The 56,443-nt window shown below is 67.3% G+C and carries 49 protein-coding genes, 1 tRNA gene and 2 riboswitches (2 of these 52 cut by a window edge); of the genes, 19 read left to right on the forward strand and 31 right to left on the reverse strand.

All coding sequences use genetic code 11. The features are described from left to right. The 3 genes from sucC to AC1DDO_RS16145 all read right to left on the reverse strand — a co-directional run. Positions 1–1,144, reverse strand: the 5' portion of a protein-coding gene (sucC, locus tag AC1DDO_RS16135; RefSeq protein WP_441409939.1) for an ADP-forming succinate--CoA ligase subunit beta. Its footprint begins 26 nt before the window's first position; 1,144 of the gene's 1,170 nt are visible here — the first part of the coding sequence; it begins with the start codon at positions 1,142–1,144; the stop codon falls past the left edge of the window. A gap of 399 nt (positions 1,145–1,543) precedes the next feature. Beyond that, a complete protein-coding gene (gene pcrA / locus AC1DDO_RS16140) occupies positions 1,544–4,069 on the reverse strand; it encodes a DNA helicase PcrA (protein WP_476867302.1) in 2,526 nt (841 codons plus the stop codon). Positions 4,070–4,334: 265 nt separating this feature from the next. Beyond that, positions 4,335–5,189 (reverse strand): inositol monophosphatase family protein, encoded by an 855-nt coding sequence (locus AC1DDO_RS16145; RefSeq protein ID WP_441409938.1) that lies wholly within the window; start codon positions 5,187–5,189, stop codon positions 4,335–4,337. 102 nt (positions 5,190–5,291) lie between these two features. Here AC1DDO_RS16145 and AC1DDO_RS16150 point away from each other — a divergent pair, with 102 nt between their 5' ends. Continuing rightward, positions 5,292–5,942, forward strand: a complete 651-nt coding sequence (locus AC1DDO_RS16150) for a hypothetical protein (RefSeq protein WP_476867258.1) — start codon at positions 5,292–5,294, stop codon at positions 5,940–5,942. A 181-nt stretch (positions 5,943–6,123) separates the two neighbouring features. Here the strand turns inward: AC1DDO_RS16150 and AC1DDO_RS16155 are convergent, their stop codons facing one another. Further along, positions 6,124–7,149: a hypothetical protein gene (locus AC1DDO_RS16155; protein WP_476867259.1), complete on the reverse strand. Its 1,026-nt coding sequence runs from the start codon at positions 7,147–7,149 to the stop codon at positions 6,124–6,126. Positions 7,150–7,358: 209 nt separating this feature from the next. On the opposite strand from AC1DDO_RS16155, the gene AC1DDO_RS16160 reads away from it, so the two are divergent. After that, positions 7,359–7,508, forward strand: a complete 150-nt coding sequence (locus AC1DDO_RS16160; RefSeq protein WP_164468567.1) for a hypothetical protein — start codon at positions 7,359–7,361, stop codon at positions 7,506–7,508. 163 nt (positions 7,509–7,671) lie between these two features. Here AC1DDO_RS16160 and AC1DDO_RS16165 read toward each other — a convergent pair whose 3' ends face one another. Genes AC1DDO_RS16165 through AC1DDO_RS16175 form a run of 3 tightly spaced genes read right to left on the reverse strand, consistent with a single transcriptional unit; the run spans position 7,672 to position 11,748 of the window. Then, on the reverse strand, positions 7,672–9,201 hold the full coding sequence (locus AC1DDO_RS16165) for a putative bifunctional diguanylate cyclase/phosphodiesterase (RefSeq protein WP_476972239.1): 1,530 nt from the start codon (positions 9,199–9,201) through the stop codon (positions 7,672–7,674). Further along, complete coding sequence (locus tag AC1DDO_RS16170) at positions 9,191–9,718, reverse strand: DUF7793 family protein (protein WP_476867261.1); 528 nt, start codon at positions 9,716–9,718, stop codon at positions 9,191–9,193. Before AC1DDO_RS16170 ends, AC1DDO_RS16165 begins: the two co-directional genes overlap by 11 nt. Then, a complete protein-coding gene (locus AC1DDO_RS16175) occupies positions 9,715–11,748 on the reverse strand; it encodes a glycosyltransferase family 2 protein (RefSeq protein ID WP_476867262.1) in 2,034 nt (677 codons plus the stop codon). The genes AC1DDO_RS16170 and AC1DDO_RS16175 overlap by 4 nt, the downstream gene beginning before the upstream one ends. 519 nt (positions 11,749–12,267) lie before the next feature. Between AC1DDO_RS16175 and AC1DDO_RS16180 the strand changes: the two genes are divergently transcribed. Then, complete coding sequence (locus AC1DDO_RS16180; RefSeq protein ID WP_476867263.1) at positions 12,268–13,863, forward strand: chitinase; 1,596 nt, start codon at positions 12,268–12,270, stop codon at positions 13,861–13,863. 95 nt (positions 13,864–13,958) lie between these two features. Here the strand turns inward: AC1DDO_RS16180 and AC1DDO_RS16185 are convergent, their stop codons facing one another. After that, entirely contained in the window at positions 13,959–14,780 is an 822-nt protein-coding gene (locus tag AC1DDO_RS16185) for a DUF998 domain-containing protein (RefSeq protein WP_476867264.1), read from the reverse strand. Between the two features lie 84 nt (positions 14,781–14,864). Here AC1DDO_RS16185 and AC1DDO_RS16190 point away from each other — a divergent pair. The 3 genes from AC1DDO_RS16190 to AC1DDO_RS16200 all read left to right on the forward strand — a co-directional run bounded on the left by AC1DDO_RS16190 (position 14,865) and on the right by AC1DDO_RS16200 (position 15,876). Further along, positions 14,865–14,937: transfer RNA gene (locus tag AC1DDO_RS16190), tRNA-Arg, on the forward strand. Position 14,938: 1 nt separating this feature from the next. Beyond that, a complete protein-coding gene (locus AC1DDO_RS16195) occupies positions 14,939–15,460 on the forward strand; it encodes a DUF6314 family protein (protein WP_476867265.1) in 522 nt (173 codons plus the stop codon). Continuing rightward, complete coding sequence (locus AC1DDO_RS16200; RefSeq protein ID WP_476867266.1) at positions 15,457–15,876, forward strand: NUDIX hydrolase; 420 nt, start codon at positions 15,457–15,459, stop codon at positions 15,874–15,876. The genes AC1DDO_RS16195 and AC1DDO_RS16200 overlap by 4 nt, the downstream gene beginning before the upstream one ends. Before the next feature lie 72 nt (positions 15,877–15,948). Here the strand turns inward: AC1DDO_RS16200 and AC1DDO_RS16205 are convergent, their stop codons facing one another. Together AC1DDO_RS16205 and AC1DDO_RS16210 are read right to left on the reverse strand one after the other, a co-directional pair. Then, positions 15,949–17,862: an ABC transporter ATP-binding protein gene (locus AC1DDO_RS16205; RefSeq protein WP_441409930.1), complete on the reverse strand. Its 1,914-nt coding sequence runs from the start codon at positions 17,860–17,862 to the stop codon at positions 15,949–15,951. Next, positions 17,859–19,526 carry an ABC-F family ATP-binding cassette domain-containing protein gene (locus AC1DDO_RS16210; protein WP_476867267.1) on the reverse strand — a complete coding sequence of 556 codons (1,668 nt, stop codon included), beginning with the start codon at positions 19,524–19,526 and terminating at the stop codon, positions 17,859–17,861. The genes AC1DDO_RS16205 and AC1DDO_RS16210 overlap by 4 nt, the downstream gene beginning before the upstream one ends. A gap of 277 nt (positions 19,527–19,803) precedes the next feature. On the opposite strand from AC1DDO_RS16210, the gene AC1DDO_RS16215 reads away from it, so the two are divergent. Genes AC1DDO_RS16215 through AC1DDO_RS16225 form a run of 3 tightly spaced genes read left to right on the forward strand, consistent with a single transcriptional unit; the run spans position 19,804 to position 22,065 of the window. Beyond that, positions 19,804–20,550 (forward strand): hypothetical protein, encoded by a 747-nt coding sequence (locus AC1DDO_RS16215; RefSeq protein ID WP_476867268.1) that lies wholly within the window; start codon positions 19,804–19,806, stop codon positions 20,548–20,550. Further along, positions 20,547–21,278 carry a hypothetical protein gene (locus tag AC1DDO_RS16220; RefSeq protein ID WP_476867269.1) on the forward strand — a complete coding sequence of 244 codons (732 nt, stop codon included), beginning with the start codon at positions 20,547–20,549 and terminating at the stop codon, positions 21,276–21,278. Before AC1DDO_RS16215 ends, AC1DDO_RS16220 begins: the two co-directional genes overlap by 4 nt. A gap of 43 nt (positions 21,279–21,321) precedes the next feature. Further along, positions 21,322–22,065, forward strand: coding sequence for a hypothetical protein (locus tag AC1DDO_RS16225; protein ID WP_476867270.1), 744 nt, complete (start codon positions 21,322–21,324; stop codon positions 22,063–22,065). Between the two features lie 183 nt (positions 22,066–22,248). Here AC1DDO_RS16225 and AC1DDO_RS16230 read toward each other — a convergent pair whose 3' ends face one another. From AC1DDO_RS16230 to AC1DDO_RS16270, 9 genes are all read right to left on the reverse strand, one after another. Continuing rightward, a complete protein-coding gene (locus tag AC1DDO_RS16230; RefSeq protein ID WP_476972240.1) occupies positions 22,249–25,284 on the reverse strand; it encodes an alpha-mannosidase in 3,036 nt (1,011 codons plus the stop codon). A gap of 91 nt (positions 25,285–25,375) precedes the next feature. Beyond that, on the reverse strand, positions 25,376–26,248 hold the full coding sequence (gene fdhD / locus AC1DDO_RS16235) for a formate dehydrogenase accessory sulfurtransferase FdhD (RefSeq protein ID WP_476867272.1): 873 nt from the start codon (positions 26,246–26,248) through the stop codon (positions 25,376–25,378). Positions 26,249–26,358: 110 nt separating this feature from the next. Continuing rightward, the gene (locus tag AC1DDO_RS16240; RefSeq protein ID WP_476867273.1) at positions 26,359–27,903 is read right to left on the reverse strand and encodes a molybdopterin molybdotransferase MoeA; all 1,545 of its coding nucleotides are present in this window, start codon (positions 27,901–27,903) and stop codon (positions 26,359–26,361) included. Continuing rightward, on the reverse strand, positions 27,900–28,196 hold the full coding sequence (locus AC1DDO_RS16245) for a DUF6457 domain-containing protein (RefSeq protein WP_476867274.1): 297 nt from the start codon (positions 28,194–28,196) through the stop codon (positions 27,900–27,902). Before AC1DDO_RS16245 ends, AC1DDO_RS16240 begins: the two co-directional genes overlap by 4 nt. Positions 28,197–28,217: 21 nt before the next feature. Next, positions 28,218–28,895 carry a molybdenum cofactor guanylyltransferase gene (gene mobA / locus AC1DDO_RS16250; protein ID WP_476867275.1) on the reverse strand — a complete coding sequence of 226 codons (678 nt, stop codon included), beginning with the start codon at positions 28,893–28,895 and terminating at the stop codon, positions 28,218–28,220. A gap of 62 nt (positions 28,896–28,957) precedes the next feature. Continuing rightward, a complete protein-coding gene (locus AC1DDO_RS16255) occupies positions 28,958–29,458 on the reverse strand; it encodes an HNH endonuclease (protein WP_229993807.1) in 501 nt (166 codons plus the stop codon). Positions 29,459–29,679: 221 nt separating this feature from the next. Beyond that, on the reverse strand, positions 29,680–30,438 hold the full coding sequence (locus AC1DDO_RS16260; protein WP_476867276.1) for an NlpC/P60 family protein: 759 nt from the start codon (positions 30,436–30,438) through the stop codon (positions 29,680–29,682). 296 nt (positions 30,439–30,734) lie between these two features. Further along, positions 30,735–30,904, reverse strand: a riboswitch (cyclic di-AMP (ydaO/yuaA leader). Positions 30,905–31,040: 136 nt separating this feature from the next. Further along, on the reverse strand, positions 31,041–31,862 hold the full coding sequence (locus AC1DDO_RS16265; protein WP_476972241.1) for a M23 family metallopeptidase: 822 nt from the start codon (positions 31,860–31,862) through the stop codon (positions 31,041–31,043). A gap of 4 nt (positions 31,863–31,866) precedes the next feature. After that, positions 31,867–32,080: riboswitch (cyclic di-AMP (ydaO/yuaA leader) on the reverse strand. A gap of 150 nt (positions 32,081–32,230) precedes the next feature. Next, entirely contained in the window at positions 32,231–32,926 is a 696-nt protein-coding gene (locus AC1DDO_RS16270; RefSeq protein ID WP_476867278.1) for an iron-dependent transcriptional repressor DtxR, read from the reverse strand. A gap of 343 nt (positions 32,927–33,269) precedes the next feature. On the opposite strand from AC1DDO_RS16270, the gene serC reads away from it, so the two are divergent. Next, a complete protein-coding gene (serC, locus tag AC1DDO_RS16275) occupies positions 33,270–34,397 on the forward strand; it encodes a phosphoserine transaminase (RefSeq protein ID WP_476867279.1) in 1,128 nt (375 codons plus the stop codon). Here the strand turns inward: serC and AC1DDO_RS16280 are convergent. Genes AC1DDO_RS16280 through AC1DDO_RS16290 form a run of 3 tightly spaced genes read right to left on the reverse strand, consistent with a single transcriptional unit; the run spans position 34,387 to position 36,796 of the window. Further along, complete coding sequence (locus AC1DDO_RS16280) at positions 34,387–35,712, reverse strand: MFS transporter (protein WP_476867280.1); 1,326 nt, start codon at positions 35,710–35,712, stop codon at positions 34,387–34,389. The genes serC and AC1DDO_RS16280 overlap by 11 nt on opposite strands. A gap of 44 nt (positions 35,713–35,756) precedes the next feature. Next, on the reverse strand, positions 35,757–36,404 hold the full coding sequence (locus tag AC1DDO_RS16285) for a DUF3027 domain-containing protein (protein ID WP_476867281.1): 648 nt from the start codon (positions 36,402–36,404) through the stop codon (positions 35,757–35,759). Between the two features lie 8 nt (positions 36,405–36,412). After that, positions 36,413–36,796 (reverse strand): cold-shock protein, encoded by a 384-nt coding sequence (locus AC1DDO_RS16290; RefSeq protein WP_390205746.1) that lies wholly within the window; start codon positions 36,794–36,796, stop codon positions 36,413–36,415. Between the two features lie 177 nt (positions 36,797–36,973). Between AC1DDO_RS16290 and AC1DDO_RS16295 the strand changes: the two genes are divergently transcribed. From AC1DDO_RS16295 to AC1DDO_RS16320, 6 genes are all read left to right on the forward strand, one after another. Continuing rightward, positions 36,974–37,207: a hypothetical protein gene (locus tag AC1DDO_RS16295; RefSeq protein WP_476867282.1), complete on the forward strand. Its 234-nt coding sequence runs from the start codon at positions 36,974–36,976 to the stop codon at positions 37,205–37,207. A gap of 10 nt (positions 37,208–37,217) precedes the next feature. Further along, complete coding sequence (locus tag AC1DDO_RS16300) at positions 37,218–39,713, forward strand: helicase-associated domain-containing protein (protein WP_476867283.1); 2,496 nt, start codon at positions 37,218–37,220, stop codon at positions 39,711–39,713. Next, positions 39,710–41,356, forward strand: coding sequence for a DNA repair helicase XPB (locus AC1DDO_RS16305; protein WP_476867284.1), 1,647 nt, complete (start codon positions 39,710–39,712; stop codon positions 41,354–41,356). Before AC1DDO_RS16300 ends, AC1DDO_RS16305 begins: the two co-directional genes overlap by 4 nt. 81 nt (positions 41,357–41,437) lie before the next feature. Beyond that, positions 41,438–42,148: a response regulator transcription factor gene (locus AC1DDO_RS16310; RefSeq protein ID WP_476972242.1), complete on the forward strand. Its 711-nt coding sequence runs from the start codon at positions 41,438–41,440 to the stop codon at positions 42,146–42,148. A gap of 2 nt (positions 42,149–42,150) precedes the next feature. Beyond that, a complete protein-coding gene (locus AC1DDO_RS16315; protein WP_476867285.1) occupies positions 42,151–43,617 on the forward strand; it encodes a sensor histidine kinase in 1,467 nt (488 codons plus the stop codon). A gap of 172 nt (positions 43,618–43,789) precedes the next feature. Continuing rightward, positions 43,790–44,077 carry a WXG100 family type VII secretion target gene (locus tag AC1DDO_RS16320; protein WP_476867286.1) on the forward strand — a complete coding sequence of 96 codons (288 nt, stop codon included), beginning with the start codon at positions 43,790–43,792 and terminating at the stop codon, positions 44,075–44,077. Positions 44,078–44,161: 84 nt separating this feature from the next. On the opposite strand, the gene AC1DDO_RS16325 is transcribed toward AC1DDO_RS16320, so the two are convergent. The 6 genes from AC1DDO_RS16325 to AC1DDO_RS16350 all read right to left on the reverse strand — a co-directional run bounded on the left by AC1DDO_RS16325 (position 44,162) and on the right by AC1DDO_RS16350 (position 50,003). After that, complete coding sequence (locus AC1DDO_RS16325) at positions 44,162–45,181, reverse strand: RNase H family protein (RefSeq protein ID WP_476867287.1); 1,020 nt, start codon at positions 45,179–45,181, stop codon at positions 44,162–44,164. A 134-nt stretch (positions 45,182–45,315) separates the two neighbouring features. Further along, complete coding sequence (gene groL / locus AC1DDO_RS16330) at positions 45,316–46,953, reverse strand: chaperonin GroEL (RefSeq protein WP_476867288.1); 1,638 nt, start codon at positions 46,951–46,953, stop codon at positions 45,316–45,318. A 295-nt stretch (positions 46,954–47,248) separates the two neighbouring features. Beyond that, entirely contained in the window at positions 47,249–48,472 is a 1,224-nt protein-coding gene (locus tag AC1DDO_RS16335) for an ABC transporter substrate-binding protein (protein ID WP_476972243.1), read from the reverse strand. A gap of 110 nt (positions 48,473–48,582) precedes the next feature. Next, entirely contained in the window at positions 48,583–48,786 is a 204-nt protein-coding gene (locus AC1DDO_RS16340) for a cold-shock protein (RefSeq protein ID WP_026266832.1), read from the reverse strand. Between the two features lie 158 nt (positions 48,787–48,944). Further along, complete coding sequence (locus AC1DDO_RS16345; protein WP_476867290.1) at positions 48,945–49,568, reverse strand: LytR C-terminal domain-containing protein; 624 nt, start codon at positions 49,566–49,568, stop codon at positions 48,945–48,947. A 93-nt stretch (positions 49,569–49,661) separates the two neighbouring features. Then, on the reverse strand, positions 49,662–50,003 hold the full coding sequence (locus AC1DDO_RS16350) for a DUF3263 domain-containing protein (RefSeq protein ID WP_476867291.1): 342 nt from the start codon (positions 50,001–50,003) through the stop codon (positions 49,662–49,664). A gap of 150 nt (positions 50,004–50,153) precedes the next feature. Here AC1DDO_RS16350 and AC1DDO_RS16355 point away from each other — a divergent pair, with 150 nt between their 5' ends. Further along, complete coding sequence (locus AC1DDO_RS16355; RefSeq protein ID WP_476867292.1) at positions 50,154–50,975, forward strand: uracil-DNA glycosylase; 822 nt, start codon at positions 50,154–50,156, stop codon at positions 50,973–50,975. Positions 50,976–51,025: 50 nt separating this feature from the next. Further along, the gene (locus AC1DDO_RS16360; protein ID WP_476867293.1) at positions 51,026–51,865 is read left to right on the forward strand and encodes a siderophore-interacting protein; all 840 of its coding nucleotides are present in this window, start codon (positions 51,026–51,028) and stop codon (positions 51,863–51,865) included. Positions 51,866–52,078: 213 nt separating this feature from the next. Here AC1DDO_RS16360 and AC1DDO_RS16365 read toward each other — a convergent pair whose 3' ends face one another. Then, positions 52,079–53,575 carry a threonine/serine exporter family protein gene (locus AC1DDO_RS16365; RefSeq protein ID WP_476867294.1) on the reverse strand — a complete coding sequence of 499 codons (1,497 nt, stop codon included), beginning with the start codon at positions 53,573–53,575 and terminating at the stop codon, positions 52,079–52,081. 31 nt (positions 53,576–53,606) lie between these two features. Next, complete coding sequence (locus tag AC1DDO_RS16370; RefSeq protein ID WP_476867295.1) at positions 53,607–54,680, reverse strand: lipid II:glycine glycyltransferase FemX; 1,074 nt, start codon at positions 54,678–54,680, stop codon at positions 53,607–53,609. A 114-nt stretch (positions 54,681–54,794) separates the two neighbouring features. On the opposite strand from AC1DDO_RS16370, the gene AC1DDO_RS16375 reads away from it, so the two are divergent. Next, positions 54,795–55,397: a TspO/MBR family protein gene (locus tag AC1DDO_RS16375; RefSeq protein WP_476867296.1), complete on the forward strand. Its 603-nt coding sequence runs from the start codon at positions 54,795–54,797 to the stop codon at positions 55,395–55,397. A 37-nt stretch (positions 55,398–55,434) separates the two neighbouring features. Here the strand turns inward: AC1DDO_RS16375 and AC1DDO_RS16380 are convergent, their stop codons facing one another. Further along, positions 55,435–56,443, reverse strand: partial view of an L-serine ammonia-lyase gene (locus tag AC1DDO_RS16380; RefSeq protein ID WP_476972244.1) — the 3' portion only. It continues 404 nt past the right edge of the window; 1,009 of the gene's 1,413 nt are visible here — the last part of the coding sequence; its start codon lies beyond the right edge, outside the window; it ends in the stop codon at positions 55,435–55,437.

The following is a 56,443-nucleotide window of genomic DNA, read 5'->3' on the forward strand; positions in this document are numbered from 1 at the left end:
CAGCCTTGTCGGCGCCCTCGTCCATGGTGGCGGCCAGGGTAACCAGCGGGTGGTTGGCCTCGGCCAGGATGCGGCGGCCTTCCTCGACGTTGTTGCCGTCGAGGCGGACTACCAGCGGCTTGTTCGCTGAGTGGCCCAGCTCGGCCAGTGCACCGACGATGCCCTTGGCGACGGCGTCACAGGCGGTGATGCCGCCGAAGACGTTGACGAACACGGACTTGACCTGCGGGTCGCCCAGGATGACGTCGAGGCCAGCTGCCATGACCTCGGCGGAAGCTCCACCGCCGATGTCCAGGAAGTTGGCGGGCTTGACGTTGCCGTGGTTCTCGCCGGCGTAAGCAACGACGTCGAGGGTGGACATGACCAGCCCGGCACCGTTACCGATGATGCCGACTTCGCCGTCCAGCTTGACGTAGTTGAGGTCCTGCGCCTTGGCCTTGGCCTCGAGCGGGTCAGCAGCGTCCTTGTCTTCAAGGTGGGCGTGCTTGGGGTGGCGGAAGTCGGCGTTCTCGTCGAGGGAGACCTTGCCGTCGAGGGCAACGATGTCACCGGCGCCGGTCAGGACCAGCGGGTTGACCTCCACGAGCGTGGCGTCTTCCTTCTTGAAAACGTCCCAGAGCTTCAGGATTACGCTGGCGACCTTGCCGCGCAGTTCTTCAGCGAAGCCGGCAGCGGCGACGATTTCGTCGGCCTTGGCCTGGTCGATGCCCACGGCCGGGTCGATCGAGATCTTGGCCAGGGCTTCGGGACGCTCAACGGCGAGCTGCTCGATTTCCATGCCGCCTTCAACCGAGCACATGGCCAGGTAGTTGCGGTTGGCCCGATCCAGAAGGACGGAGAAGTAGTATTCCTCGGCGATGTCCGCACCCTGGGCGATCATGACCCGGTGGACGGTGTGGCCCTTGATGTCCATACCGAGGATGTTGGTGGAGTGTTCAAGCGCCTCATCGGCGCTCTTGGCGACCTTGACGCCGCCGGCCTTGCCGCGGCCTCCGGCCTTGACCTGCGCCTTTACGACAGTAACGCCGCCGATCTTCTCGGCAGCTGCCTTTGCTTCTTCAGGGGTGTGCGCCACGATGCCAGCAAGCACGGGTACACCGTGCGCCTCGAACATATCGCGCGCCTGATATTCAAACAGGTCCACGGTTTAGTGTCCTTCTACGTCGAAGTAGTTTCTGTACAGCCGGACCCCACGTACTCGCGGTTACCGGGCTGCGGAATAAACGCACCCTGCGACAAGCTTGGAAACGAGCCACACGGCGCAATGCTCCTCTGGGAACTCTAGTCCTTTGATCGGACCAGCCCGTCCCAGAGTACCTGTTATGTGAGTAAGGACACTATTCTATGGAGCGTAGAAAAACCCCTAGATTCCGCGGTTTTTGGGGCGTCCGACGGCGTGCCTGAGGCCTGCGCGGCCCTCACGGATGAGCGTTCGTAACCTACGGGAAAGGGCGGCGCCGGCGGATGTTGTGCCACCAGCAACTGGTCTAACTGCAGGTGGATCCGCTGCAGCTCGCAGCGCGCCGGCCAGTACCGGCTCCCCTTAGGCGTCCAGCTTCGTAAGGGGGGCGTAGCGCAGCAGCAGCCGTTTCTCGCCGACGTCGAACTTCACCTTGGCGACCGTCTTGTCCCCGGCGCCCTCCACCGCCAGGACGGTGCCGTTGCCGAAGCTGGTGTGGTTCACCTTGTCGCCCACGCTGACGGCGACGATTTCCTTCTGCGGCTGGACCCTGTTCTTGGCCACTGCCGCGGGGACGTCGGCGTTGAAGCCTGCGGACGGGCTGGCGCCGGCGCCGCGGGCTGTCCCGGCGCCCCAGAATGATCCGCTGTACCGGCTGGAACCGATCGCGGTGCCGCTCCCCCAGCCGCCGCCCTGGCGGCTGGCGCCTTCCCGCTTCCACTCGACGAGCTCGGCCGGGATCTCCTCGATGAACTGGCTTGCCGGGTTGTACTGGCTCTGGCCCCACATGCTGCGCACCTCGGAGCGGGTCAGGTACAGCCGTTTCCGGGCCCGGGTCAGGCCCACGTAGGCCAGCCGGCGTTCCTCGGCCAGTTCCTTGGGATCCGTGGCGGAGCGCTGGTGCGGGAACAGCCCGTGCTCCATGCCGGTGAGGAACACCACCGGGAATTCCAGGCCCTTGGCGGTGTGCAGGGTCATCAGCGTGACGACGCCGAGCCGCTTGGCTTCGGCGACGGCGGCCGCCAGGTCATCGGCGGTCCCCGCCGGGGCGTCCGGGATCTGGTCGGCATCGGCCACGAGGGAGACCTGCTCCAGGAAGGCTCCGAGCGAGCCTTCGGGGTTGTCGCGTTCGTATTCCCGGACGACGGCGACCAGTTCGGCGAGGTTCTCCACCCGGGATTCGTCCTGGGGGTCGGTGCTGGAGCGCAGGGCCGCAAGGTAGCCGGTCTGTTCGAGCACGGCTTCCAGGGCGGCGGCAGCACCGGAGCCGGAGGCCACCTCGGCGAGGTCGTCGAGGAGTTTCACGAAGCCCAGCACCGCGTTGACGGAGCGGGTCGCCATGCCCGGGGCTTCGTCGGCGCGCCTGGCGGCGGCCATGAAGGAGGTCCGGTCACGCTCGGCAAGGGAGGCGACGGCGCCCTCGGCACGGTCGCCGATCCCGCGCTTGGGTTCGTTGAGGATGCGGCGGAGGTTGACGTCGTCGTCGGGGTTGACCAGAACCCGCAGGTAGGCGAGGGCGTCCTTGATTTCCTTGCGCTCGTAGAAGCGGGTGCCGCCGACCACCTTGTAGGGCAGGCCCACGCGCACCAGGACGTCTTCGATCGAGCGGGACTGGGCGTTGGTGCGGTAGAAAATGGCGACGTCGCCGGGGCGCAGATTGCCCTCGTCCTGCAGCCGGTCGATTTCCTTCGCGATGAACTGGGCTTCGTCGTGCTCGTTCTCGCCGACGTAGCCGACGATCTTTTCGCCGTCGCCCTCGGCCGTCCAGAGCCGTTTCTCCGGCCGGTTGGGGTTGCGGGAGATTACCGAGTTGGCGGCGCTGAGGATGGTCTGGGTGGAGCGGTAGTTCTGCTCGAGCTTGATGGTGCGGGCGTCCGGGTAGTCCTTTTCGAACTCCACGATGTTGCGGATGTCCGCGCCGCGGAAGGCGTAGATGGACTGGTCTGAGTCGCCGACGACGGTCAGTTCGGCGGCGTCGGGGCCCTCGCCGACGATCTCGCGCACCAGGGCGTACTGGGCGTGGTTGGTGTCCTGGTATTCATCGACCAGTACGTGCCGGAAGCGGCGCCGGTACGAGTCGGCGAGCGCCGGGAACGCCCGGAACATGTAGACGGTCTCGGCGATCAGGTCATCGAAGTCCATCGCGTTGGCCTGCCGCAGCCGCTGGGTGTAGCCCTTGAAGACCTCGGCGACAGCCTGCTCGAAGGGGTCGTTGTGATTGGCGCTCGAGGAGTAGCTGTCCGCGTCGATCAGCTCGTTCTTGAGCGCGGAAATCTTGTGCTGGATGGCTTTGGGTGCGAAGCGCTTCGGATCGAGGTCCAGGTTCTTGGCGACCAGGGTGATCAGGCGCAGCGAGTCCGCGGAGTCGTAGATCGAGAAGTTGGAGTTGAGCCCGACATTCTTGGCCTCACGGCGCAGGATCCGGACGCAGGAGGAGTGGAAGGTGGAGATCCACATGGTCTTGGCCCGGCCGCCGACCAGTGCCTCGATCCGTTCCCGCATTTCGGCCGCGGCCTTGTTGGTGAAGGTGATGGCCAGGATCTCGCCGTGATGCGCCCGCCTTGTGGCGATCAGGTGGGCGATCCGGTTACTGAGCACACGGGTCTTGCCCGATCCCGCACCGGCAACAATCAGCAGGGCGCTGCCGGCGTGTTTAACCGCTTCTTCCTGCTCGGGGTTCAGCCCCTCGAGCAGTTCGCTGGCGTTCGGGTGCCGCGGGCCATGCCGGTCCCCCTCATGGCCGCCTTCGTGGCCGCCCTCGTGGCTGTTCGGGTCCCAGCCGGGGGTGGATCCCACCGCTGCCGGGCCTGTTCCGAGAGACGATTTTGTGGCTGTCGCCGTCCTGGGGGCAGCTTGGAAGGGTCCGTCGGCGTAAGGGTCAAACAACATATCCATGGTGTTAACAAGTCTAGGCGGTGCCACTGACAGCGGAGTCCGCGCCCCCGGACATGCCCTCCCTTGCCCGCGCCCAGTGGACATAATCCCCTTATGCCCAGCCCTGAACGCGAAGAATGAGCATGTCCCCCGGACACATCACGGGCTCGGAATGCACATGTCCCCCGCCACCCCAGCTGAGTGGACACAATGCCCTTAAGCCCAGTCATGGCCGCGAAGAATGGGCATGTCCCCCGGCCGGGTCCTGCAGCCAGGGAGCCTAGCCGACCTGGCCGGAGGTGAGAGCTGCGCGCAACTGGCGCACCGCCGTCGTGCCTCCCGCTATGAACCAGTCGAGGCCGTTGACCCGCACGACGTCGGTTGCGCCGCCGGCCGCCTCGACGATGGCCTTGCCGGGCAGCCAGTCCCACTCGGGGCAGCTGTGCTGGAACCAGCAGTCGAGCTGCCCGTCTGCCACACGGCCGAGGTCGCAGGAGCCGGACCCGAACATGCGCAGCGAGGCCGCCGACGTCGCTGCCGCGTGCCACGGCATGGCGCACATGGGATCGGCAAGCCACGTCGGGTGGATGTACGTTGCCGCGCCGAGTTCAGAAACGGGGGCGTCAGACCGCCCCTTGCCGGATGCGTCGGGGAGGAACGAGACCAGTTTTTCGCCGTTGAGCGTCGCCGCCCGGGAGGTGCCGCCGAGCCAGAGTTTGTCCTCCTCGGGCTGGAAGATGGCTCCGAGGCCTGCGCCGGATGAATCCTTCAGGGCAATGGCCGAGCACCAGTAGGTGGATCCGTGCAGGAAGTTGTAGGTCCCGTCCACGGGGTCGATGACCCAGGTCCGTCCGCTGCTGCCCGCCACGGAGGCGCCTTCTTCGCCCAGGACGGCGTCGTCGGGCCGGCAGCGCCGAAGCTGTTCCAGCACGTAGGACTCGGCGGCGTGGTCGGCGGCCGTGACCACATCCGAGACCGACGTTTTCTGCTTGCCCTCAAGGCCGGCCTGCCGCATCAGCAGCGCCAGGGTTCCGGCCTCGCGGACCAGGGCCTCGGCGAGTTGATAGTCATCCAGCGACGGGTCGAGATCTGCGGTGCTGTGCCGGCCAAGCCGGTGTTTTCCTAGTTCGGTCACGCGTCCCAGACTATCGGCGCCCGTTGGCAGTGAACAGCCGGCGCGGGCAGCCGGCGCGGGAGGCGGCGCGGGCAGCTGCTTGGGACGGGCGATAATGGAGCCATGGCCAAGACACCCGCGCAGCGGATCAAGAAGCACGGCGCTAACGCGGCGGTCCCCCAGCACCATCTCCCCCCGGTGATCAATCCGACCACCGCGCGGACCCCGCAGAAGGCGCAGGGCAACAGCAATCTGATTGTGATCGCCGGCGTTGTGGCCAGCCTGTTCCTGTTCTGGTACCTGCACCTCCTCACCCTCGACCAGCTCACCCAATTGTCGGGCGGCCAGGCCATGCCCGATTCGTTGGTCGGCGGCTTCGACCAAGGATTCGTGGAGCGCTTGCGCGCGGCCATGGACTCCGACGCCCGGGGCCAGCTGAGCTACGTCCACAAGACGGCCGGCATGCTCTTCCCGCTGATTTTTGGCTTCACATGGCTGCTGCTGATCGGCACCAACGTGGCCCGTAAATCACTGCGCTGGGCACTATGGGCCCTTCCGCTGCTCTTTGCTGTCGTCCGGCTGTGGGGCAACACGGTAATCGATGGAATGATGTCCGCGAACACCCTCGACGGCGGGCAGGTCGCCCTGGCGTCCACGCTCACCGTGGCTGGCTGGGTGCTCCTGGCGCTGAGCCTGGTCGCTGGCGCCGCGGCCGTCTTCCTCGGCCGCAAGGGCGCTGATGGTTCCTCCGCCGCGGGACATGTCCAGTCCTAGTCCCGAGCACTGGGCATTTCCCCTGCACCACGCCTCGAGCGCGGGACATGTCCAGTCTTAGCGGCGAACGCTGGGCACAGGGGCACTATGTCCACTCCTCATCACAGCCGAAGGGCATGTCCCCCGGGGAGCTACAGCAGCCAGAGGGCATGTCCAAGCGCGGCTCCGGCTCAGTGCAAGGTCAGTGCGCGTCTGTCAGGAACTCCAGGGCCTGCTCCGCACGCTGCGGGGCCCCCGCCTTCTCAAAGTGGTCCGCGGCTTCCAGCAGGTGCCTCCGGGCTTCGGCCCCATTTCCCAAAGCGGCATGAGACCGGCCCAGCAACAGATATGCCTCGCCCAGAATCTGCGGCGACGTTTTCTCGGGGACCGGGAAGATGCTCCCAAGAGTGTCGACAGCCGCTTTTTGGTCCCCAGCCAGAAAATTCCAGTGGCCACGGTTTAGTTTGAGCAGTATGTGATCTTCTTCGGTGCCGCCGATGACGTCGGTGGCCAACTCAGCGCGTTCGATGCAGCGCAGCGTGTCCGCGTCCGCAACATCGGCGGCAAGCCGCATGGCGGCCGACGCCTTGTTGAATTTGGCCCAAATATCAAGATTTCGCGCCGGAGAGAACGTTTCCGCCGCGAGTTCGTGATACTCAAGCCCCTCCTTCACTTTGTTGCAGAGGAACGCAACATTGCCGATAACCCAGTAGGCCTTTCCGACCAACTGGTCATCGACCTCGTTGGATATATCGTCAGCCAGCAGGAGGCTCTCGTTCCAGGCCTCCTCCAAGCTGCCGCTTTCGGCGAGCGCCGCGATGAGCGCCTGCCGGGCTTTGACGTTATTCTCCACGTCACCCGCACCCCAGGACAGACTCGCTGCCGTTCGCGCTGCGTCGGCCGCCTGCCCCAGCATGCCTGCGCCTTGCCTGGCTTTTGCGAGCAGAATATTTGCTTTGCCGCGGGCATCTTCCGCCGGGGCGCCGGGGGCGCTGACCACCAACTCGGCGGCAAGTACCGCACAGGCCTCAAAGTCGCCGGCGTCGAGCAGATTCTCCGCCTGAAAGAGCCTCATTCCCCAGGCAGCCGTCAGATCGCCGTCGTTCCTCGCGATTTCCGAGGCCATCTGCGCACTGCTGGCCGCACGACCGAAGTCGTGGCTGGTTCGATATTCCCGGGCCTGCAGCTCTGCGGCGGCGTAGGAAGGCGAAACTGAGTTTCGTTGCATGCCTCAATTATCCGTTGCCGCGGGAGCGGAAACGAACCAGCCACGCAAGAAGGACCTCCGCAGGGTTCACGCAAGATTCACCCCATAAGTGCAGATATCACACTTGATCACAATTCATCATGAATTGTTACCTTGTGGCGTGTCCTTTTCCCCTATACTAGGCCTGTATCACATGAGTCACATCAGCCTCTTACGTATCAGGAGTTCAAATGAAGAAAATCCTTGCAACGCTCCTCGTCGCCGGTGCACTCGCCGGCGCCGGCCTGTCCGCCTCGGCAGCTGTCTCTGCCTCCAGCGGTTCGAGCCAGGGCTCTGTTGTAGCAGTTGGCTGGTGGCCGAACTCCACTCCGAAGAACTAACGGATACGGAACGGCTGCGGCGGGCACCGGGCATTATGTCCGGAGCCCGCCGCATTTCTATTTGGGTAGACGGTTTAGCCCGCATCACAGCCAACCTAATGCGACGCCCAGGACAAAAGAGCCCAGGACAAAGAGCCAACCGCAGCCGTCCCTGCCAGCGCGTTTATTCGGACTTATTGCGGTTTATCAATTGCACAATGTCGGCCGCCGGGGCCGGCCGGCCGAAGTAGTAGCCCTGGCCGCTGCCGCACCCCATCTCACGGAGCACCTGGGCCTGCTCCGGTGTCTCGATCCCCTCGGCCAGCGCTTTGAGCCCGCAGGCGTGGATGAGGTGCAGCACGGCGGCCACGAAGTCCCGCTGCTGCTCGTCGTCGCCCAGGCCGCTGATGAGGCTCCGGTCGATCTTGACCACGTTCACGGGCAGCTTGCGCAGGTAGCTGATGGACGAATAGCCGGTTCCGAAGTCGTCGATCTCCAGCTGCACGCCGAGACGCCGCAGGCCGTTGAGCGAATACTGGTCGACGTCCCCTCCATTGACTGCCATGGACTCCGTCAGCTCCACGATCAGGTTTGAGGCATCCACGCCGGTTTCCCTGAGGATGTCGCGCACATGTTCGATCAGTTCGAGATTTTGCAGCTCGGTGGTGGAAATGTTGACGCGGACGTTGAACGTGCTGTCCACCTGCAGTTCCTGCTGCCACGCCCGCAACTGACGCACGGAATTGCGCAGCACCCAGTGTCCCAGGTCCACAATCATGCCGGTTTCCTCGGCGAGGGGGATGAACTGGTCCGGCATGAGGAGGCCGCGCTCGGGGTGGTTCCACCGGACCAGCGCCTCGACGCCTTCGATTCGGCCCGAGACGAGGTCCACCACCGGCTGGTAATGCAAGGTCAGCTGGTCCTGCCGGATGGCTTCGCGCATTTCGGTAATCATGACGCTCTGCAGCCGGCGCGCGTACAACAGAGCCGGCTCGAAGACTTTGATGCTGCTGTGCGGCTGCGCCTTGGCGGCGTACATGGCGGTGTCGGCCTCCATGACCAGGTCATCGACGCTCTGACCGGGTTCTGCAATCCGGAGGCCGATGCTCGTCCCGCACGTGATTTTCAGGTCCCCGACGTCGAGGCTCTCGTTGAGCGCGGCGAGGATCCTGTTCGCCACCCTGCGCGCCCGGACCAGGTTGGACTTCGGCAGCATGATGGCGAATTCGTCGCCGCCGAGGCGGGCCACCGTGTCAGTCTCGCGGACCGCGTCCTGGAGCCGGCGCGCGATGACCCGCAGGACGTCGTCGCCGGCGCTGTGCCCCAGGGTGTCGTTGATGCCCTTGAAGGAATCGAGGTCGAGAATCAGGAGCGCCGGCGGCATCTCGCCGCGGGAGGACTCCGCCAGGGCATGGCTCAGGACCGAATTCAGGGCCGTGCGGTTGGCGAGCTGGGTCAGGGGGTCGGTCAAGGCCATGCGTTCGAGTTCCACCTGCGCCTCGCGCAGCATGGCAGTGCGGCTTTCGACCCGTTCCTCCAGCTCCTGGTAGATGGTCTGCAGGTCATCGGCCATCAGGTTGATGCCCGCGATGACGGCGGCAACGTCGTCGCGGGCCCCGGAATGGGGAATCCTGGTGCTCAGATCGCCGCCGGCGATCCGCACAATGCCCTCCACGAGGGCGTGCAGCCTGGGGTCCGGCGCGTCATTCTTCACGGGCATACTGCCTTAGCCATTCGACGGCGGCGGGTTCAGAGGTGAAGAACTGCGCCGGGATCGTCTCGCTTTTGGAGCGCAGGAGGTAGTGGGCAATGACCCGGTCCACGGGGCTCTCGCCCACCAGGGCGAAGGCCGTCGCCGCGATGGAACCGCTGTAGACCTGCCGCGCCTCAATGCTGACACCGACGACGCCGGTAATCACCAGGAGCACCGGCACCCGCCGGCCCGCGGCGAGTGCACGGACGGCCTCGCCGGCGACGCGGGCCTCCGGCCCTTCGATTTCTTCGTTTGGAGGCAGCAGGACCTCGATGATTCCGCCGTCGATCATCCGCACGCCGATGGCGCGGGCGGCAATGCCGTTCGTGAAGGCCCCATCGACCGCCGGGACCGCGGCTTCAGCCGCCGCCTCCAGGATTGCGCCGGCCGCCATCGCTGGCAACCGGTCCGCAGCCATCGCCTGCAACCGGTCCGCGGGCGGCCGCTCGTCCGGCCCGGCCAGGGCCTCCAGCGTCATCGGACCGCAATTCGACGGCGGCGGTCCGTGGAACCCCGGAGGTCACGGTTCAGCCGGCGGTCACCGTGATAGAGAATCGTTTCCCAGTCGATTTCCTCGGCTGTCTTGGCTATCACAGGGCTCTCCTTCACTGTCTTGGGCCGGGGGCTGACATACAGCCAGTTAACCACCCCGAGGAATACATCCACCGCGGAGTTGAAGACACCGATGTAGGCGTGGATCGCGAAGGCGGCAAGCACGGCATTGAGGGAGGCGAAAGCGACGTTGCCCCAGTTGCCCATTTGGGCGTCCCGCCACACGGTCAGCAGCGAGAACACGACTATCGCGTACGGCGTGAGGACGTAGATGGCCGGGGCGGCGGTGCGGTCCTTGACCTTGGGAGTGCGGGCGAAGGGAATCTTGTCGCCCGTGACGGCCTGCTGCAGCGATTTCAGCACGCCGGCAAGGTTAACCGGCAGCAGCACGAGGTTGAAGCCGTAGATCCGGAAGATGTCGGTGAAACGGTGCCCGCAGTCACGCAGGTCGCTGCCCATGGCGAGGAAGTACGGCAGGGCCGCGAGGAACACGATGGGGCTCAGCAGCCGGCTGTCGTAGGGGTACGCCAGGAGGAAGACGAGGCCAAAGCTGGCCCAGGCGATCGACGCCATGTAGTTCACCCGCAGCAGCACTTCCCTGAACAGGATCGCCCGGCGCTCGGAGCGGTGCTGGCGGAGCTGGACCCACAGCTTGGGCAGGATCAGCAGGCCACCGTTCGCCCAGCGCCGGCGCTGGACCACGAGGGAGCCGAAGTCCGGGGGCGTGGCGCTGTAGCTGAGCCGCTCCGGATAGTTCACCAGTGTCCAGCCGTGCTGGCCGAGGTCGATGCTCGATTCCGTGTCTTCGATGACCGTCCGGTCCTGGATGTAAGTCCGGATCTCGAAGCCACCGGTGCTCTCGACCTCGACGATGTCCTCCAGGGCGTTCTTGCGGATGACGGCGTTGGCGCCCACCCAGAAGGTTGCACCGTAGTAGGTCATGCCCTGGTGCAGGATGTGCTGGAGGTCGGTGGTGGCCCCGGCGACCCGCTCGATGCGGGTGGGGGCTCCGCGGAAGGAAGAATACGGCGTCTGGGTGACCGCCACGCGCTCGTTGCCGGCCGATTCCAGGAAGTAGACCAGCCGGAGGCAGTAATCGCGCAGAAGCAGCGAGTCGGCGTCGAGCGTCAACAGGTAGGTCGTGTCACGGACCGCCATGAAGTCGCTGTCCAGGTCAGGGCCGACGCCGGCCGGCGCCTTGCGCAGGACCACGCCGTCGGCGGTGGTCTCCTTGTGCCAGGTGTGCCCCATCAGCGAAATGTAGGCGTTGAGGTTCATGGCCTTGTTCGCCTCATGGGAAAGGCTGGAGTACTTCTTGCGTTCAAACGTCTCCGTGGCGACGTTGAAGATCCAGGTCAGCCGGAGGTACAGCTCTTCGATCCGCGACCGCGGCGGTGAGGTCTGCTGCACGAAGGCAGCGTTCAGGCCCACGAGCACGAGCCGCAACTCACGGGCCAGGCCCATGAGGACGAGGTCGACGAAGAACTCGTCGACGTGGTCCTCCACTGTTTCGGCGGCGGCCATCGATTCAAGCCATTGGGCGGCGGCCTCATATTCGGAGATCAGCAGGGCCAGCTCAGCCGCCGGGCCGTTCCCGCCGGCCTTTTCCCGGAGCCGGTAGGCGGCGAGCGCGGCGTTGAACCGCGCGGCCGGGACGCTGAGCTCGGCGGCAATCTCGGCGGTCAGCGCCCTGGTCTTTTCCAGCCGGGCAAGATCGCCCGGGTCCGAGGGGTGCGGTGGGTCATCGAGCAGCAGCACCACCTTGAGATCAGGAAATTCCTGCAGTGCGGCGGACCACAGAGTGGCGCGAACCACCTGGGGTTCTTCGGCGTAGGAGGGGACCAGGACCGTGATGCCCTCGGAGTAGTCGGCGAAGTGGCGGTCCAGCTCGCCGCGCGGAACCCGTGAATGGTCGCGGAAGCGATAAAGGGCCCCTTGCCTGGCCAAAAGATACATAAGTGCAGAAAACGTCAGGAATGTTACGACGACCAGATAGGAAACCGTCTCAAACTGAAACCTAAAACCCGCGTTCGGGTTGTCAGCAAGCTCTTTCAGAATGGTGGAAATGACGTAGGAAACCCACGCCGCCAGCGTCGTGAGAATTCCCAGGCGGCCAAGGATTATTTTGCGCCTGGACGGTCGCGGGTGAACTATTGACAGTGGCTCCGAACGACGCTCGGACCCCCATTGACGGCGCCGGACCGCGCCCTTTTGTTCGGTGGTCACACTTTCGGCATCCACGCGCGGCAAGTCAAGCTGATCTGGCATTAGTCCCCATAAGACTGCAAAGTCGGCATATTGGCGCGCGCCTACGGCAAAACCCGCACGCCGCACCGGAATGTTCCGGTGAGTGCCCTTATGATAATGCAAGGTCAGACGCTTGCCGGACATCAGACACCCCGGAAATTACACGAGCTGATACCGGCTGCCGGCGCGTGCCCGGCCGCTCACCAAAAAACGCACAAGGGGGGCCCTGTGTCCGAACGATTCCCAGGCCGCAAACTATCGGTTGTCCGGCTGGGCGTGCTGATCACTGCCGTGGCGGCTGCCGCAGCCAGCGGCGTGGTCGCATGGGGCAACTTCCAGGACGTCCGGGCGGCCGAGGCCATTCCGTCCGTCTTCTCGGGCTACGTCGACGTCACGGCGACGCCCCGGTACGCCTTCGAGGCCCCGGCCTCCAAGGAAGCCGAAAAGGTGGTGCTGTCCTTCGTCGTCGCTGATCCCAAGGATGCGTGCACGCCGTCCTGGGGCGCCGCCTACTCCCTCGCCGACGCCGCATCCTCGCTGGATCTGGACCGGCGAGTGGCTCGCCTTCAGCAACTTGGCGGCACCGTGGCGGTGTCCTTCGGCGGTCTGGCCAACCAGGAACTCGCCGTCACGTGCACCGATCCGGCCAAGCTGAAGGCGGCCTACCGGACCGTCGTCGACCGCTATGACGTCGGCAGCATCGATCTGGACGTCGAAGGCGAGGCCCTCGCGGACCCGGCAGCCCTTGAACGGCGTTCCGTGGCGGTCGCCGCGCTCCAGCAGGACCGCCAGCGCGACGGGAAGTCCCTGAGCGTCTGGCTGACGCTGCCGGCGGATCCGAACGGCCTCACGACGGCGGGCAGCGACGCCGTGACAAGGATGATCACCGCCGGGGTGGACCTCGCCGGGGTGAACGCGATGACCATGGACTATGGCGGGAGCAGGCTGGCCGGCCGGTCGATGTACGAGAACGCGGTGTCCGCCGCGGAAGCAACCCACCGGCAGCTGACCGGGCTGTACCGGGCCGCCGGCACCGAGCTGGGCAGCGAGACCGTCTGGCGGAAAGTCGGACTGACACCGATGATCGGCCAGAACGACGTCGCCGGGGAAATTTTCACCCTCCAGGACGCGAAGGAACTCAGCGCCTTCGCCAGTTCCCGCGGCATCGGCCGTCTCTCCATGTGGTCCCTGAACCGTGACCGCACCTGCAGCCAGAACTTCCCGGACGTCACGAAGGTCTCCGATGGCTGCAGCGGCGTGGACCAGGGCAGCTCATCCTTCGCCACGATCCTGGGAGCGGGCGTCCTGGCCACCTCCTCGGCCTCACCCGCCGCCGCGGCTGCATCGACGCCGGCGCCGGCCGTCAGTGACAACCCCTCCACCAGCCCGTACCCGGTGTGGTCCGAGACCACCGCCTATGCCGCGGGTGAGCGGGTCGTGTGGCACTCCAACGTGTACGAGGCCAAATGGTGGACCCGCGCCGACACCCCGGATGACCCCGTCCTGCAGGGCACCGCGACCCCGTGGCGCATCATCGGCCCGGTGCTGGCCGCAGACCGTCCGACGCCGCAGCTGACGGCACCGGCCGGCACGGCCCCGGCGTGGCAGCCGGCCACGGTCTACCGCAAGGGCGACCGCGTGCTCTTCGAGGGCCGGGTCTTCGAGGCCAAATGGTGGACCCAGACCGACAGCCCCGAGGCTGCGCTGCAGGGATCGCCGGAGTCGCCGTGGTCAAAGCTGCGGGACGAGGAACTGCTGAAGATCATGGGCAAGGCGACGGCGGTGCCCAGCGCGAGCGCGACCCCTACGGCGACCGCACCCTAGCGCCGGCGCCAATAGTCCGGCGCCAATAGACCGGCGCCAATAGACCGACGCCACTAAACCGGCGCCCTAAGGGCGTCGATCTCAGCGGGTCCGCCTCAGCCCGTCTGGGCGCGGGCCCGCTTGCGAAGCGTGCGTTCGTGCTGGACCCGCTGGGCGAGGACCAGGCCTGCCGCGGCGACGCCAAGCGTAATGGGGTAGCCCATGAGCCGCTCCAGGGTGCCTGGTTCCGGCACGTGCATGCCTGTCAGGCCGCCTGCGATGAGTGCCGCCGAGGACACGATGCCGCAGGCCACGATGAACCACCCGAGCGGCGTCTGCCTGAGCCACAGCCAGCCGAGGACCAGCAGCGCCAGGGCCCCGGCTGCGAAGTACATCAGGGCGCCGGCGACATGCCAGCCCGATCCCGTGTCTTCGGGCACCAGGCCCACGATGATCGTTCCCGCCCCGGCGGTGCCGGTCAGGAGGCGGGCGGCGCCCGCGGCGACCACCCCCGCTCCCCAGCGCCCCCGGCCCGGCATCCGGCCGTGCATCCGGCCGTGCACGCCGCCCTGCACGCCGCCGTGCCTGACGGGCACGCCGGCCCGCGCGGCACAGCACATGAGCGCCGAGCCAAGCAGGAGCGCACCGACGATCATGCCCAGGCCCTGGATCACAAACGATGCGTTCATCAGCAGATGCGCCGGCGAGCAGACGTCCCGGCCAGAGAAGTCCCCGCAGGACACGGCGCCGAGGTCGCTGATGTACCCCGTGCGGCGGCTGTAGGGTTCTGCGCCCGCCCAGGCGCCGATCACCGCCGATTCAGCCACGAAATACTGCAGCACGCTCAGCTTCGCCAGGGCCCCGACGTAAAACCGGGTCGCGGCCACATCGGGGTAGTAGAGGGCGCCGGCGGAAAGCTCGGTGGTTCCTGCGGTCATGCCAAGAGCGTAGTACGCGCGCTCACCTTGTATGCTTATATCCGTGTCCGACCGGACCGGCCCTGGGCCGGGCTGCGGACGCCCGCCCTCGTAGCTCAGTGGATAGAGCACGGCTCTCCTAAAGCCGGTGTCGTTGGTTCGATTCCAATCGAGGGCACTTGAACATTCCTGCCCCGGACGAAACCCCGGACACGGGTCCGGACTTTGACCTCCGCGCCTACCTGCGTGGCTCCTGGTCCGTCGACCGCACCCTGCTGGACCGCAGCACCGGGATCAGCGGAACCTTCATCGGCGTCGTGCGCTTCACGGACCTCGACGACGGCGGCCTGGTGTGGCGTGAAGAGGGCACCGTGCACTGGACCTCTTTCAGCGGCGCGCCTTTCACCGGGCCGGCCAGCCGGGAATACCTGTTGCGGTCCGCGGACACGCCGGAGGTCCTGGACGTGTACTTCCCCGACGGCCGCCCCTTCCACCGCATGGGCTTCTCCGGGCAGGCCAACCGCGACGTGCACTGGTGTGACCCCGACACGTACCGCGTGAGCTACCAGGTCCTCGGACCGGACGACTGCGGCTACCGCTGGGACGTCACCGGGCCCGCCAAGGACCAGCTGCTGGAGTCCGTCCTGCATCGGCTGAAAGCAGGCCCAGACGCAGGACCAAACCTCAGGGGTGTCGAATGAACCCCCGCATTGTCGTCTCCGCCGTCTGCGTTTTCGACCGCTCCGGACGCCTCCTGACCGTCCGCAAACGGGGCACGGACAAGTTCATGCATCCCGGCGGCAAACCGGAGGCCGGCGAAACCGCTGCCCAGGCGGCGGCGCGTGAGCTCCGGGAGGAAGTGGGGATTGTGCTGGCCCCGGACCGGCTGGACCTGCTGGGTTGCTGGGTGGCGGACGCCGCCAACGAGGCTGCCACCCAGATCGAGGCCACCGTCTTCACGGCGCCGGGGGTGTGGAGTGCCCGGCCATCGGCGGAAATCGCCGAGATCCGGTGGCTCGACCTGGCCGCCGAGCTTCCCGGGGACCTGGCCCCGCTCCTGACAGACCATGTGCTGCCGGCGCTGTCCGCCAAACCGTCAGCCCACCAGCACAGGTAGCGGGGGCCCGGTCGCGCGGCTCGGTACCGCGACCCAGTAGACCGGCCCAGTACACCGGCCCAGTACCGCGGCTCAGTACCCGGGCACGGCTTCCTGGGCAACCGCGGTGGCCTCGGAGAACTGCGTGCGGTACAGCTCCGCGTAGCGGCCCTCGGCGGCGAGGAGTTCCTTGTGTGTCCCGCGCTCCACGATCGAGCCGTCCTCCACCACCAGGATCGCGTCGGCTGCCCGGATTGTGGAGAGCCGGTGGGCGATCACTACGGCGGTGCGGCCTTCCAGCGCGGCGCCCAGCGCCTCCTGGACGGCGGCCTCGTTGGTGGAGTCCAGCGCGGCGGTGGCCTCGTCGAGGATGACCACCCGGGGCTGCGCGATGAGCAGGCGCGCGATCGTCAGGCGCTGCCGCTCGCCGCCGGAGAGCCGGTAGCCGCGCTCCCCCACCACCGTGTCCAGGCCCTCGGGCAGGGACCGGATCATGTCTTCGAGCCGGGCGCGCCGCAGCGCATCCCACATCTGCTCGTCGGTGGCCTCGGGGCGGGCCAGGCGCAGGTTGGAGGCGATGCTCTCATGGAACAGGTGGCCGTCCTGCGTCACCATGCCGAGGGTCGCGCGCATCGAGTCGAACGTGAGGTCGCGGACGTCCACGTCCGTGCCGGGCGTGGTGCCGCCGAAGCGGACCGCGCCGGAGTCGACGTCGTACAGGCGCGAGAGGAGCTGGGCGATGGTGGACTTGCCCGCGCCGGAAGAGCCGACCAGGGCCACCGTCTGCCCGGGCTCCACCCGGAAGCTGATGCCGTGCAGCACTTCCTCGCCGCCGCGGGTGTCCAGGGTCAGCACGTCCTCCAGGGAGGCCAGCGAGACCTTGTCCGCCGAGGGGTAGGCGAAGCGGACGTCGTCGAACTCCACCGAGAGCGGACCGGGCGGGGAGGCCACGGCGTCTGGCTTCTGCTGGATGAGCGGCTTGAGGTCCAGGATCTCAAAGACACGCTCGAAGCTGACCAGGGCGCTCATCACCTCCACCCGCGCGCTCGAGAGGGCCGTGAGCGGCGCGTAGAGGCGGGTGAGCAGCAGTGCCAGCACGACGACGTCGCCCGCGTTCAGCTGCCCGGCCAGCGCGAGCCAGCCGCCCAGGCCGTAGACCAGCGCCAGGGCCAGGGCCGAGACCAGAGTCAGCGCCGTGACGAAGGTGAACTGCAGCATGGCGGTGCGGACACCGATGTCCCGGACCCGGCCGGCCCGCAGGGCGAACTCGCGGGATTCCTCGTCGGGGCGGCCGAAGAGCTTGACCAGGGTGGCGCCGGGCGCGGAGAAGCGCTCGGTCATCTGGGTTCCCATGGTGGCGTTGTGTTCGGCGGCTTCGCGCCGCAGGTCGGCCAGCTTGGAGCCCATTCGGCGGGCCGGGATCAGGAAGATCGGCAGCAGGATCATGGCGAGCACCGTCACGAGCCAGGACTTGTTGAGCATCACCGCAAGGGTCAGGGCGAGGGCCACGACATTGCTGACCACGCCCGAGAGCGTGCCGGCGAAGGCCGACTGCGCCCCTATGACGTCATTGTTCAGCCGGCTGACCAGGGCCCCGGTCCGGGTCCTTGTGAAGAAGGCGATCGGCATTTTCTGGACGTGGTCGAAGACCTTGGTGCGCAGGTCCACGATCACGCCTTCACCGATGGTGGAGGACAGCCAGCGGGTCACGAGGCCCAGCCCCGCCTCGGCCACCGCCACAATGGCGATCAGGACAGCAAGCCAGATCACTGTGGAGGCCTCGGCATGGGCGATGATCTCGTCGACCACCTGCCCGGCGAGGACCGGGGTGGCAACAGCCAGGAAGGCCATCACAATGGACAGCAGCACGAAGGCGATCAGCTTGCCGCGGTGCGGGCGGGCGAAGCTGAAGACGCGCTTCAGCGTCTCCTTGGAGAACGGCTTGGACCCGCTGGAGGCGCGGGTGATGTTGTAGAGGGAGCTCCAGGCGACCCGGTCCATGCTCATGTGGTGCTGCCTTTCGGGGCATCGGCGTGCAGTTCGGTGACGACGCCGCTTTCGACGTTCCAGCGGGCGTCCAGGCGGACGTTTTCGAGCAGCCTGCGGTCGTGGGTGACCAGCAGCAGCGCGCCGTCGTAGCTGTCGAGGGCTTCCTCGAGCTGCTCAATGGCGGGCAGGTCGAGGTGGTTGGTGGGTTCGTCCAGCACCAGCAGGTTCACGCCGCGGGCCTGCAGCAGCGCCAGGGCGGCCCGGGTCCGCTCCCCCGGAGACAGGGAGTCGACGGGCCGGTTGGTGTGATCGGCCTTGAGGCCGAACTTGGCCAGCAGGGTGCGCACTTCCGCCGGAGTCTGCTCCGTCAGGACGGCCTCGACGGCGTCGCCCAGCAGCAGATCGCCGGCCAGCAGGCCGCGTGCCTGGTCGATCTCCCCAATGGCCACGGACGCACCCATGGAGGCATCGCCGGAGTCGGGCTGCTGGACGCCGAGCAGGAGCCGGAGCAGGGTGGATTTGCCGGCACCGTTGGGGCCGGTAATCCCGATCCGTTCGCCCGCGTTCAGCTGCAGGTTCACCGGGCCCAGGGTGAACCCGCCCTGCTGCGCGACGGCGCCCCGCAGGGTGGCCACCACCGAGCTGGACCGGGGGGCCGCCCCGATGCTGAACTGCAGCTGCCATTCCTTGCGCGGTTCCTCGACTTCTTCGAGCCGGGCGATGCGGGACTCCATCTGCCGGACCTTCTGGCCCTGCTTTTCGGAGGACTCGGTACTGGCCGCCCGCCGGATCTTGTCATTGTCCGGGTTCTTTTTCATGGCGTTCCGGACGCCCTGGGAGCTCCATTCGCGCTGGGTCCGGGCCCGGGAAACGAGGTCGGCCTTGGTGTTGGCGTACTCCTCGTAGCGTTCCCGGGCGTGCCGGCGGGCGACGGCGCGTTCCTCCAGGTACGCCTCGTAGCCGCCGTCGTAGACCGCCACCGAGTTCTGCGCCAGGTCCAGCTCCACGATCGTGGTGACGCAGCGGGAGAGGAACTCGCGGTCGTGGGAGACCAGGACGACGCCGCCGCGCAGTCCCTGCACGAACGCCTCCAGCTTGGCCAGGCCGTTGAGGTCCAGGTCGTTGGTGGGCTCGTCCAGCAGTACGACGTCGAAGCGGCTCAGGAGCAGCGCGGCGAGCGCCACGCGGGCCGCCTGGCCGCCGGACAGGCCGGTCATTCCGGCGTCGGGCCCCACATCGAGGCCAAGGTCCGCCAGGACCGGCGGGATGCGGTCTTCCAGGTCGGCTGCGCCGGAGGCCATCCAGCGGTCGAAAGCCAGCGAGTAGGCGTCGTCGGAGCCGGGAGCGCCGGAGCCCAGTGCTTCTGCGGTGGACTCCATTTCCAGGGTGGCCTGCGCGCAGCCCGTGCGCCGGGCGATGTAGCCGGCGACCGTTTCGCCGGCAATCCGCTCGTGTTCCTGCGGCAGCCAGCCCACAAAGGCGTCGGCCGGGGCCAGGCTTACTGTGCCTTCCTGAGGTTCGTCGACGCCGGCGAGCAGGCGCAGCAGCGTGGACTTGCCGGCACCGTTGGCGCCGACGACGCCCACTACGTCACCGGGAGCTACGGTCAGGGACAGCTTTGAGAAGAGGGTGCGGTGATCGTGACCACCGGAAAGGTCCTTGGCAACAAGGGTTGCAGTCATTAGTTCATCCTCTCACTGCGGCCCAAACGGACCGCCCCGACGGGCAGAACCCGCCCGTCCCGGCAGGCCGAAAAGCAGCCGGGCATAGAAGAACCCGCCGGTCCGGACTTGGGGGGTGTACGGACCAGCGGGTTCGACCATTTAGCATAGTTGAATTAGGACCTCACGTAAAATCCCAGCCCGCTGCGCCACACCGCCGCCATCTCCCGCCTCGACCGCCGCTGCCCCACCGAGTGCCAGTACCCACACTGCCCATCGACTCCGCAGGAAGCCATAGATGCCATTACCCGCTAAGGCGTTCCAACTCTGGCTTCATCGCGTTGCTCCGACGGAGAGCACGGCCGATATCTGCAGGATTTCCGGCATCAAGCGCACCACATTTGCCCAGCAGCTGGTGCGCGGGAAGGTGGCCGAAACCACCCTGGTCAGCATCAGCCGGGCCCTGGATCTAAGTCCGCTGGCGGAACTGGCGTCCTTCGACCACTATGCCGAGCTGGCCACCGCGCCGCAGCCGCCAACCCCGGCCGAACTCGTCAGCCAGGTGGCCACCATGGATCTGCTGCGCGCCGTCATTTCACGCTCCTCCCCCGCGTACGGCGGCTATGGTGACCACGGCAGCTCCATGACCCGCGCACTGTCCCCCGCCCCGCATGCCACATCAGTCCGGAACTGGGTGGACGCGATCGACGACGGTGAGTTGCGTCACCGGGTTTCTGCCGCCACCGGCGTGGCGCCGCAAAATTACTCGGCCCAGCTCACCGCCAACAGGCTGTCCCCCGAACTGGCGGTCGCGACAGCCCGCGCGGCGGGCGTAGGATTCACGGGCGGGTTCGTCGCCACGGGCCTGATAACCGAGGAAGAGGCCGGCTGGACGCAGGGGGCGAAGCAGGCCGCCTTGGATTCCCTCTCCGACGGAGACCTTAGCGCCCTGGCCGGAGAGCGGCTCCAGGCGCTCGGAAAGTCCTTGCGGCGCCAGGAGCACGAGCAGGCACAAACAGAAAAAATTTGGGAGAACCTCGGATGATCGCGATCCTGCAGTGGGCCACGCTGGCAGTGTGCTGCGTGGTCACGCTGGCCCGCCTGCCGTACGCCCTCCGTGGGCAGAACCGGTCCCTGTTCTCCATCTTCGCGCTCATGACCCTGGCGATCCTGCTCAGCATCGAGGCGCCCTATGTGGCCGTGGACCGAGCCCTCGGAGGCATGAACGTCGCCAATCTCGTGCTACGCTTCGTCATTTTCGCCGCCATCTTTTTCCTGGGGTTCCGGGTGGCCCGGGGATTCAGCGCGGACGACGCCCTGCGGCTGATCACCGGCCCTGTCGGCATCGCGGTCGCCGTAGCCGCCTCGGCTGTGGTGGTAGCGGTCTTCCTCATGATGGACACCGCCGGATCCTCGGCGGGGCTGGTCACGGTGTTCGCCAAGGATGAGCGCAATGCCGCCTTGGTGGAGTATTACGGGGCCGCCGGGCGGCTTTATCCGGCGTACATAACCCTGGCCCTGTTTCCGGCGATGGTGCGGACCCTCCGCAGCGGCCTCCCGGCCCTGGTGCGGTTCAGCGCGGGGTTGCTGGCGCTGGGTACCGTGGCTATTTCCTTGAGCCTTCTGTCCCCGGTCATTCCCCCGTCACTCGGATTCATGCGGTTCGTCCTCAACTACTCGGCCGTTCTGTGCCTGGTCCTTGGGCTTTCCTTGATCTGGCTGGCGAAGGCGCTTGCTATGCGGGCGACTAAGAAGCAAGCTGGCCTGACCTGAGAGTCGTTCGGCTGGGCAGGCGAGCCATGTGGGGGTACCCGGAATGATTGCAACCCTCCAATGGGGGACGCTGATCATCTGTTCCGTGGTGTTCCTCCTCCGCGTCCCGGATGCGATCCACGGGCGGAACAGGACCGTTTTCTGGATCCTGTTCCTTGCGACCCTGTGCAGCCTGCTCTCGGTCCCCGGCCCCTATGAGGCAATCGACGCGGCTCTGGGGGGATGGAACCTTGCCCACCTGCTCCTGCGTTTCCTCGTGTTCGCGGCGGTCCTGCTGGTCGGTCTGCGCGTCGCGAAAGGACTGGCAGACGGTCGCGGCTACCGCCTCATTGCGGGCCCGGCCGGGGGCTGGGCCCTGGCCCTCAGCGCTGCCGCAGTGGCGGTAATTTTCTTCCTTATGGACACCCGCGGGTCCTCGGTCGGCATGCTGGGCATCACCGACAACGGTGGACACAACGCCGCCCTGGCGCCGTTCTACGCCGCGGCCGGCCGCACGTATCCCGCCTTCGTCTCCCTGGCCCTGCTCCCGGCATTGCTGGCCACCGCCAGAAGCCCCCTGCCGCGGCTGGTGCGTGCCGGGGCAGTCATGACGTGCATGGGCGCCCTCGCCACAGCCTTGAGCTTCCCCGCCTCCTTTGCCCCGGAGGACTGGATCCTCGTGCAGCAAACCATCAACTATTCGGCCGTCCTGGGGTATGTCCTGGGCCTGGGACTGTTCTGGGCTTCCGGGCTCGCCGCAAAGAAAACTGGTAACGCTCGCGCAACATTGCGCAAGAACAACGGGTAGGCCATTCACAAAATCATTAGACCGTGAAAGAATCATGAATGTGTGAAAGCGGCAATCGCTTCGTGTACGGAAGTCAGCCGTGCGAAGCAGAGGCAGTCGTCCAAGCGCCATTGGGGGGATGAGTGGTAGCGGTCCGCAAGGACCGCTCCCACTCAGCCTGCTTAACGGCGTTTTCCCTGCACTTCAGCGCTGGAACCTCAGCGTGACCAGCTGGAACGGCCGCAACGTAAGCTCGGCAGAGTCGGGACCGGCAGCCACTCCCGGCGCATCGACAGGCCGTTCCAACAGATCCACGGCGAGTATCCCGCGGACCGGGAAGTTGGCCTTCACGAGGCCGGTGGAGCGTTCCCCGAGCGATTCGTACAGCCGGACAATCACGTCTCCGGAGCCGTCTTCGGCGAGTTTGACCGCTTCAACGACGATTGCCTGGTTGACCACGGTGACCAGCGGCTCCACCGTGTGGGCACCCTGTACAACCCGCGGGGGGAGGTTGGTGCGGTAGCCCTCTTCGACGGCGTCCGCGATCGTGGCACCGGGCCGGATCGTGACGTGCAGCTCGTGCCTGCCCTGGTCGGCGCCGGGATCCGGGAACTTCGGCGCCCGCAGCAGCGAGACCCGCACCGTGGTGGTGGTGCCGCCGTCGTCCTCCCGGACGTTGCGCGTCACGTCGTGGCCGTAGCTGGACGCGTTGGAGACCGCCACCCCGTAGCCGGGCTCGGCGACGTGGATCCAGCGGTGGGCGCAGATCTCGAATTTCGCGGCTTCCCAGGACGTGTTGACATGAGTGGGGCGGAACACGTGGCCGAACTGCGTCTCCGCCGCGGACCGGTCGGCCCGGACGTCCAGGGCGAAGCCGAGCTTGAGCAGTTTTTGCCGCTCCTGCCAGTCCACCAGGGTGGTGATCGCGAGGGAGCCTGCGCCCGCGGCCAGCGTAATCCGCTGGGTCACGGCCGAGGACCCGGCCATCCGCTCCACCACCACGACGGCGTCCGGGCTTTGCCCCCGGGGGTCGCGCTCCAGGGTCACGGAACGCGCCTCAACCAGGCGGACGACGTTCCGGCGGTAGAAGGCGTCGATGTCCCACGCGTCCCATTCATTCGGCGTATCCCGGTGCAGTTCCAGGAGGTTGCCGGACTCCCCGGGAGCGATCGCCTCCCGCCCGGTGGTGTGATCGATGAGCGAGGCCAGCAGCCCGTCGGCATCGACCACCGCCCGGATGATGCCGTTGTCCAGGATGTAGCCGCCGTCCGCCTCGGTGACCGACACCGGCTGTCCGGGCCGGACGGGTTCTGCAGCACCCAACGCCGGCACTCCCTGGCGCTCCTGCGGGGCGGCGTTGAGGAGGAATTCCCGGTTGCCGGGGCCCAGGGCCGCGGCCGCGGCGTTCGTGATGATCGTTTCCAGCCCCCGTTCGACGGCGGCGTAGTTCCGTTCGGCGTCCTGGTGGACCCACGCGATGGAACTGCCCGGCAGGATGTCATGGAACTGCTGGAGAAGGACCAGCCGCCAGAGTCGCTTGAGCTCCGCGGCAGGGTAATGGTGCCCCGCGCGCACGGCCGCCGTGGCACTCCAGAGTTCGGCTTCCCGGAGCAGGTGCTCGCTGCGCCGGTTGCCCAACTTGGTCTTGGCCTGGCTGGTGTAGGTTCCCCGGTGCAGTTCCAGGTACATCTCCCCCACCCAGACCGGCAGGGGCTCATACTCGGCCTGGGCCTGCTCGAAGAAGCTGGCTGCCGAGCCGATCCGAACCTTCGGGGAGCCTTCCAGGTCCGCCGTGCGCTGCGCCGCGGCCAGCATCTCGCGGGTTGGGCCGCCGCCGCCGTCGCCGTACCCGAAGGGCACCAGGGATGTGGCCCCGCGGCCGTGGTCCCGGTAGTTCCGTTCGGCGTGCGCCAGGTCCCGGGCACTGAGGTCGGAGTTGTAGCTGTCCACCGGCGGGAAATGGGTGAATACGCGGGTGCCGTCGATGCCCTCCCAGTTGAAGGTGTGGTGCGGCATCCTGTTGACCTGGTTCCACGAGATCTTCTGGGTGAGGAACCAGCGGCTGCCTGCGGCCTTGATGATCTGCGGGAGCGCTGCGGAATACCCGAACGTGTCCGGGAGCCACGCTTCCTGGCATTCGACCCCGAATTCGTCCAGGAAGAAGCTCTTGCCCTCGAGGAACTGCCGCGCCATGGCCTCGCCGCCGGGCATGTTGGAGTCCGATTCGACCCACATTCCGCCGACGGGAACAAACTGGCCGGCGCGGACTTTGTCCCGGATGCGCCCGAACAGCTCCGGGTAGTACTCCTTCATCCACGCAAGCTGTTGGGCCGAGGAACACGAAAAGATGAACTCGGGATGTTCGTCCATCAGCGCCACCACGTTGGAGAACGTCCGGGCGCACTTGCGGATGGTTTCCCGGACGGGCCACAGCCAGGCCGAATCGATGTGGGCGTGGCCCGTGGCCACGAGCTGGTGCGCCGAGGCGTTGGCCGGCTGGGACAGGACGTCGGCCAGGGCGGCCCGCCCGGCGTCCGCGGTGCCGGCGACGTCGTCGGGGTCCATGATGTCCAGCATGCGTTCGAGCGCCCGCAGGATTTGGTGCCGGCGGGGCAGGTCCATGGGCAGTTCGTGCATGAGCCCGCTGAGCGTGAAGATGTCCTGCTGGAGTTCCCAGGCCGCCTGGTTGCGTTCGGCGATCGCGATCCTGCCCAGGCGGTACTTGGGCTCGCTGCCCGAGGTGGCTTTGTCGCCGTACGGCGTGGCGGCAAAGGTCCAGTTCTGGGACAAGTCCGGGTTGGCCGCGGCTTCGACATAGAAGTCAACGGCCATGCCGCTGCCCAGGAGCTTGAGCGGAATGTACTGGTTCCGCGGTGAAACCGCCTTGATGATGGTCCCGTCGGACCGCCAGGCGATGCCTTCGCACTGGAAGCCCGGGGCGTCGGCGCTGAAACCCAGGTCCACCAGGACTTCCACCGAGGTGCCGGCCGCGGCTCCCCAGCCGTCCGGCACGTCGCCCCGGAGCCGGAGCCACTTGGTGCTCCATGGCCGGCCCCAGGCCGCTCCGTGTTCCTGGGGCGTGAACTCGTGCCGGAGGGCTTCCAGCACGGGCACGGGTTCGTCCGGCACGTCCCAGCTGCTCAGCGTCAGCGGGACGCTGCGCGGGTAAACGGCGGGGGCGATGCGGTCACGCAGAAAGCGGTCCAGCCGGACTTCCGTAAGACGGCGGTCGTCGTGCAATGTGTTCCTCTTCAGCGCTGGGGGCGTCCGATTGGCTCCAATCGATGGATAAAACTTACGCCGAGGGGAACCCGTTGGCCAAGTGTTGCTGCTAGCTGGCCGCGGGGGCCGGGACTGCGACGCGCTGCTGGCCTGCGTAGACGTTCAGGCTGGTCCGGCGGCTGAACCCTGCCAGGGTCATCCCGCTGGCCTCGGCCAGTTCGACGGCCAGGCTGGAGGGTGCGCTGACTGCGGCGAGGACCGGGATTCCGGCGAGGGCTGCCTTCTGGACGAGCTCGAACGACGCCCTGCCGGAGACCTGCAGCACGGTGCCCCGGAGCGGGAGCAGGCCTTCGCGGAGGGCCCAGCCCACTACCTTGTCCACGGCGTTGTGCCGTCCGACATCTTCCCGGAGGCACAACAACTCCGCCGAGCCGTCGTCGGCGATTCTGAAGAGCCCGGCGGCGTGCACCCCGCCGGTGAGGTCGAAGACCTCCTGGGCGGACCGAAGGGCATCCGGGAGGGCCGCGAGCGTTTCGACGGGAACGGTCAACGGATCCTGTGCCGGGCTGTAGTGCGAGGATTTTCGCACGGCATCGATCGAGTCCGTCCCGCAGATGCCGCACGAACTGGACGTGAAGACGTTTCGGCCGGTCTCCGGCAGGACGACGTCGGGCCGCAGTTGGGCCTCCACGACGTTGAAGGTCTGGATCCCGTCGGCGTCTTCACCGGCGCAGAACCTGAGCGAAACCAGCTGCTCAGGTGTCCAGATGATTCCTTCGGAGACCAGGAACCCCGCGACGAGGTCGAAGTCGCTGCCCGGCGTTCGCATGGTGACGGAGAAGGACATGTTTCCGAGCCGGATTTCCAGCGGTTCCTCGACGGCGAGGACGTCCTCCCGGTGCCGGACCGGGAATTCGAGGGCGTGCGCGGACCCGTCCAGGACAATTTTGTGCACTTTGCGGCGCTGCGTCACGCGGCCCATCGGGTACTCCTTGGCAACATATTCATTTGGGTTTGGCTGATTCCATCATTGCAAGTGCCTGATCCTGAAGCCAGCGCAGCCGGCGGCCGGTATCCCGCGTCGGAGGGTGTTCAGCCCAGGAGGGCGCTCCAGTCGACCGGCCCGTCGCTGGCCGCGGTTTTCCTGGCGGTCCGCTTCGCCGCAGGCTTCGCCACGGGAGCTGCCGAGGCGTCAGGGATCGGCGCACCCCACGGGAGCGCGAACGCGGGGACCAGCTCTCCCAGCTGAACTCCATGGGGCGGGACCACCAGGACGCCGTCGGCGGCGGCCAGGCCCCGCATCATTCCCGGGCCGGTGTGCTGCGCCGGGGATGCCATGCCGTAGAGCAGCCGGAAGGGCATGAGCCGGGTCCGGCCGGGATCGGCGTCAATCGTCGAACCGCAGGGCACCTCGCTGAGCGGCCGCAGGGAACCGTGCCCCAGGGCGGCGAGGAGCGGGGCTCCGATCGTGGACAGCGCCATCATGGCCGCGAGCGGGTTTCCCGGCAGGCCGAGGATATACCGGCCGTCCGGCAGTTCGGCCAGCACGGCCGGGTGGCCCGGCCGCATCGCGATCCCGTCGATCAGCAGGCGTCCGCCCAGCTCGGCGACCGAACGCCTGAGGTGGTCCGTTCCGGAGCGTCCGGTGCCGCCGGTGGTGATGACGACGTCGGCTGGCAGGCTTTCACCGGCAGGATCGCTGTCCTCGAGGGCGGCGATCCATTCTGCGTAGGAATCGCCGACTTTCACTTCTTCGGTGCAGATCCCGCCGAGCATTCCCACCACAGCTGCCAGCTGGGGTCCGAACGTGTCGCGGACTTCCCCGGGCGCCGGCCTCCCGGATGCCACCACCTCGGAACCGGTGAAGACCAGTCGCACCACGGCCTTGCCAAGCACCGGAAGCGCGTCGTGTCCGGCCAAGGCGGCGAGGGCCAGGTGGGCGGGATTCAGGACCGCGCCGCTCTTGACCAGGACGTCCCCGGCGGCGGCTTCTTCTCCGGCTTTCCTGATGTGGTCGCCGTTGCGCGGGTCCCCCGGCTTCGCGGTGCCGCCGAGTTTCAGCACGGGCAGGCCGTCCTCATCGGCGTCGATGATGCCGCTTTCGCTGCGCAGCACGGCCTTGGCCCCGGCGGGGATGAGGCCTCCGGTGGCGATCGGGCTTGCCTGGTGCGGTGCCAGCCGCTGGTCCGGTTCGGCCAGGATCCAGGGACCGCTGCCGTTGACGGCCCAGCCGTCCATGGCGGAGGAGGCATAGTGCGGCATGTCCTGCAGGGCCAGCACGTCAGCGGCCAGGGTGCGGCCCAGCGCCTCCCGGAGCGGGACGGGGGCGGCCGGGATGGGCGTGGCACAGTCGAAGGCGAGCTGCCGGGCCTCCTGCCATGTGTGGGCCAGGTGCCGGTGCGGCGCGTCCGCAGCGTCCTGGTTGCCCGCATCCTGGTCCGCAGTGGCCTGGTCCGCGTCCGGCCCTGCTGTGTCCTCGTCTACCGTGTCCTCGTCTACCGCGTCGCGGTCCGCGTCCAGCCCTGCCGGGGCCTCCGTGAGGGCGTCCGAGTCCGTGAGGGGGTCCGTGCGGCCGCCTTCGGGGACGTTCCCGCCATGGACGGCCGGTCCGGCGTCGTCCGCAGCCGCAGCCGTCATGCCCCGGATGCTTCGGATGCTTCGGAGGCCGCGTAGTCCTTGGCGAGCCGGCGCGCTACTGCCATGGCGTCCTGCATGGACAGGGAGTCCGTCGCCCGCCCGGAGCCGGAGGCCAGGCCGGCGGCGTAGCCGGCAATGAATGTGGTCAGCGGCGCGGCCGGGCGCACTATCGAGTGGGCGGCCACCCCTGCCAGGGAGAGGACCTCGTTCACGTCAATCTCAACGTCTTCCAGCTCCAAGGCCTGGAGCAGGGCACGGCACCAGTCTTCCAGCGTTTCATCCTGGCTTTTCACCGTTTGCCTCCATGGTCGCGTTCAGCTGGGGAGTTCCGTGCCGGGGCCCGGACCGAGGCCTGGAATTGTGTCCGATACCCCCAACGCGGACGCATCATCCCAGGTATCAACATCGTCCGTGGACCCGGGGGGAACGCGGACTTCCCGTACGTCCAGCCTAGCAAGAAGGGAGAAGGCCGACGCGTTTTCCAGGCTGCCCCGATGCCGGGCGTCCGTAACACTTTGTTGTAGCGCAGCTGTGCCATAAAAACCCGCTAGCGGCTGCTTCCGGCCGTCCTGGGAGACGGCCATGACCCCGTCGCCCCGGCCTGGTTCCGGCGCAGCCGCCAGGGAGGCCTCCAGCGATTCGGCCAGTACCCGGACGGCAGCGGAGGACCTTGGCATGTCACAGGCAAGGACCAGGATAAACGGCGCCGGAGCAGCGTCCCCACGCCGGACGGAATGGCCCGAGGCCAGCGCGTCCAGGCCCGCGGCGATGGCAGCGGCCGGCCCGGCGAAGGGCGGCTCCTCCCGGCAGGTCAGGACGCCGTCGGGCAGGTTCCCCGGGTCCGGCCCGACGACGACGGCGCGCCCCGCCCCGCCCGCGGCGCCCAGTGACCGCTCGAGGAGGGTGGCGCCGTCGTACACCAGCCGGGATTTGGGCACGCCGCCCAGGCGGGAGGACCTCCCCCCGGCGAGAATGATGGCATCGAACTCCACCGGTTCAGCCTAGCGCGGCGCCGGCTACGGGCAGATCTGGCAGGCCCCGCGCGGCCCAGAGGTCAGGCGGCCGATTCCGGCAGCAGGAACGGATCCCAGGCGGGCGTCGGCTTCTCGAGTTCCTTGATCTGCCAGATCGCGCCCTTCGGGGGGCCCGGAACAAACCCGATCTTCCAGCCCATCTCCGCCGGAGTGTGGTCGCTCTTGGCGTTGTTGCAGCGCAGGCAGGCCGCTACCAGGTTCTCCCAGGAATCGGCGCCACCCCGGGACTTGGGCTGGACGTGGTCGATCGTGTGCGCCGCCTTGCCGCAATAGGCGCAGCGGTGGGCATCCCGGCGGAGCACGCCGCGGCGGCTCACGGCCGTCATCGTGTTGTATCTCGGACGGATGTAGCGGTTCAGCAGGATCACGGACGGGCGGCCCAGGATGTCCTGGGGGCCGACGACGGGGTCGTCCCCTTCCGCCACAACGCTGGCCTTTCCGGTCAGGACAAGGACGAGCGCCCGGCGGAAGGTGATTACCGCCAGTGGTTCATATCCAGCATTCAGAACGAGAGTGCGCATCCGCATACCTCTTCACGGCCGCACCCGCCAGCGGCACGAGGGCCGGCTGCCCTCTGCATGGTCGGGCTATGGATCGACAAGACAAGAGTAAACACTCAGGTGCCGGATCACCGAATATTTTTTCACCGGCGCGGCCGTGCGCGCGCAAAGTTCATGGCGCGGTCACGCAAAAGACCCCCGCCAAAAGGCGGGGGTCTTTCGAAATGCTGGAGTGCTGTGGCTTAGCCGCCGACGCGGATGAAGACCGGGCCGGAGCCGACGTTCACGCTGTACAGCGCGGTGGTGCCGCCGTTCCAGCCGCCGTGGACTGCCATGCCGTTGCCGACGTAAACCGCGATGTGTGCCATGCCCACGCCGCCGTTCTGGTAATAGGCGAGGTCGCCCGGGCGTGCCTCGGCGGCGCTCACGGTGCGGCCCAGGGACAGGTAACCTGCCGGCCAGCCGTGGTAGTGGATGCCGGCCGCGGCCAGGGCGTTGGTGGCGAGGGCGGTGCAGTCCTGCGAAACGCCGATCTGCGCGTAGGCAGCAGCGGCGATGGTCGCGCCTGCTCCGCTGCCGATGCCGGCCGGAGCCTGGGCAGCGACGCCGCCGCTGACGCCAAGCTCGGTGCCGCCGGCGCGGGAGGCCGTGGAATCCTGGACGTTCACAACGGGCTTCGGGGCCTCGACGACGGGAGCCGGCGTGGTGGTCACGGCGGGCTTCTCATAGGAGATCGCGATGCTGGATGCGGCCGAAATGGTGGCCGGGGCTGCGGACTGGACTTCCAGGGCCGAAGCGGACGTGGATTCGCGCTGAACGTTGGTCTCAGCAGCGTTGGCTGCGATTCCGCTGGTCAGAACCAGACCGGAAGCTGCGGCGATGACCGCGGCCTGACGGCCCATGCCGCCGGCGTTGTCGCCGACAGCCTTAGCAATAACAGCCAGCGAGTTGGTCTTGGTGACCTCGGCTCGGTGCCGTGCAACGGTTGCACGAGTAGTCATTAAGTTCTCTCTTTCGTGATCCTTGGACCGCGCGCTTTCGGGCGCGGACTGAGGACGCTCCGGCATCTTGGGGGTACGCCGGATCGCCCCGAAATTGGGTTACTTAGCGAAGGGTGTACTGCGAAGACGCGCCAAATGCGGAAACTGCATGCTGTCCGGGCTCGGTAGAGAATGAGCCGGCGGAACGTGATCCCATCCGGGCGCCGACAAGGGCGGCACGTGATGTGGATTCCAGCGAGCTCGACAGAGCTTCGCCGGTGCGCATGCGCGCAGAGTTGTGGCGTGAAGACACGAAAGTAGCCTCTCCCAATGCCTACGAGGTGAGCTGTCGGATTCGGATGGGAGTCACCCGGCCGCGCTGCTTCCTGGGAAGCGTTGCGACTTAACCCCTAGGCCTTCTTTCGAAGGCCAAAATTGGTTCCCCCGCCCCTGCCAGACGATGTAATGCGAACGGACCTTGAGCGGTGGCAGAGCTAGGCAATCCACTCAAGAGCGCCAACTTCGGAAAAGTTGGCGTGCTTCAAACCCTACAGCAGTCCTGACCCAATGTCACATTCAGATCACGGCGTGTCACAAGAATTTGAGAGCGGTCCATCGTCTATTTAGAGCCATCCGAGCGGATCAACGACGTCGCCGTTGACCATCACTTCAAAGTGGAGGTGGCAGCCCGTGGAGGCGCCTGTGGTCCCGCTCATAGCGATGACATCTCCGCGCGATACCTTCTGGCCGACCCTGACCGAGGCCGAGGACAGGTGGTTGTACGTGGTCTCCAGGCCGTTGCCGTGGTCAATGACGACCCGGTTTCCGCCGCCGTAGGGATGCCATCCGTTGAACGTCACGGTGCCGCTGGCGGCCGCGTGGACGGCCGTGCCGCACTGGGCGGCGAAGTCCTGGCCGCGGTGGAACTCGCCCGCACCGCCGGTGATGGGGCTGACGCGGTAGCCGAACGGCGAGGCCGTGATCATCTGGTCCAGCGGTGCGCCGAGGGTGCCGGCGGATGCCGCGCGCGTGATGCTGCCCACAGACTGGGCGCTGAGCAGCTGCTTGAGCTTCCCGTCCGGATCACCCTTCGTGGTGACGGCCGTTCGGCTGAAATCGACTTTTGCGGCGGCGGGAGCCGTGACATCCGGCTGTACTGCAGCGGAGAGGGCGCCTGTTCCATCAGCGTTGGAGGCCAGCACGGGGCTCGTGGCGGGGACCGTCACAGTGAGGACCAGGCCCGTTGCGGCCAGTGCGATGCCGGCCTTCTGCCCGACCCCGCTGGCCGCGGCAAATTCCGTTACCTGACGGAACGGGCTGCGCCGCCGCCGGCGTTCATCGCGGTGCGCGTCGCGGGGGCGTTCGGCCATATGCTCGACGACGGGACGCGGCTCCGGAGCGGGACCGGTCGCGCGGCGACGGCCCCTGGCGGTCTGGGTGGTCAAGAACGGTTCCTCTCTGGATAGCCTGCGAAGTTAGCTGTCGGATTCGGGTCAGAGAGTTCAAAGACCCGGTCCGCCGTTGCAAGCAGCCAGACAGAGAGGCATCCCTGGGGATCCCTCGATGGACGTTGCTTGCCGCTGACGGACTTCACCCCAAGGCTGCTGAAGCAGCAGCCGAAAGTGGTTCCCCCGCCCCTGCCAGGAGGTGGTTCTGCGACTGATCCGCTGGCAGGGCTCGGCTTCGGATCAGGTAACGCTTTGGTATCGGCACTGGCCACTAACTATAGGGGATTAAGCCGTCCGGTAATAAATCCGTAACCCCAGATGTGCAGAACTCATGGGTCGTCCCATGACCGGCGCGTTGTGGCTGGTCAGGCGAGTGTTACAAAGACGTGCGCCGCAACCTCGGGCGGCAACTCCAGGGCACCCTCGATATCGGGAACGCGGACCGAGATGTACTCCCCCACCCGCTCCAGCGACACCAGCGCACCAGGCCGAATTCCACCTTCGTCGAGCTGGGCCAGAAGCTCCGGCTCCACCTGGATCGGCTCCGCGAGCCGGTTGACCGTGACCCGCGAACCCGCACCGTAGCCGGCCATGGCCTCAAGCAGGTTCACGGCCCCATCGGCCGGGGCGCCGTTGGACACGCCGCCAAGATCGGCAAGACCGGGAATGGGGTTTCCGTAGGGCGAAACGGTGGGGTGGTCCAGCATCTCAAAAATTCGCCGCTCAACCCGCTCACTCATGACATGCTCCCAGCGGCATGCCTCCTCGTGGACATAGGCCCAGTCGAGTCCGATCACGTCGGCGAGCAGGCGTTCGGCGAGGCGGTGCTTGCGCATGACGCCGATGGCGCGTTTCCGTCCGGTTTCGGTCAGTTCAAGGTGCCGGTCGCCCGAAACAACCACCAGTCCGTCGCGTTCCATCCGGCCGATGGTCTGCGAGACAGTGGGGCCGGAGTGGCGGAGCCGTTCGGCAATGCGGGCGCGCAGGGCAACGATGTTTTCTTCTTCAAGTTCCAGAATGGTCCGAAGATACATCTCCGTAGTATCGATCAGATCAGTCATTCAGCTCAGCTCCTCGAGCGCAGTCCGTGCGTCATTCCCACCGTACCGCGTGCGGGCTGCATGCAGGATGCGCCTGGCAAGAACCGCCGTACGTTCGCATGCCAGCCTAGCCTATTTTGAATTACTCCGGATAATTTTCGTTCGGGCTGGCGCTGCCCCCGAGTGCCCACGCGCCGGCAGTTCCCGGGCGTCTCAATGACCGGACTGTGACAGGGCCTTTTCCGCGTCGCCGGTACCCGTCAGGCAGAATGAAACAGGCAGAATAAGCAGGGGTCCGTTGTAGCCATCCCCTACCGGGCCACCTTCCAGCCACGCTACGAACCAGCCGAAAATTGGAGCCACTGTGAGCGACACCAGCATCGCGATCCCCGCCAACCTCCTGCCCAAGGACGGCCGGTTCGGCGCCGGTCCGTCCAAGGTCAGGCCGGAACAGATGGAGGCCCTCGCCGCGTCGGCGAAGCTGCTGGGGACCTCGCACCGCCAGGCACCCGTGAAGAACCTGGTCGGCTCGGTGCGCAGCGGCCTGAGCGAATTCTTCCGTGCGCCCGAGGGCTACGAAGTGATCCTGGGCGTGGGCGGATCCACGGCATTCTGGGACATCGCCAGCTTTGGGCTTGTGGAGGAAAAGGCGCAGCACCTCTCCTTCGGCGAGTTCGGCTCGAAGTTTGCCTCGGCGACCAACAAGGCACCGTTCCTTGCCGAGTCCTCCATCATCAAGGCCGAACCCGGCACACGCCCCACGGCCCGGGCGGAGGCCGGCGTCGACGTTTACGCGTGGCCGCAGAACGAGACCTCAACCGGTGTGGCGGCCCCCGTCCGCCGCGTGGCAGGCGCCGATGAGGGGTCGCTGGTGCTGGTGGACGCGACCTCCGCCGCGGGCGGGCTTGACGTGGACGTGGCGGAGTCCGACGTGTACTACTTCGCGCCGCAAAAGAACTTCGCGTCCGACGGCGGCCTGTGGCTGGGCCTGTTCTCCCCGGCGGCTCTGGAGCGGGCGGCACGGATCAAGGCCGGCAACCGCTGGATTCCCGATTTCCTGGACCTCCAGACGGCGATCGATAACTCCCGGCTGAACCAGACCTACAACACGCCCGCCCTGGCCACCCTGGTGACCCTGGATGCCCAGGTGCAGTGGCTCAACGCCAACGGCGGCCTGGACTTCGCGGCCGGCCGGACGGCCGATTCTGCCGGCCGCATCTACCGCTGGGCCGAGGCGTCCAGCTACGCCACGCCGTTCGTGGCCAAGGCCGAGGACCGTTCCAACGTGATCGCCACGATCGACTTCGACGAATCGATCGATGCCGCGGCCATCGCCAAGGTGCTCCGCGCCAACGGCGTCGTCGACACGGAGCCGTACCGCAAGCTTGGCCGCAACCAGCTGCGCATCGCCACTTTCGTGGCGATCGAGCCGGACGATGTCTCGGCACTGCTCGAGTGCATCGACTTCGTGGTGGCAGAACTCAAGAAGTAGCTTCAGCATCCGACGGCGTCGCCGCGGCACCAGAACCTGGTGTCGTGTCGGCGCCGTTTCCGCTTTCGACGCGGAAGTACCGCAGCCCGCGCGCCCGGCGGTTGAAGTGGAGCCGCAAGTGCTGCGCCCGGATGATCCACACCAGCCCGATCAGGGCCGCGAGCAAGCCGGCGCCGGCCGCAACCCCCATGGACCAGCGGGGGCCGGCGGTGTTGGCCACCCAGCCGACCAGCGGCGCCCCGATGGGGGTTCCGCCCATGAAGATTGCCATGTAGAGGGCCATCACCCGGCCCCGCATGACGGGGTCCGTGGTGGTCTGGACGTACCCGTTGGCGCTGGTCATCATGGTGATTGCGAACAGCCCCACCGGCACCAGCGCCACGCCGTACCAGAAATAGCTGGGGGCCAGCGCCGCGATGCCAGAGGTCACGCCGAAGGCAGCGGCCGCCCCGAAAATGACCCGCAGCCGCGGCTTCCCCCGGCCGGCGGACATCAGCGCCCCCGCCACGGAGCCGATAGCCATGATCGAATTCATCAGGCCGAAGGCCCCGGCGTCGAGGCCGAATTCCGTGCCCACCATGGCCGCGATGAAGAGGGCGAAATTCAGCCCCAGGGTTCCCACAATGAAGATGGCCACGAGCACCACGATCAGGTCCGGACGGTGCCTGACATAGCGCAGCCCCTCCCGGATCCTGCCCTTGCCCGCCGGGGCGCGCGGCAGCCGGCGCAGCGAGGCCGCCGGGATGTTCGCCAGGCTCAGCAACAGGGCGACGAACGTGAGCGTGTTAATGAGGAACACCCAGCCGGGCCCGACGACGGCGGTGAGCAGGCCCGCGACGGCGGGGCCGATCATCCGGGCGACGTTGAAGGACGCGCTGTTGAGGGCCACGGCGTTGGAGAGGTAGTCGTCCTGGACCAGTTCCGAGACGAAGGTCTGCCGCACGGGAGCGTCGAGCGCGGAGACCACCCCGAGCATCAGGGCGAAGGCGTACACATGCCAGAGCTGCGCCGCGCCGGTCACCACCAGGATGCCCAGCCCCGCACTCAGCAGCGCCATCGCGGACTGGGTCAGCACCAGGAGCCGCTTGCGGTCGAAGCGGTCTGCAAGCAGCCCGGCCACGGGTGCCAGGAAGAGCTGCGGGCCCAGTTGCAGGGCCATGGTGATCCCCACCGCCCCGGCGTCCTGCGCCGTCAGGTGGGCGAACACCAGCCAGTCCTGGGCGGTGCGCTGCATCCAGGTGCCGATGTTGGAGACGAGTGCGCCGATGAACCAGATCCGGTAGTTCAGGATGTGCAGGGACTTGAACATGGACATCAGGTCCAGCCCTCCCTAAACACGCTCCCGGACGCTTCCAACCGTTAGTCGGCCTCCGCGAAGCGTTCCCGCTCATCGTCGGCGTCGTGCTGGTCGGCATCCTGCCGGTCAGCGTTCTGCTGATCAGAGGTCGGCTCGTCGTCGTCGTCAGCGGTCTGCTCGTCAGCGGTCTGCTCGCCGTCGTCGTCAGCGGCGTCCTGCTCGCCGACGGCGTCGGGCGCCTGTGACGGCGTTTCGATGCCGGCCGCCTCGTCGGCGGCCTCGTCAGCCTGCGCGTCTTCCGGGCGGACCCGCTCGGCCCACGGAACCCAGGCCGGCGCGAGGATGGAGTCCTCCGAGGGCAGCAGGCCCAGTTCGTCCACCGTGACCACCTTTGAGCGCGAGTTGCGGGTCAGCACCGCGTACCACTGCCAGCCCAGATAGCCGGGAAGCTTGGATTCGAAGAGGTGGGTCACCAGGCGGTCGCCCTCGCTGCGGGCACCGATGTGCTCGCCGATCTGCTCGGCGGGGGCGATGCCTTCCACGGCGGTGCGGGCGACGTCGACGGCGGCGGCAAGGAAGGCGTCAGGCTTGCCGGTGCGCCAGACGGGGACGCCGGCGCGCGGGCGGGTTGCGTGTTTGGAGCCGGTTCCCTTGGATCCGGCAGGCACCGAGGAGCCGGCGGCCGGCAACTGATCAGGTTCCTGAGTCATCAAGAGCCCTATACGTCCAGCTCGTCGGCAACCTTACGGAGGGCCGCTGCGATCGCCTTGCCCTTGTTGCCTTCCGGGTACTTGCCCGCGGACAGGGTCCCAGACAGGTTGTCCAGCACGGTAACGAGGTCCTGCACCAGCGGGGCAAGGTCCCTGGCGCTGGGCCGCTTCGCCTTGGCGATGGACGGAGTCTTGTCCAGCACGCGCAGGCCGAGGGCCTGGGCACCCTTCCGCCCGTCGGCTACACCAAATTCGACGCGCGTTCCGGCCTTGAGCTCACTGACACCCTCGGGCAGGGCGGACTTGGGCAGGAAGACTTCCTGGCCGTCCTCGCCAGCGAGGAATCCGAAGCCTTTTTCCTTGTCATACCACTTGACCTTGCCGGTAGGCACGTAATCAACCTTCTTCGTTCTGCGGGGACACGGCCGGCGGTCACCGCATCCGCATGGTTACGCGGGTTCAGGGTGTGACTGCCCGGACCGTGTTGGTCTGTACCTCCAAGGTTATCCTGCCAAGTTCAATTTAGTGGTTTGAGGCGCGGGGGATGCCGGACTGTTAGCGTTGCCCACATGACACTGATGCGTTACCGGCGGCCCTTCATGATCGCTGCGGCCACCCTTGCTGTGCTGTCCCTCCTTGCCGTCGGCGCCGTCATGGTCATGGCCTTCAACAATGTCGTGGCGCCGGCCTGGATTACCTCCACGGCCCTTTACGGGCTCCCGGTGGCATTCCTGCTCATGCTCGCACTGGTTATGGATGCGGTGGTGGCCCGGCGCCGCCCGCGCGGGCCCGGCGAAAGGTAACGTTGGAGCGATGTCCCTCATCCGCGCGCTCAGCAAGGAACTTCAGGCACGAAGCGACGAATCGTTGCGGGCCTTGTTCTCCGCGCGGCCGGACCTGATTTCTCCCGGCGTCCCGGACTTCGCCGCCCTCGCCGCCCGGGCCAGCGGCCGCGTCAGCGTGCAGCGGGCCCTCGAGCGGCTCAACCGCCCGCAAATGCAGGTCCTGGAAACCCTGCACCTGTGCACCAACGCCGATACCGGACACAGCGCTTCGGCGCCGATGCTGAAGAAACTGATCAATGGCGCGTCGGTGGCCGCCATCGACCGCCTGGTCCATTCTTTGCAGGAACTGGCCCTCGTCCACCGTGCCGATCCACCGCACGGGGTGACTCCCGCCGGAGCCAAGCAGCGGCACTACCTTCCGGTCGGCAGCCTCAAGGACGTGATCGGGATTTATCCCGCAGGGCTGGGCCGCAGCTACACCGAGCTCGTGCGGCTCCAGCCGGCCTTTGCGCAGCGCGTCGTGCAGCTGGTCGGCGAGCTGCACCGTGGCGGGGAGTCCGTTTCCCCCGCCACCACACCGATGGAAGCGGCCTTGTCGCTCCAGCATTGGACGGCTACACCGGAATCGCTCCACCAGATCCTGACCACCGCACCGGAGCGGACCGCCGCCCTCCTGGCCCGGTTCGGAAACTGGGCCATGGGCGCCGTTCCCCAGGCGCAACGCCGCGCTTCCGTGCTCCACGAAAGCGCCGACGTCGGCCCGGTGGACTGGCTCCTGGCGCGGGGGCTGCTGGTACCCCTGGACGCCGCCCACGTCGAACTGCCGCACAGCGTGGGAGTGTCCCTGCGTGGCGGCTTTGTCATTGAAGACTTTTCCCTGGTGCCACCGGTCCCCCAGCTTGGCCAGACAAGCGCAGGGCTGCGCCGGAACGCCGCGTTGGGCGCCATCGCCGAGACGCTGCGGCTCGTGGGCGAGGTGCTCTACACGGTGCGTGAACAGCCCCTGGCGACGCTGCGCAGCGGCGGCGTCGGGGTCCGGGAGATGAAGCGGCTGGCGGATTCCCTGCGGATCGAGGTGCACCCGGCCGGCGTACTCGCGGAGCTTTGCGCCATGGCCGGCCTGCTGCGGCTGGACGTCGACAGCTCCGCGTGGGTGCAGCCGCCGCAGCTGGAATGGCTGGCGCTGCCGCGCCAGGAACAGTGGCTCTGGCTGGTCAATGCCTGGCTGGCCAGCGAGCGGGCGCCCTCCCTCGTGGGCCAGCCCGTGAATGCCGCCGCCCCGGGCGCCGGCCACCGGGGCGCGGCCGGGACCACCATCAATGCGCTCTCCGCCGAGGCGCAGCGGCCCGACGCCCCGGTGGTCCGCAAACGGGTCCTGGAGATCCTGAACGAACTCACCCTGGAGGCAGCGGCGCCCGACGGGCAGGCTCCAGTCCTCAATGCCGCCGCCGTGCTGGAACGTGCCGAGTGGGCGCAGCCCCGGATGGCCCGGCGTTTCAGCTCGCTGATCCGCGGCATCCTCACGGAGGCCGAGATGCTCGGCCTGATCGGCTCCGGGGCGCTCAGCCAGCTGGGTTCCGCAATCGCCGCCGAACGGCCGGATGATGCCTTGGGGATCCTGGGCGAACACCTGCCGGCGGCGCTGCAGCACGTGCTGCTGCAGGCGGACCTGACGGCGGTGGCGCCGGGCTACCTCGACCCCGAACTGAGCGAACAGCTCCTCACCATGGCCGCGGCCGAGGGACAGGGACCGGCCACCATCTACCGATTCTCCGTCGCCTCGGTCCGCCGGGCCCTCGACGCCGGCCAGGACGCCGCGGCGATGCTGGACTTCCTGCGCCAGCATTCGGCCACGGCCATCCCTCAGCCTCTCCAATACTTGATCGAGGACACTGCCGCACGCCACTCCCGGCTCCGGGTGGGGGCTGCCGCCAGTTTCATCCAAAGCGAGGACGAGGCTGCACTGCTGGAGTTGCTCAACGCCCCGGCGGCCGCCGGACTCGGGTTGGTGCGCATCGCGCCCACCGTGGTCATCTCACATGCCGCGCCGCGGGAAGCCGCCCAGGTTCTCAGGGGCCTGGGACTCGCCCCCGTCCTGGAGGAAGCAGGATCCGGCGTCATCCGGCTGCGCCGCAGCACCTCGGTTCCCGGCGGCGGCCGGCCGGTCTACACCGCCCCGCGGACGGCACCGCCGGAGGCCGACATCGACGCCCAGCTGGCCGTGCTGCGGGGTGACGGGTCCCGGGCACCCGGCTCCGCCGGCGCTCACCCGACGCCGGCCGCCCCGGGCAGCGAGGAAGCGACACAGCTGGGGCTCGAGACCCTGCTGAAAGCGATCCGCCTCAGGCAGCGGGTGATCATGAACGTCGTGGACGGCATGGGGAATGCCAGCCGCGAGACTGTTGTTCCGGTAGCTGTGAATGGCGGGCGTGTGCGGGTGTTCGATCCGGACAAGGAGATCGAGCGGGTCCTGTCCATCCACCGGATTATCGACGTAGAAGCCACAGAGGAAATGCTCCAGTGAATGACGGGCCCCTGATCGTCCAAAGTGACAAAACCATCCTGCTGGAGGTCGACCACGAACTCGCAACGGAGGCACGGCACGCCATCGCGGCGTTCGCCGAGCTGGAACGGGCCCCGGAGCATGTGCACAGCTACCGGTTGACGCCGCTGGGCCTGTGGAACGCCCGGGCAGCCGGGCTGGATGCGGAGAAGGTGCTGGACACCCTGCTCAAGTACTCCCGTTTTCCCGTGCCCCACTCGCTGCTGATCGACGTCGAAGAGACCATGTCCCGGTACGGCCGGCTCCGGCTGGAGAAGGATCCGCAGCACGGCCTGGTCATGCGCACGTCCGACTACCCGGTGCTGGAGGAAGTCAGCCGTGCCAAGAAGATCGCCCCGCTGCTCGGGCCGCGGATCGACGGCGAGACCGTGGTGGTGCATTCCTCCCAGCGCGGCCAGCTCAAACAGCTGCTGCTCAAGATCGGCTGGCCGGCCGAGGACCTGGCCGGGTACGTGGACGGTACGCCGCACCCCATCATGCTCAACGAGACCGGCTGGAAGCTCCGCCCCTACCAGCAACTGGCCGCGGAGAACTTCTGGGCCGGCGGCAGCGGCGTCGTCGTCCTTCCCTGCGGCGCCGGCAAGACGCTGGTGGGTGCGGCCGCCATGGCCACCAGCTCCACCACGACGCTGATCCTGGTGACCAACACCGTCGCCGCGCGGCAGTGGAAGGACGAGCTGCTCAAGCGCACGTCGCTGACCGAGGAGGAGATCGGCGAGTACTCGGGTTCCGTCAAGGAAGTCCGTCCGGTCACGATCGCCACCTACCAGGTGCTGACCACCAAGCGCGGCGGCCTGTATCCGCACCTGGAGCTCGTGGACGGCAATGACTGGGGCCTGATCATCTACGACGAGGTCCACCTGCTGCCGGCGCCGATCTTTAGGATGACGGCTGACCTGCAGGCCCGGCGCCGGCTGGGGCTCACGGCCACGTTGGTGCGGGAGGACGGCCGGGAGGGAGAGGTCTTCAGCCTGATCGGTCCGAAGCGCTACGACGCGCCATGGAAGGACATTGAGAGCCAGGGCTACATTGCGCCCGCCGATTGTGTGGAGGTCCGGGTGGATCTGCCGCGCGACGAACGCGTGGCCTATGCCATGGCCGAGGACGCGGACAAGTACCGGCTGTGCGCCACGTCCGAGACGAAGACCCGGGTGGTGGAGGAACTCGTTGCCGAGCATGCCGGAGAGCAGCTGCTGGTGATTGGTCAGTACATCGACCAGCTCGACGAGATCGGCGAGCGCCTCAACGCGCCCGTGATCAAGGGTGACACCTCGGTCAAGGAACGCCAGCGGCTCTTCGACGCCTTCCGCGCCGGAGAGGTGCACACCCTGGTGGTGTCCAAGGTGGCCAACTTCTCGATCGACCTGCCAGAGGCCTCGGTCGCGATCCAGGTCTCCGGTTCGTTCGGTTCCCGCCAGGAGGAGGCCCAGCGCCTGGGCCGGCTGCTGCGCCCGAAGAAGGATGGCCGCGCCGCCAGGTTCTATTCGCTGGTGGCCCGGGACACCCTGGACCAGGACTTCGCCGCGAAGCGGCAGCGTTTCCTCGCCGAGCAGGGCTACGCCTACCGGATCATGGACGCCAAGGACGTCGGCACCGTCGGCTAGGCCTTATTCGGGCGGGTACGGCCCATTCAACACACATATTTCATTCAGAAAACTCCCAGAGTCTGGGAGCATCATGGGAACATGAAGAAGAACGGTCCCGAAGCCAAGCTGCTCGTCGTCGATGATGAACCCAACATCCGCGAACTGCTTTCAACGTCCCTGCGCTTCGCCGGTTTCGAGGTCGTCTCGGCCGGCAGCGGACGCGAGGCGCTGGCTGCTGCCGAGGAGCACTCCCCCGATTTGGCCGTGCTGGACGTCATGCTGCCGGACATGGACGGCTTCACGGTCACCCGCCGCCTGCGCGCCGCCGGCAAACACTTCCCTGTCCTGTTCCTCACGGCCAAGGACGACACCGAGGACAAAGTCACCGGCCTGACGGTGGGCGGGGACGACTACGTCACCAAACCCTTCAGCCTCGACGAGGTGGTAGCCCGCATCCGCGCGGTACTTCGGCGCACGCAGCCCCAGGTCGACGACGACGCCGTGATCCGGGTCGATGACCTCCAACTCGACGACGACGCCCACGAGGTCCGCCGCGGCGGAACCGTGATCGAGCTGTCCCCCACTGAGTTCAAGCTCCTGCGCTACCTGATGCTGAACCCGAACCGTGTCCTGTCCAAGGCCCAGATCCTCGACCACGTGTGGGAATACGACTTCAACGGCGACGCCTCGATTGTGGAGTCCTACATCTCCTACCTGCGCCGCAAGGTGGACATCGACCCGGATGCCCCTGCACTGATCCATACCAAGCGCGGCGTCGGCTACGTTCTGCGGACTGCCGAGAAGCGCTGACCTTGCTGCACCGCTGGAAATCGGCTTCGCTGCGCTCGCAGCTCGTGGCCATCATGATGGCGCTGATGCTGGTGGCGCTCACGGCCACGGGCGCGGGCACGCTGACGCTGCTGCACAGCTTCCTGCAGGGCCAGGTGGATGACAAGCTCCGGGCCGCCGTCGAATCCGTGCGCCAGCAGCAGTCCTTCAGCCAGTTGCAGGAGACCAGCTCCACCGTTCCCACCGACTACTCACTGATGCTCTTCAACCCGGGCCTGCCGCCCATTCCGTTCGGTGGCGACAAGGACTCCCACCCCGCCATTAACACCTTTTCCGCGGTGGAGGCCCGGGAACGCCAGCAGATACCTTTCCAGGTCCGCGGGACCGAAGGCGGCAACTGGAGGGTTGTGGCCCTGAGCGTCGTGGACAACAACCAGCGCAGTGCGGTCGTCATCATCGGGCTGCCGCTGGGCCCCGTCGATTCCGTCATGGAACATGCCGCCCTGGTTGTCGTCGGGGTGGGCCTGCTGACCCTCGTGCTGGCATTCTTCATCGCCACATGGACCGTCTCGCGATCCTTCCGGCCGCTGGCGCGGGTGGAGAAGACGGCCGCCGCGATCGCCGCCGGAGACCTCTCCAGACGCGTGGAAATCGAAAACCCCAACACCGAAGTGGGAAGGCTCGGGAGCTCGCTCAATGCCATGCTGGCGCACATTGAGGCAGCGTTCGCCGCCCGGATGGCGTCCGAGGAACGCATGCGCCGCTTCGCCGCAGACGCCTCTCACGAACTGCGCACCCCGCTCGTGACCATCCGGGGATTCTCCGAGCTGTACCGGCATGGAGCGCTGTCCACCCCGGAGGACGTGGCCACGGCCATGGGGCGGATCGAGAGCGAAGCCAAGCGCATGGGGGCCATGGTGGAAGACCTGCTGCTGCTGGCCAGGATCGATGAGCAGCGCCCGCTGCAGCAGAAACCGGCGGATCTGCTGCTGCTGGCCAACGACGCTGTGGTGGACACGCAGGCCACCGACCGCAAGCGCGCCATCACCCTCACCGGGCTTGACGGGGCGGGCCCGGCAGCCGCCCCTGTGCTCGGCGATGAAGCCAAGCTGCGCCAGGTGGTCAGCAACCTCGTGGGCAATGCCCTGCGGTACACGCCCGAGGGAACCCCGATCGAAATAGGCGTCGGGGTCCGGACGGCCCCGGACGGAGCACGGCAGTCCGTGATCGAGGTCCGGGACCACGGTCCGGGCGTCCCGGAGGAAGAGGCGGCCCGGATCTTCGAGCGCTTCTACCGGGCGGACACCTCGCGTACCCGTGAAACCGGCGGCAGCGGACTGGGCCTGGCGATCGTGGCGGCCATTGTCGGCTCGCATGCCGGATCCGTGCGGGTCGGGCAGACTGAGGGGGGCGGGGCCACCTTGGTGGTCAGCATCCCGTTCCTGGACGAGGACGCCAACGAACTCTCCCCGGCAGACTTGTCCACATAGGACCCGACGGCGGTGTCCGGGCCGGGCGCTGCCCGCCTACGCTCGGGGTGTCCGGAAGATCCGGATGAGGCCGTCGCTCCCTCCGGGTTCCTGCCGCCGACTCTCGTCGCTGGCATTCACCGTGCTCCGCCGGGCCGTGGCCGCCTCCCCGAACGTTCGAGAGGGCATTGCCATGAGCATCATCTCCGTCGACACGGAACTCCTCCAGCTGAAATCCGCGAACGTGCAGGCCACGGTGGAACGGATCAGCGCGGACGTCCACGCCATGAAGCGTGGGCTGGACGAGCTTCAGGGCAGCTGGCGCGGCTCCGCGGCGACGAACTTCCAGAACCTCGTGGCCGAGTGGACACTGACCCAGGCCAGGGTGGAGGCCTCCCTGGCGTCGATCAACCTCGCGCTGAATTCCGCGGCGGCCACCTACGCCCAGGCGGAACTGGGCAACGCGCAGCGCTTCACGTGAGCTTCAGAGGCCCCATCAGGGCCCCACGGTCTTCGCGCGGGCCTCGGCCTGGTTCTCCTCCCCCTGGGCCTCAGGCCTCGGCTCTCAGGCCTCGGGTGTGCCCTGATGGAAGCGGAGCCGCCATTGCGCGCCTTCAAGGACCCACAGGGAGCTGCGCAGGGCCGATCCCTCGCGCGTGTGGCTGCGGTAGGTCAAGAGCACGGTCTTCTCACCCAGACGATCCGCGCCCAGGAGTTCCAGTTCCACGGGTCCGCCCGGGTTGTCCTCCAGCGCCATCATCATGGCGTCGCGGGTCCAGAGGCGTCCGGAGCTGCCGATTTCGGTGAAGTCGGGGTGGAGCAGAACTGCCGTGCGGCCCAGGTCTGCCCGGGTTTCCGGCTGGAGCAGTTCCCGCTCGAGCGACTCGACCACGGCTTCGGGGCGGCTCTCCGCCAGGGCCGCGGCCGGTTCGTCCTCGAGTTCGCTGAACAGGTCCGGCTCGTCGAAGGTGCCTGCCGCGCCAAAGAGTTCCTGTTGGCCGGAGGGCGCCGTGGCCCGGGCCGGCCGCACGGCCTGCTGCGGGGCTGCCTGCAAGGTCGTCTGCGGCGCCTGCGCGGCCGTGGAGTCCGCGGCGGCGGCCGGTGCCGTCCCGTCTGCCGCTGTCCCGAATCCGGGGCCCTGACGGACGGCCACGCCCTGCTGGTATGCGGTGGCTGCCGCCCGGGCACGGTCGTCCGCCGCTTCGTTCAGCTCGTGCCCCGCATGGCCCCGCACCCATTCGAAGGTGTATTTGCGGCCCACGAGCGCCTGGTCGATGTCCTTGAGGAGGTCCACGTTCAGCACCGGCTTGCCGTCGGCCTTGCGCCAGCCCTTGCGCTTCCAGCCCGGCATCCACTTGGTCACGGCGTTGATGACGTACTGGCTGTCGCAGAGGATCAGCAGGTCTTCGCCGGGCACATGGGCCGTTGCCCGGAACAGGTCCAGCACCGCCATCAATTCGCCCTGGTTGTTGGTGCCGTGGGGCCATCCGCCGGCCCGCCAGCAGTCGTCATTCACGTACCAGGCCCAGCCGGCCGGACCGGGATTTCCTAAGGCCGAACCGTCGGCCGCTGCTGTAATCGTCACTGATCTATCCTGCCAGACCCCGCCGACGCCCACGGACGGTGTCCGCCAGGAAGGGCGCTTAACCGGCGGCGGCGGCCCCACCCGAAGGTGGGACCGCCGCCGTCGAACAGCCTGTGGTGGCTGGAACGGGGGGGTTAGAAACCGCCCATGCCGCCCATGCCGCCCATGTCGTCGCCGCCGCCCATCTGGGCGCCAGCCTTCTCGGGCTTGTCGGCCACAACGGCCTCGGTGGTGAGGAACAGGCCGGCGATGGAAGCCGCGTTCTGCAGGGCAGAGCGGGTTACCTTGACCGGGTCGTTGATGCCGGCGGCCAGCAGGTCGACGTACTCGCCGGTGGCTGCGTTGAGGCCGTGGCCTGCGGGCAGGCCGCGGACCTTGTCCACCACGACGCCGGGCTCGAGACCGGCGTTGAAGGCGATCTGCTTCAGCGGGGCGTCGATGGCAACGCGGACGATGTTCGCACCCGTTGCTTCGTCGCCGGAGAGCTGCAGGTTCGCAAACGCCTTGGCGCCGGCCTGGATCAGGGCAACGCCACCGCCGGCGACGATGCCCTCTTCGACAGCAGCCTTTGCGTTGCGGACGGCGTCCTCAATGCGGTGCTTGCGTTCCTTGAGCTCGACCTCGGTTGCCGCGCCGGCCTTGATGACTGCAACGCCGCCGGCCAGCTTGGCCAGGCGCTCCTGCAGCTTCTCGCGGTCGTAGTCGGAATCCGAGTTCTCGATTTCGGCGCGGATCTGGGACACGCGGCCGGCGATCTGGTCGGCGTCGCCTGCACCCTCGACGATGGTGGTCTCGTCCTTGGTGACAACAACCTTGCGGGCCTTGCCGAGGAGTTCGAGTCCGGCGGTCTCAAGCTTGAGGCCGACTTCCTCGGAGATGACCTGGCCACCGGTGAGGATGGCGATGTCGGCCAGCTGGGCCTTGCGGCGGTCGCCGAAGCCCGGAGCCTTGACGGCAACGGACTTGAAGGTGCCGCGGATCTTGTTGACGATCAGGGTGGCCAGGGCCTCGCCCTCGATGTCCTCGGCAATGATCAGCAGCGGCTTGTTGGACTGCATGACCTTTTCCAGGACAGCAACCAGTTCCTTAACGTTGGAGATCTTGGAGTTGACGATCAGGATGTACGGATCCTCAAGGACCGTTTCCTGGCGCTCGGCGTCGGTGACGAAGTACGCGGAGATGTAGCCCTTGTCGAAGCGCATGCCTTCGGTGAGCTCCAGCTCGAGGCCGAAGGTGTTGGACTCCTCGACGGTGATGACACCTTCTTTGCCGACCTTGTCGAGGGCTTCGGCGATCAGGGCGCCGATCTCGTTGTCGCCGGCGGAGATGGACGCGGTGGCGGCGATCTCTTCCTTGGTCTCGATTTCCTTGGCGGAGGCCAGGAGCTCGACCGTGACGGCTTCAACAGCCTTCTCGATGCCGCGCTTGAGGGACAGCGGGTCAGCGCCGGCCGCGACGTTGCGCAGGCCTTCCTTGACGAGGGCCTGTGCCAGCACGGTTGCCGTGGTGGTGCCGTCGCCTGCGACGTCGTCCGTCTTCTTGGCAACTTCCTTGACCAGCTCGGCGCCGATCTTCTCGTAAGGATCGTCCAGCTCGATCTCCTTGGCGATGGAAACACCATCGTTGGTGATCGTGGGGGCGCCCCACTTCTTTTCGAGGACGACGTTGCGTCCCCGCGGGCCGAGGGTGACCTTGACGGCGTCGGCGAGGATGTTCAGGCCCCGCTCAAGACCGCGGCGTGCCTCTTCATCAAATGCAATGATCTTGGCCATAACGGCAGTAGTCCTTTCGGGACAGTCGTTAAGAATGAACCTTCGCTGTGGTGCCCGCGACGGACGATCCCTGCCCTGCGGCCTCTGTATGCCGCCGGGTCCGGGATCTCACCCCAGCAAGGTGTTCCTTTAGCTCCTGGACCGGCTGCCCCACTCCGCGGCCGGGCGGACCGGGCGTCGTGTTAGCAGTCAGTGCGCTGGAGTGCTAACTCAATAATTAGCACTCCCCCGGGGAGAGTGCAAGCAGTGGCCGGCCCGAACGGCCCGCCACGCGGGCACAATACGCTAGGAGCGATCAGCCGCCGCTGCTGCTGGCGGCTTCCGTTCCGGTCATCGTGGCCAGATTGTCCTGGCCGTAGGTGTAGACCATGTAGTTCGCTTCGGTGATGTCGCCGTGGGAATCAAAGTTGATCCGGCCGGATTGGCCGTCATAGTCCGGGCGCTGGCCTGCCCGGAGGGCATCGACGCAATCCTTGTAGCTCGTGCACGTCTTGCTCGCGGGCTGGCTGGCTTGCTGGGCGGCTTGCGCTGCCCCGCCGGAGACCGTGACGAGGGACGCCGCGATGGAGGTTCCGGCGTCGTCCTGTGCCGCGGCGGCAGCGACGGCGGCCAGGATGACGGCGTCGTACGTCTCGGCGGCGAACACCATGTCCTTGAGCCCGGGATCAACGGCAACGAGGTCCTTCTGGAAGGCGGCGGAGGGAAACACGCCGGGCAGGATTCCGCGTGCGCCGTCGAGGGCCCGCGCTCCCAGTCCGGTGCCGTACCGGCTGACCGCCCCGTCGCTGAGCACCAGTTTCTTGCCGGCAAGGCCGGCATTGTTCAGTTCGGCGATGGCACCCTGCGCGCCGTCCCTGGAGACCAGGACCACGGCGTCGGGATTTACGGCCTTCGCGGCGGCGGCAGCCTGCTGCGCCTGGCCGGGCGTGAACTCCGGGTCGGCCAGGACTTCCATTCCGGACTGTTTCGCCGCACCGACAACGGCTGCGGCGACGTCTTTGCCGTAGCCGCCTTCCTCGTGCACCACTGCCAGGGTCCTGGCGCCGCCGTCCTTGGCGAGCTTGGCCAGGACGGACGCCTGGGCGATGTCGGCCGCGGCGGTGCGGAAATAGTAGCCGCCGCTCTTGTAGTTGCTGAGCGCACCGGCGGCGTTGGCCGGCGAGATGACCGCTACCTTGGCGTTGGCCAGCACGTCGATGGCGGCAGGGGCACGGCTGGAGTCGGTGGGACCGATCACGACGTCGGCCTTCGCGGCGACCAGCGCTTTGGCCTGGGCTGCGGTGTCCGCGCTGATGGTTTCCGGCAGGAGCTCCACCGGTTTGCCCTTGTGGCCGCCGGCAGCGTTGATCTCCTTGACGGCGAGCTTGGCCGCCGCGAGCTGCGGGGCATTCAGGAAGTTCTGCCTCCCGGTGCTGTCCAGGATCAGGCCGATGCGCAAAGTGCCGTCACCGCTCGCGTCGGCGCTGGCCAGGCGGGCGCTGCCGGCAGGTCCCAGGCAGCCCGTCAGGGCCAGTGCCATGGCTGTTCCAACCGCCAGGGCGCGGCCCACCGGCAGTGGTCCCTTCGGGCGTATTCCCTTCAGGCGTGCTGAGGAGTCCCGCGGGGTGTTTTTGAGCGCGGCCAGTGCCACTAGGCGGGCCGGACGCTTTCGGCCTGCGGGCCTTTTTCGCCCTCGCCGACTTCCAGCTCCACCCGCTGGCCCTCATCCAGGGCGCGGTAGCCCTCGCCGACGATCGCGGACCAGTGCACGAAGACGTCGTTTTCGGAACCGTCCACGGTGATGAAGCCGTAGCCCTTTTCGGCGTTGAACCACTTGACGGTTCCCAGTGCCATGGTGTCCACACTTTCAGCTAGCTTGCGTGCGGCCCACCTCAATGTGCGCCGCGGACTGCGAAGAGAAATCCGCAGATACTGTACCCACAGCGTCCCCCAGGAACGTTGGCGGCGGGCAGGGCCACGGCCTAATAGTTATTGAGGCGTAACCGGAATGGCTACTGGAAGCCGGGGCCGAGGACCACGACGAGAGGCAGGTTGAACTCCGTGGACTCCACGAGGGTGTCGATGCCCAGGAGCGTTCCGAGCGCCTCCGCGTTGCCCTTCTGTTCGGCGTCGCTGTAGAAAATCACCGACGTCTGCTGCGGGACGCCGCCCCAGTTTCCTGTCTGGCCCAAGATCCAGCCGTCGGAGCTGACGGTGCCGCCGACCCTGCCGGCGAGGCCGGCCGTGGCGGTCCCGTTGTAAATCGTCACCGGCTGCGTCTTGTCCACGCCGGCAGCGGGGATACTGGGCGTCGCCGACGGCGCTGCCGCGGGATCTGTGGAGGCCGGATCGGTAGCGGTGGGTTCCGGGCTCGTCGGCGAGGGGCTGGGGCTGGCCGGGCTCGTGGCGGACGGAGCGGCGGTGGCGTTCTCACCGACGGCCGAGGCCTGGCCTGCGGAGAATCCGAGCTTCGGCAGGATCAGGAAGGCCACAAGGCCGATGGCCAGCGCTACGCAGCCAGCCGCCAAGATGGGCGCCAGGCTCCGGCGGCGCGATTCTGCGACGGCCCGGTGGACACCCTGGCGGGCAGAGGTCTCCGGGACCCGGTCAAATTCATCCCGAGCGTATTTGGTCATGGTAAAACGACGTCCTTGCTGATTTCAGACGGGTGCCCGAGGCCGGAAGCGGCGCAACAGGACGCTGCGCATCCGGCTGCGCGTGACGCTACTTTACGAATCTGTTCCCAGACGACGAGCAGTGCGGGCACGTTGGCGTGATGTACGTAGTCTACGCAATCTCTTGACCAGCATGGGATCGTGGGCCAGCGCTTCCTCGGTATCGATGAGGGCATTGAGGATCTGGTAGTAGTGCGTGGCGGAAAGATCGAACAGCTCACGGATGGCCTGTTCCTTGGCCCCGGCGTACTTCCACCACTGCCGCTCCAGTGCCAGCATCTGCTGGTCGCGGGCGCTCAGCGGAGAATCCGCGGATACCTCGCCCAGGCCTGCGCTGGCAGCGAAGGTTTCGGCAAAATCCCCCGCGATCCCGTGCTCTTGCGCTGTTTCGGCCACGACACACTCCCTGGTTGATTCCGAAAAACCGGTTGATTCCGAAAAAGCTGGTTGGATCCGGCAAAAAGCCATTCCCATGCTACGGCCGAATGACAGGGTTGTCATTCGGCCGGGTGCCGGCGCGGGCGGTGTCTGCGGAAGAATGGGGCTGTGTCCAATCCCGAGTTTCATTCCGAGCCTGATTCCGGTGCGCTGTTCGAACTGGAACCCGAACCCGCCGATCGCCTCAGCTTCGCGGACCTGGCGCGCCGGCCGCTGGGCGAGCTGGTGGCCCCGGACTGGGCGGAGGCGCTGGCGCCGGTGGAAGCGCAGTTGCGGGAGGCCCTGACGTTCCTCGCCGGTGAGGTTGCTGCCGGGCACGCGGTGCTGCCCTCGCCGGCAAACCTGCTTCGGGCTTTCCGGCAGCCGCTGGCCGCCGTCAGGGTCCTGGTGGTGGGCCAGGATCCCTATCCGACGCCGGGGCACGCCGTGGGGCTCTCGTTCGCCGTTGACGGCGCCACCCGGCCGATCCCACGCAGCCTGGCGAACATCTACAAAGAGCTTCAGGCCGATCTCGGCTTCCCCCCGCGCGTCCACGGGGACCTCAGCCGCTGGGCGGAGCAGGGTGTGCTGCTGCTCAACAGGGTGCTCAGTGTCCGGGCCGGCTCGGCCGGCTCGCACCGTAACAAGGGCTGGGAGGCGGTGACGGCGGCCGCCATCCGGGCCGTCGCGGACCGCGCGCCCGCAGCCGATGCCCGTGTGAGTGCTGACGCCGCCGCGGGACGCGCAGCCCTCGTGGTGATCCTGTGGGGGAAGGACGCCGAGTCCGTGAGGCCGCTGCTGGGATCTGCTGCCGTGATCGCCAGCGCCCACCCGAGCCCGCTCTCTGCCTCGCGCGGCTTCTTCGGCTCCCGGCCCTTCAGCCGGGCCAACGCCCTGCTGCGGGAACAAGGCAACGGCACGGTCGACTGGGAGCTGCCGCCGCTGCCGTAACAGGCCTCTGCCGAGTCTCCCGGCCAAGGTTCTTTGGTTAGGCTTGCCTCATGACCTCCCTCCCCGCCTCCACTTCGGCCACCCGGAACACGCGTCCCCAGACCGATCTGACGGTCCTGCGCAAGGAGCAACTCTCCCCGCACATGGTCCGGATCATCGCCGGCGGCCCTGGCTTCGCCGGGTACGTCAACAACGACTACGTGGACCGGTACGTCAAGATCGTGTTTCCGCAACCGGGCGTCGAATACCCGGAGCCGCTGGACCTGTGGGCCATCCGGGAAACCATGCCGCGCAGTCAGTGGCCGCACACCCGGACCTACACCGTCCGCTGGGTGGACATCGCAGCCCAGGAACTGGCCATCGATTTCGTGATCCACGGCGACGAGGGCCTCGCCGGGCCCTGGGCGGCCTCGGCCCAGCCAGGCGAGCGGCTGACCTTTACCGGCCCGGGCGGCGGGTACAACCCCGATCCGGCGGCTGACTGGCACCTGTTTGCCGGGGATGAGGCCGCGCTGCCGGCCATCGCCGCCGCCATCGAGTCTCTGCCGGAGGACGCCCGCGGGCTCGCCATCCTCGAGGTGGACGGCGACGCCGAGATCCAGTCCATCACCGGTCCGGCCGGCGTCGAACTGCGCTGGCTTCTGCGCGACGGCTCCCCCGCCGGCGACAGCGAGCTGCTGGTCACGGCCGTCCGCGACGCCGAATGGCCCGAGGGCCGGGTGCAGGTCTTTGCCCACGGCGAACGGGGCTACATGAAAGGCCTCCGGGACGTTCTCTACGTCCAGCGCGGGCTGGAGCGGACCCAGGTGTCCCTTTCGGGTTACTGGGCCAAGGGCCGCGTCGAGGACGACTTCCAGGCGGAGAAGAAGCTGCCGATAGGCAAGATCTAACAGCGCAAGATCTAAAGCGGAAGATCTAAAGGGCGCAAGATCTAACGCGGCAAGATCCAAGGGCGAGCCGGGGCTGGCGCTGCGGAGTTTCCCCGCCTTTGTCATCACGACGCCGGGACGCGACGGCGTGTCGGCCCGGCACGCCGTCGCGTCCTCGCAAAAGTGGGGAAACCCGGCGCCTCAGGGCAGCCAGGCACCCGGGAGCCGCGGGAACTAGCGGCGGCGGGCCCTGCGCCGCTCGTTGCTCGCCAGGCTCCGGGTCAGGGGCCGCGCCAGGGTGTCACCGAGCACGATCCCGGCAGCGACGCCGAGCACGATTGCGCCGGCGTTGAGCATCCCGCCGGCGCCCATGAGAATCTCCGATTCCTCGATGGTCAATACATACATGGAGCGGAATATGGTGAGTCCGGGGAGCAGGATCAGGGCGGCGGGGACTGCCACCACCAGCTGCGGAGCGCCCATCCGAAGGGCCACAACGCGGGCCAGCAGGCCGATCACCACCGCGGCGAGGGCCGGGGCGAAGCGGGAGCCGATGCCCAGCGCGTCGCCCCCGATCAGGACCAGATAGCCCACGATGCCAACTGCCGCCGTCGGCAGCAGCAGCTTCAAGCTTGTCTGTTCGGTGATGCCGATCATCAGCACCGCAATGGCGATCAAGATGATGACCACCCACAAGTCATACTTGGGCGGGAATGTTTTGGTGACGTCGATCGGGTCCATGCCGGTCATGTCTCCCACGACGAAGCCGACGGCGATGCCGGCCACGAGCGCCCCGAAGGTCAGCATGGTGGACAGGAACCGGCCGGCGGCCGTGACCGGGAAGCCGTTGATCGCATCCTGCACCGAGGACACGAGACGTCCGGTCGGCAGGAGCAGCAGGATCCCGCCAACCACCACGATCTCGGGGGCTATTTGCACCCCCAGCGGGGCGCCAAAGCGCCACAGCAGCAGCGCCACGATGGTCACCAGGAACGAACACGAGGCGGTGATGAAGAAGTCCGGGGTACGCCAGCGGCCCAGCTGGCGGGCAAGGAGGCTGACCAGCAGGTTCGAGAGGAACGCGACCAGCGAAGCGCCCGGTCCACCGCCCAGGACGCCGACGAAGACGGCAGAGAACACGCCGAAGGCCACGGTGACCATCCACCGCGGGAACGGCTTGGGGCTTCGGGTGATCTCCTCGAGCCGGCGCGAGGCTTCCTCGCGGCCGACGCCGCCGGCCACGATGTCCGTGACCAGCTGGTGCACTTGCGAGAGGCCCGCATAGTTGTTGGTCCAGGACCGGACGACGCGCAGCAGCGAGATGGGCGTCTGGTCCTTCGGGGCATAGTTGATGGCCACCGACTGGTTGGTGATGTCCACCTCGATGTTCTTGAGCCCCAGCGCAGCGGTGATCGCGATGATGCTGGTCTCAACTTCGAGGGCGCCCGCCCCGTACCGGAACATGGATTCGGCCAGCTTCAGGGCAAAGTCGATGGTCTTGCGGGCTGCGGCGTCCACCCCGCCGACCTGGATCATCGGGTTGGCGTACGGGCTGCCGGCGAGGCGGTCCACGATGCTCATGGGCGCCGTCGGAGGGTTTTCGCCCTGGACCAGCCGGCGCAGCATCCGCTTGGCGGCGGCGTTCTGACGCACCTGCATGGCCGACATCGGTTGGGTCCGGGGCAGGCCGTCCGTGGGCGGCCTGCGGTGGCCGTCGTTTCCGTTATTCATTCCGGCCTCCTCACTGTCCTTGGTCGGCTATTTAGTAGAACTGCTGGCCCGTGCGCCGGGTATAGAGCTGGCGTGCCACGCGCTCCCCCGCCGTCATCCACGCTTTGTACTTCAGCGGGCTCAGGACCTGGTCATAGCAGCCGACGAAGTCGGTCACGGTCTTGCTGAAGCTGGTCTTGAACAGGCCCAGCCCATGGAAGGGGTTCGAGGTGTCCTTGAGCTTGTCGCTCGGCGGAGTGCCGCAGAAGTCGTATTCGGTGCAGCCGAGTTCCTTGACCTGGCCGATCGCGGTCCACTGCACGAGGTGCGAGTCGCCGTACTGGCCACGCTTCTGCAGGGAGCCGCCGTCTTTGTACGTTCCCTTGCGGCCGTAGTTGATGACGAACGCGCCAACCGAGGGCACGCCGTTTTCGTACACGAACAGCAGCCTGCCCTGTTTGCGGTCCAGGAAGTTGGTCCAGAACTGGCGGTAGTACTCATACTCGCGCACCCGGACCTGGGACTTGGCCTCCACCGTGGTGGTCATCAGGCCATACATGGCCCGGAAGTTCTCTTCGGTGGGCTCGGCGTTATGGACCTCCACGCCCTCACGGATGGCGCGGCGCACCGCATTGCGGCCCCGGGAGTGGAGGTTGCGCAGCAGCTGGTTTTCTTCGGGCTCAATATCGAGCAGTGCCGTGGAGTCGTTGGGCTGCAGGTTGTGCGTCTTGACCAGGCCGGCCCCCTCGAGGATCCGTGCGGCGTCCTCGGACAGGACGATATCCGGCTCGATCTTGATCGCGAAGACGCCCAACTTGGCCCTCTTGACGAAGTCCGCGTTGGCCGCCGTGATCCCCGGGATGTCCTCGACGGACGCCACATCGGGTCCCTTGATCAGGTACCAGAGTTTGCCCAGGAGCGGAAACGACTTCTCCAGGATGAGGTTGTAGCTCGTATAGTCGGCCGTCTCGTAGACCAGGTGCAGGGGCTTCCAGCCAAAGTGCTGCTTGACCTCGGCAAAGGCTTCCGATTGCAGGAGATTGCCCCCGTTGGGGTTCGCGGTGACGTGGTCATCCCAGTTGGCAATCTCCTCGGCAGAGGCAAAGCGGGCTGTGAATTCGCGCAAGGGTGCGGTATCCAATCATTGCGGTACGAGCTTCGGCGGCATGCGGACATGCAGCCCCAAGTCTATCGGTCCGGACCCTGCCGAAGGTCCGGGCCAGGCGGTTACGCTGGTCTCATGCAGGCTCAGCATCAACCGCTCGAAGGCCGTCCGGGGGCGCCCGGCGGCCGGGTGCGCGGCGCAGGCGCCGGCTCAGGGACCGACTCAGGGACCGGCCCCGGCGCCCACTCAGGCACTGGATCGCAAATAGTCGCGCTGCTGTTGTTCCTCGGCGCGTCGGCGCTCGTTGCGGGCCTTGGCGGCCTCGCCACGGCCCGCCACGTCAACGGCTGGTACGCCACGGCGGACACGGCGCCCTGGTCCCCGCCCAACTGGGTCTTCGGGCCGGTCTGGACAGTCCTGTACGCAGCCATGGCCGTCGCGGGGTGGCTCATCTGGCGCAGCCATGCCGAGGGGTCCAAGGCGGCCCTGACAGCCTACGGCGTGCAGCTGGTGCTGAACCTGCTCTGGACTCCGGTCTTCTTTGCCCTGTACCCGGTGCTCGGGACACCGGCGCTGTGGATCGCGTTCGGGATCATCGTGGCGCTGGCTGTGGCGGTGGGTGTGACGGTGGTGCTGTTCGGGCCGATCAGCCGGACGGCAGGGCTGCTGATGCTGCCCTACCTGTCCTGGATCGTGTTCGCGTCCTCGCTGAACCTTTGGGCGGCGCTGCACAACTGACGCTGCCTACCCCGAACCGGCCGGCGCCGTCAGTTCCCTAGCACTCCACCACGTTCACGGCGAGGCCGCCCATCGCGGTTTCCTTGTACTTGGAGCTCATGTCGCGGCCGGTTTCCCGCATGGTGACGATGACCTCGTCCAGGGAGACCCGGTGCGAGCCGTCGCCCCAGAGCGCCATCTTGGCGGCGTTGATGGCCTTGGCCGCGGCGATCGCGTTGCGTTCGATGCAGGGGACCTGGACGAGCCCGCCGATCGGATCGCAGGTCAGGCCCAGGTTGTGCTCCATGGCGATTTCCGCGGCGTTCTCCACCTGCGCCGGCGTGCCGCCCATGACTTCGGCCAGTCCGGCGGCCGCCATCGAGGACGCCGAACCCACCTCGCCCTGGCAGCCGACCTCCGCGCCGGAGATCGAGGCCTGTTCCTTGTAGAGCACCCCGATGGCGCCGGCGGTCAGCAGGAACTTGACCACGACGTCGTCGCGGTCGGCCTGGGTTGCCTTGTCCATGCCGGGGGCGAAGTGCAGGGCGTAGTAGAGCACCGCCGGGATGATGCCCGCGGCGCCGTTCGTGGGGGCGGTGACCACGCGGCCGCCGGAGGCGTTTTCCTCGTTGACCGCGAGGGCGATCAGGTTCACCCATTCCTGCCAGTACTTCGGGTCCCGGAAGTCGGGGTCCTGGCCGCGGGTTTCCTTCATGAGGCGCTCGTGCCAGTCGGGGGCGCGGCGGCGGACCTTAAGCCCGCCGGGCAGCAGCCCTTCGCGCTTGAGGCTGACCTCGACGCAGCCCTCCATCACGGAATAGATGTGCAGGAGGCCTTCGCGGATCTCGGTCTCGGTGCGGGAGGCCCGCTCGTTGACCAGCATGATCTCGCCGATCGAGAGGCCCTTGGACTGGCAGCGTCCCAGCAGTTCCGCGGCGGTGCGGAAGGGCAGGGGAAGTTCCTTCTTGGACTCGTCGAGTTCCTTCAGGGCCGCGTCTTCCTCGCCCTCGCGGACGATGAAGCCGCCGCCCACCGAGAAGAACGTGGCGCTGTGCACGGTTTCGCCC

It is taken from the genome of Arthrobacter sp. 10N43, assembly GCF_056394525.1.

Excerpts from the sequence above, each read along its gene's own strand:
- pcrA (WP_476867302.1), bottom strand. The coding sequence starts at position 4,069 with ATGTTGTTTGACCCTTACGCCGACGGACCCTTCCAAGCTGCCCCCAGG.
- AC1DDO_RS16150 (WP_476867258.1), top strand. The coding sequence starts at position 5,292 with ATGGCCAAGACACCCGCGCAGCGGATCAAGAAGCACGGCGCTAACGCG.
- AC1DDO_RS16155 (WP_476867259.1), bottom strand. The coding sequence starts at position 7,149 with ATGCAACGAAACTCAGTTTCGCCTTCCTACGCCGCCGCAGAGCTGCAG.
- AC1DDO_RS16160 (WP_164468567.1), top strand. The coding sequence starts at position 7,359 with ATGAAGAAAATCCTTGCAACGCTCCTCGTCGCCGGTGCACTCGCCGGC.
- AC1DDO_RS16170 (WP_476867261.1), bottom strand. The coding sequence starts at position 9,718 with ATGACGCTGGAGGCCCTGGCCGGGCCGGACGAGCGGCCGCCCGCGGAC.
- AC1DDO_RS16175 (WP_476867262.1), bottom strand. The coding sequence starts at position 11,748 with ATGTATCTTTTGGCCAGGCAAGGGGCCCTTTATCGCTTCCGCGACCAT.
- AC1DDO_RS16185 (WP_476867264.1), bottom strand. The coding sequence starts at position 14,780 with ATGACCGCAGGAACCACCGAGCTTTCCGCCGGCGCCCTCTACTACCCC.
- AC1DDO_RS16200 (WP_476867266.1), top strand. The coding sequence starts at position 15,457 with ATGAACCCCCGCATTGTCGTCTCCGCCGTCTGCGTTTTCGACCGCTCC.
- AC1DDO_RS16205 (WP_441409930.1), bottom strand. The coding sequence starts at position 17,862 with ATGAGCATGGACCGGGTCGCCTGGAGCTCCCTCTACAACATCACCCGC.
- AC1DDO_RS16210 (WP_476867267.1), bottom strand. The coding sequence starts at position 19,526 with ATGACTGCAACCCTTGTTGCCAAGGACCTTTCCGGTGGTCACGATCAC.
- AC1DDO_RS16215 (WP_476867268.1), top strand. The coding sequence starts at position 19,804 with ATGCCATTACCCGCTAAGGCGTTCCAACTCTGGCTTCATCGCGTTGCT.
- AC1DDO_RS16220 (WP_476867269.1), top strand. The coding sequence starts at position 20,547 with ATGATCGCGATCCTGCAGTGGGCCACGCTGGCAGTGTGCTGCGTGGTC.
- AC1DDO_RS16225 (WP_476867270.1), top strand. The coding sequence starts at position 21,322 with ATGATTGCAACCCTCCAATGGGGGACGCTGATCATCTGTTCCGTGGTG.
- fdhD (WP_476867272.1), bottom strand. The coding sequence starts at position 26,248 with ATGGGCCGCGTGACGCAGCGCCGCAAAGTGCACAAAATTGTCCTGGAC.
- AC1DDO_RS16240 (WP_476867273.1), bottom strand. The coding sequence starts at position 27,903 with ATGACGGCTGCGGCTGCGGACGACGCCGGACCGGCCGTCCATGGCGGG.
- AC1DDO_RS16255 (WP_229993807.1), bottom strand. The coding sequence starts at position 29,458 with ATGCGCACTCTCGTTCTGAATGCTGGATATGAACCACTGGCGGTAATC.
- AC1DDO_RS16260 (WP_476867276.1), bottom strand. The coding sequence starts at position 30,438 with ATGACTACTCGTGCAACCGTTGCACGGCACCGAGCCGAGGTCACCAAG.
- AC1DDO_RS16270 (WP_476867278.1), bottom strand. The coding sequence starts at position 32,926 with ATGACTGATCTGATCGATACTACGGAGATGTATCTTCGGACCATTCTG.
- AC1DDO_RS16280 (WP_476867280.1), bottom strand. The coding sequence starts at position 35,712 with ATGTCCATGTTCAAGTCCCTGCACATCCTGAACTACCGGATCTGGTTC.
- AC1DDO_RS16285 (WP_476867281.1), bottom strand. The coding sequence starts at position 36,404 with ATGACTCAGGAACCTGATCAGTTGCCGGCCGCCGGCTCCTCGGTGCCT.
- AC1DDO_RS16295 (WP_476867282.1), top strand. The coding sequence starts at position 36,974 with ATGACACTGATGCGTTACCGGCGGCCCTTCATGATCGCTGCGGCCACC.
- AC1DDO_RS16300 (WP_476867283.1), top strand. The coding sequence starts at position 37,218 with ATGTCCCTCATCCGCGCGCTCAGCAAGGAACTTCAGGCACGAAGCGAC.
- AC1DDO_RS16310 (WP_476972242.1), top strand. The coding sequence starts at position 41,438 with ATGAAGAAGAACGGTCCCGAAGCCAAGCTGCTCGTCGTCGATGATGAA.
- AC1DDO_RS16320 (WP_476867286.1), top strand. The coding sequence starts at position 43,790 with ATGAGCATCATCTCCGTCGACACGGAACTCCTCCAGCTGAAATCCGCG.
- groL (WP_476867288.1), bottom strand. The coding sequence starts at position 46,953 with ATGGCCAAGATCATTGCATTTGATGAAGAGGCACGCCGCGGTCTTGAG.
- AC1DDO_RS16335 (WP_476972243.1), bottom strand. The coding sequence starts at position 48,472 with ATGGCACTGGCCCTGACGGGCTGCCTGGGACCTGCCGGCAGCGCCCGC.
- AC1DDO_RS16340 (WP_026266832.1), bottom strand. The coding sequence starts at position 48,786 with ATGGCACTGGGAACCGTCAAGTGGTTCAACGCCGAAAAGGGCTACGGC.
- AC1DDO_RS16345 (WP_476867290.1), bottom strand. The coding sequence starts at position 49,568 with ATGACCAAATACGCTCGGGATGAATTTGACCGGGTCCCGGAGACCTCT.
- AC1DDO_RS16360 (WP_476867293.1), top strand. The coding sequence starts at position 51,026 with ATGACCTCCCTCCCCGCCTCCACTTCGGCCACCCGGAACACGCGTCCC.
- AC1DDO_RS16365 (WP_476867294.1), bottom strand. The coding sequence starts at position 53,575 with ATGAATAACGGAAACGACGGCCACCGCAGGCCGCCCACGGACGGCCTG.
- AC1DDO_RS16375 (WP_476867296.1), top strand. The coding sequence starts at position 54,795 with ATGCAGGCTCAGCATCAACCGCTCGAAGGCCGTCCGGGGGCGCCCGGC.